Raw genomic sequence first — 53,384 nt, 5'->3', positions numbered from 1 at the left:
ACTTGCGCAATTGGTATCGGGTTGGGCCAAGGCCGGACGGATCGAATGGATCGGCGTCAGACCGGGGCGACGATTGGACATGATGGCGCTGGGTCAGGCGATGATCCGGGAAGACGGGGTTGAGGGCGATCGGAGTCGCCCGGGGAAACGTGCGGTGACCCTGATTCAGCACGAGCATCTTGCCGCGATCGGCAGCTATTTGGGACAAGGTCCAGTCACACCGGACGTGCTGCGGCGCAATCTGGTGGTTTCCCGCATCAATCTGGGCGCTCTCAAAGGGCGCGAGGTTCAGGTCGGCACCGCCATTTTGCGGATCACGGTTATCTGCGCGCCTTGCAGCAGGATGGAAGAGGCGTTGGGCAACGGGGGGTACTCCGCAGTGCGCGGGCATGGCGGCTGGTGTGCCGAAGTGGTGCGATCGGGGGCGGTCGGTTTGGGCGATGCTGTGCAACCTGTTGATTGACAAGGCCGGTGAGTTCTGGACTACAGCAGGGGATGTTGCGAAGCGCGATACCATATGCGCGGCCCGGTCAGGTCGTGGGACTGTTCGGGGGATCGTTCGATCCGCCGCATCAGGGGCATGTGCACGTTACACTGGAGGCGATGAAGGCTTTTGGTTTGGATCGGGTCTGGTGGTTGGTGTCGCCGGGGAACCCGCTGAAGTCTCGCGGCCCGGCTCCGATCGATCAGCGAGTTGAGGCCGCACGGTCCATCATGCAGCATCCCAAGGTTGAGGTGACTGACATTGAGGATCTGACCGGCACCCGCGCCACGGCTGACACACTTGCTGCACTGCGGCGGCTCTATCCGCAGGTTCGGTTCGTTTGGCTGATGGGGGCTGACAACCTGGCCCAGTTTCACAAATGGAAGGACTGGCGGTTGATCATGGACACCGTTCCTGTAGGCGTGGTGGCGCGCCCCGGAGATCGGATTTCGGCGCGCATGTCACCGGCGGCGCGTGTCTATGGCAAATACCGGATTGACGGAACGGCGCGGCATCTTTTGGGGCGGGCCGATGCGCCGGCCTGGTGTTTCGTGAACGTGCCGATGGTCGATGTCAGCTCGACTCAGATACGTTCCAAAGGCGGCTGGACCTGACAGGTGTTGCCTGAACAGCCCCGATGGGCACATAATTCAGGTGCATGGTTGTTTGCCTGTGATCTCTGGGATTTTATTTGACCCATGACTGATCGTATTTCGAGACGTTTCTTTCTGGCCGGCGCCGGTTCGCTTCTGATCCCCACCGCGGGTCTTGCCGGGGCGCCAACTGTCTCATTGCGGCCTGTTGCCCGTGGCGCCGAGTTGAGCGGTGCCGAACGCATCATTCAGGCGGCGCGATTGAACGGCGAAGTGGTCTTCGCTGTGGCCGACGTAAAAACCGGCGCGCAACTGGAGGAATTCGGCGGGGCCCGCGGCTTGCCGCCGGCCAGCGTCGCCAAAGCCCTGACCGCGCTTTACGCGCTGGACGTTCTGGGGCCGGACCATCGGTTCGAAACAAAGCTGATCGCAGATGGTCCGATTGAAAACGGGATCCTCAAGGGTGATCTGATACTGGTCGGAGGCGCCGATCCGGTATTGGATACCGATGCTCTGGCCATGATGGCCGCCAACCTGCGCAAGGCCGGACTGACCGAGGTTCGGGGGGCGTTCAAAGTGTACAGCGGCGCATTGCCCTATGTATTCAGCATAGACCCCGGTCAGCCTGATCATGTGGGCTATAGCCCTGCGATCAGTGGAATTTCCCTGAACTTCAACCGCGTGCATTTCGAGTGGAAACGCCAAGGGTCCAGCTATGACGTGACCATGGACGCACGCAGTGCCAGTTATACGCCGTCGGTGGACATGGCCGCGATGCGGATCGAAAATCGCAACCTTCCGGTCTACAGCTATCAACCCAGCGCGCGGCAGGACCGCTGGACAGTTGCCAAGGGCGCGCTGGGCAGCGGCGGCGCCAGGTGGTTGCCCGTGCGCAAACCGGGTTTGTATGCCGGGGATGTGTTCCGCACTCTGGCCCGGGTGAACGGCATCGTCCTGGGGCGGGTTCAAGTCACACGCGAGGCCCCCAGCGGCACCGTTCTGGTCACGCATCAGAGCGATGAACTGACCAGCATAGTGAAAGGGATGCTGAAATATTCGACCAACCTCACGGCCGAGATGGTGGGGCTGGCTGCGACCGTCGCGCGGGGTAGGCGGCCGCAAACACTGGCAGAGTCCGCGGATGAGATGAATCGCTGGTCGGCTCAGACCTATGGCGCGTCCGGTATTGCTATGGTGGATCATTCCGGATTGGGCGATGCTTCGCGAATGGTGCCGTCTGGCCTGGTCAAAGTTCTGGTGGCCGCTCAGCAACATGAAACGCTGCGACATCTGTTGAAGCCGTTTACCCTGACCGACGCCAAAGGCCAGCGGATCCAAGGGCACCCGATCAAGGTCGACGCCAAGACCGGAACCCTGAACTTTGTATCTGGCTTGGGCGGGTATCTGACCACCGCCGAAGGATCCGAGTTGGCCTTTGCGATATTCACTGCCGATCTTCCGCATCGGGCGACCATCGCGCGTGAAAGCCGCGAACGCCCTGAAGGCGCGCGCAGCTGGAATCGCAGGTCTCGCAAACTGCAGCAGGCCCTCATCGAGCGCTGGGGCGCGCTTTATGGCAGCTGAAACCGATCAGACGGTGTGACGCGCCCGTGCGCCGCGCTCGATCGCTGCGGCGTGCAGCCGATCGATCTCCAACTCATACCGGATCTCTTCCAGCAGCCGCAGTTCGGTTTCGGCCAGCGAGCCGTCGGCGGCGGCGACATCGCAGGCCAGAGCATAGGCCGTTTCGTTCAACCGCTCAGGCAGGTTGTCCCGGATCAGACCAAACAGTGCGTCCAGACCATCTTCCTGCTCGAACAGATCAAACACGATCTGCGAAACCCGGCGCATACGGTCGATATCGTAGTCGGCAAACACAGGCAGCATATTCACGGCTGTCTCGATCTTGACCAGTTCGACGGTGCGGATGTTCTCGTCCGAGGCTGAGACGGCCACCATGATCGCCACAAGGCAATCCTGCGGCGACATCGGGTGGGAAACGGGTTGGGTCATGGGAACGTCCTGCGATTGGTATCGTGCCGCACGTTATTGAGGTGTGGCAAAGGGTTCAATATCTTGTTTTCCAATACATACCGATGTCTGCTTGTGCCCTGATCAGATTTTGCCGTGTTCCTGGTCACGAGCAACCGTCTGAAATCGTAGCAGGGGCGGCGTTTCTCGCCTGCGGTCATTGACTCACGCTGCATCTGCACAATAGGAGATGCCGGTCGGTCGCATTGAGCGACCGTCGCTGATTTCCCGATGGAGAACGAACGAAATGTCTGAACTGCGTGAAACCGCCATGACGTCAAAGGCCTGGCCTTTCGAAGAGGCGCGCCGGTTGCTCAAACGCTATCAGAAGTCTCCACCGGAGAAGGGCTTCGTTCTGTTCGAAACGGGATATGGCCCGTCGGGCCTGCCGCATATCGGCACTTTCGGTGAGGTGGCACGGACCACGATGGTCAAGCGCGCCTTCGAGGCCCTGTCGGACATTCCCACCAAGCTGATCTGCTTTTCGGATGATCTGGACGGGATGCGCAAGGTTCCCAGCAACGTGCCGAACCCTGAGGCCCTTGAAGCCTATCTGCAGCAGCCGCTGACTTCGGTTCCTGACCCGTTCGGCGAGTATCCCAGCTTTGGTGAACACAACAACGCCATGCTGCGTCGTTTTCTGGATACGTTCGGGTTCGAATACGAGTTCTATTCGGCGCGCGACTTTTATCGTTCGGGTCAGTTCGACGAAATCCTGAAGCGTGCAGTCGAACGATATGACGACATCATGGCCATCATGCTGAAAAGCCTGCGCGAGGAGCGTCAGCAGACCTATTCGATCTTCCTGCCGATCCATCCGGAAACGGGTCGGGTCCTTTATGTGCCGATGAAAAAGGTGTGCGCCGAGACCTACACCGTCACCTTCGATGATGAAGATGGCAAGGAGTGGACGCTGCCCGTGATCGGCGGCAATGTGAAGTTGCAGTGGAAGCCGGATTTCGGGGCGCGCTGGGCGGCGTTGGGCGTCGACTTCGAGATGTATGGCAAGGAACATGCGACCAACGAAAAGATCTATGACGCGATCTGCCGGGCGCTGGGCGGCCGTGCCCCCGAGCATTTCTCGTATGAGCTGTTCCTCGATGAAAACGGGCAGAAAATCTCGAAGTCGTCCGGAAACGGAGTGTCGATCGACGAGTGGCTGACCTATGCGCCGACCGAGAGTCTGGCCTATTTCATGTATCAAAAGCCGAAGACGGCAAAGCGGATGCATTTTGACGTCATCCCTAAGGCGTATGATGAATACCATCAGCAGTTGCGTGCCTACCCCGGGCAGGATCTGAAGGCTCAATTGAACAACCCGGTCTGGCACATTCACGGCGGTGACGTGCCGGAATCGACGTTGATCGTTCCCTTTGCAATGCTGTTGAACTTGGCGTCGGTTTCAGGTGCCGAGGACAAGGAGACTCTGTGGGGCTTCATCCGCCGCTATGCGCCCGAAGCCACGGCCGAAAGCCACCCGGACCTCGACAAAGCCGCCGGTTTTGCAGTGCGCTACTTCAACGACTTCGTGAAACCGACCCGCAAGCATCGGGCGCCGACGGAGCAAGAACGCGAGGCGCTTGAGGCCCTGAAGTCGGCGCTTGAAGCCTATGACGGTCCGGTCGAGGACGAAGCTTTGCAATCGGTGGTCTATTCCATCGGCCGCGAGCGCTTTGACCCGATGCGCGGCTGGTTCACAGCCCTTTACGAGGTGTTGTTGGGCGCCAGCCAAGGCCCTCGGTTCGGCGGGTTCATCGCCCTTTATGGCGTCCCCGAAACGATTGCACTGATCGACAATGCCCTGGCCGGAGACTTGGCCTGATTTGACCACATACCGCATGGGGCTACCTTTCCGGCAGGAGGTGGCCCCATGCGTCGACTTTTGCTTGCAGTTTCCCTGAGCGCCGGTCTGGCAACAGCCGCAGTTGCCCAAAGTGGCGACATCGAAGCCAATATCGCGGCACAGATTGAAGCCTTCAAGGCCGATGACTTCGCCACGGCCTTCACCTTCGCCAGCCCCAATATCCAGACAATGTTCCGTACGCCCGAGAATTTTGGCGCAATGGTGCGCAACGGCTATCCAATGGTCTGGCGCCCGGCTGAGATCCGATTTCTGGAATTGCGGCAGATCTCAGGGTTCTGGTGGCAGAAAGTGATGGTGGTGGATGCGAACGGCCGGGTCCACATCCTGGACTATCAGATGGTCCAGCTGGAAAACGGCTGGAAGATCAACGGGGTGCAACTGCTTGGCAACTCCGACCCATCCGCCTGACGCAACACCCACCGTCACGATGATATCAGCGACGGTTAATCCCTTTTCGATACTCAGACCAGCGTGTCCGGGCGGCTTCCGGATCCGGAATTTGGCATGCGCCATAGCCTGAAGAGTGGGCGCGTTTGGGAAAGGGTATTCAATGAACAAGGCAATCACCGACGGCATCGTTTTCACGCCGCCGCAATTCGCGAATGGTCTGGATGTGTGGTCCAGCGGCGACGGCACTCCGGGCTCACCGACCTATGACGGATCGGGAACGGGAGTGTTCGTGCCTGCAGATGCGGAGTTTGGCGGTTGTCTTGAGATACTGAAGGTCAATGCCACGCAGCAACTGCGGTACATGGGGCAGACGCCGCTTCTGCCGGGCTGCTATTTGCAGATCAAGGCGCGGGTCAAAGCGATCAGCGGGCCATTGCCGCAGGTCCGGATCGCTGGATGGGCCGGAGGGGCCGGCGACGTGCACCTTTCCGGACTGACCGAACAGGGCCCGACCATCCAGCTGTCGGGCTATGGCGTGGTGCACGAGGTCACCGCCATCGTAGGGATTGGACAGCGGCCGGGCGTGGACATGCCTTGGGGCATTTCGGCGCTATACGGGCATTTCGGCCTCGATATCGAGGGGGCAAACGGCGCGCTGGTTCGGATCGATGATATCGAAATTACCGATGTCACCGGGGTCTTCTTGCGCGACATGATCAGCCTTGTGGACGTGCGGGACTATGGCGCGTTGGGAGATGGTGTGACCGACGACTCGGCCGCGTTCGAGGCGGCAGACCAAGCCGCCGGAGGTCGCCGCATCTATGTGCCGCAGGGAACCTACCACCTGGCACAGGATGTTGGGCTGGACGCGGAGGTCGACTTTGAGGGCACGGTCACGATGCCTGATGACAAGATGCTTCTTCTGACCAAGAATTTCGATCTGCCGACCTACATCTCCGCCTTCGGCGATGAAGCCCTGGCCTTCAAAAAGGCGTTTCAGGCGCTGCTGAACAACTCGGATCATGACTCGCTGGACCTGGGCGGCCGCAAGATCTCGGTGTCCGAGCCGATCGACATGCAGGCCGCCGTACCCAATCGCAGCAGCTACTCCACTCGCCGCGTGATCCGCAACGGGCAGTTCGACGTCAAGAGCAGCGCCGCATGGGACACCGAGACCTTTACCTCTGTCGCAACATACGATCCGGCGGATCCTTACAAGTTGTCTGGTGTGGCCAACGTGGCCAATATCCCGGTCGGGTCGTTGGTTCAGGGCAGCGGCGCTGGACGTGAGATCTATGTTCGGTCCAAGGATGAAGGTGCCGGTGAGATCACCTTGAACGCACCCATCTATGATGCGGCTGGCACGCAGAGCTTCACGTTCGTTGATTTCAAGTACCTGTTGGATTTCTCGGGCTTCAGTGCGCTCCAGAAATTCGCGATGGAAGATATCGAGTTTCAATGCAACGGGCGCTGCAGCGCGATCCGCCTGTCGCCGGGCGGGAACACGTTCGTTTTGAAGAACTGCTTTGTCAGCCGTCCGTTGGATCGCGGCATCACTTCAATCGGGGTGGGGTGCCAGGGCATGTTGATCGACGGTTGCCAGTTCCTGTCCAGTGAGGAGTCTCTGGACGTGCCCGACCGCAGTTCGATTGCCATCAATGCCAATGCCAACGACGTCAAGCTGCGCCACAACCGCGCCGTTCGTTTCCACCACTTCGCGGTTCTGGGCGGAGACAACAACCTGGTTCTGGGCAACCATTTCTTTCAGGGTGACAGTGTGTCGAACGGTGTACGCAATGCGGGTTTGGTGATGATCGGGGCCTACAACAGCTCTTCGATCGCCGACAATTATGTCGACAATTGTTTCATCGAGTGGAGCAATGAGCGCGATGCCGAACCCGACTACACCTCGGGCTATTCCTTCAGCGCCATGAGCATCACCGACAACATCTTCTATTCAAGTGACGTTGCCCCGTGGTTCGCCTATATCGTCGTGCGCCCGCATGGCGTCGGGCATTTCCTGAACGGAATGACGGTTACGGGCAACAAGTTCCGAACGGCGAACGGGTCAATCGACCGCGTGGACAAGGTTGATACAACTTTTGCCGATCTGAATCCTGATCGGCATGTGAATGTCACATTCGCAGACAACACTTATCACAACGTGACACTCAAGACCGCGAACCCGCTGCGGGTCCGACACGAACAGAATACGGCGGCCTCTGCCTGGACGGTGGACTCGGATGGTGCATTCCCCTTTGGTGGGCAGGCCCGCAGCTGTGACAGCGTCGTCGTGCTGGACGGGCTGAGAACCGCCTTTGGAACTCTGCGCTATTCGGCCCATTATGTTCAGTTGCAGCAGGGGACGAACCAGGACCAGATCAAGTTGCGTTGGTCCGAGGCCTTGAGCGGTGAAGTTTCGGTGATCATGCGGATCGAGGTCTGATCTGTGTCGGCCGGTCGCTTTTGGGGCGGCCGGCGCGCAGCATTCAGAACTCGCGCCACAGCGCGAATCTCAGGCCTGGCCTGTCCCGGGCGGCGTTGCGCTCGACCCCGATTATCCAGGTGTTGGGGCCGCTTTCGGATCGAAACATCGCCGAGGGTCGCGCGCTCCAATAGAGCGGGCGGCCAGGTACATAGGACGTTTCGATCTGGAGCAGGGGATTGACCCGACGGTGCGACGACAAACCCATTGTCAGGTCCAGTTTGCGGATCAAAGCGTCATGGCTTCGGTATTCCAGCGCGGCATCAGCCGCCATCCAGCCACTGCCATATCGGGCCTGAAATCCTTTACCCCAAGACAGGGTTGCTTTGTACATCGCCCATGCGCGGGTTTCACGGTGATGCGCGCCGACACCCAACTCGGCCGCCAGACGCCCACCGTTGGAAAATTCGGCAACCGGTAGGCGCGCAAAAACCACGGCGTGACCGTAGAGGTCCTGATGCTCTTCCGCGTCCAAACCCAGCGTCAGATTTGGGCGCATTCCCCATTCTCCATAGAGCGAGGACTTGAAGCGGATGCCCTTCCCGGGCTCGGAAAACGCCGTCAGGGCCAACGATGTGAACGAGGCGCCTTCTTCACGTAGCCATGCCCCGGCCAAGGCCGGAGTTGAAAACACAAGGCTTGCACACAGGAAGGCGATCAGGCGGGGCATTGGCGCAGGATCATCAACCTTGGTTAACGGAGGGTTAGCGCTCGGTTCATTTTTCGGAAACTTTTTCGCGCCAGCTCAACGAAAGGCAGGACGTTTGAAAAACCTGTGCTAGGCTTGGGTCAGACAAGGGAGATGACCGATGCCGAAGATATCAAAAGACGCCAGTGTTCAGACCGTTATCACCACTTTCGAAATGACCCCCGGAACCTGCCAGGACCTGCTGGAAGCGTTGACCGACGCCTATGCGAACTTCATTTCCAAGCAGCCCGGTTTTGTCGCGGCCGGACTGCATGTCAACGATGCCCAGACCCGCATCGCGAACTATTCGCAGTGGGAGCGGCGGGAAGACTTTCTGGCCATGCTGCGAACGCCTGAAATGCGCGAGCGGAACCGCAAGATCAACGAATTGTGCAAAAGCTTCGAGCCGGTGATGTACGACGTGGCCGAAACATTTGACTGATCCTGACCTGAATCAAGGTCAGAAGACTTTGGCTACTGCTAACTGAACGCGAAACTCAAGGAGGCGCCAGCCATGTATCACAATATTCTTGTCCCGATTTCCTTCGATGCCGAGCGTGACACGTCGGGGCCGCTGAAGCTGGCCAAGCTGTTGGCGACGCCAGATGCCAAAGTGACCCTGTTGCATGTTGTCGAGCATATTCCGGACTACGCAATCTCTTACATGCCGGCCGAATACCTGACCGAGGCGCGGCGCGCGATCCAGGATGAATTGAACATTCTGGCTGCCAAGCTGCCGAACGCCAAAGGCGTTGTGGTCGAGGGCCATTCGGGGCGCACAATCCTGGATTGGGCGGAAACCAACAAACCTGACCTGATCATCATGGCTTCGCACCGACCGGGGATGCAGGATCTGTTGCTCGGCTCGACCGCGACACATGTGGTGCGTCACGCCAGTTGCGCAGTTCACGTCGTTCGCTGATCTGATGGCGGGCAAAGGTCTTCGCGTGTCATCTTCCACGCTTTGCCGAACCCGCCATTGAGAAGCCCATCGACAATCTCAAAACGCACAAAACGGAAATCCGCGAAGTCGACATATAGTCCGGCCTTCGGACGCTGTGACAAGTAGCGTGCCCGAAGCGCGGTATGCTCCTCGGTCGCCCGTGGGATCGGGCGCGCCGTGCAGTGCAGGGTCAATCTGGGATGGGTCAGTGGATCACCTTTGTCAGCGGGTTCGCCGATCAACAACGCGCAGGCCGGATTTGCCTCCACCGCGCGTGAGTGCTCCGCCAGATCCGAGATCAGGGTCAGCGGCCATCCAGCACTGTCGGTGGCCAGTGCGATGCGGCTGATCGACGGCAGTCCGTTGTCTGGATGTACCACGGCCAGGGCGGCAAAGCGGGCCTGTGCGATAAGATCAAGGGCCAGTTCCCGCGCAGCCTCGTCGACCGGTTGAAATGGGTTTCGTGTGTTCACGTGGCGCCCTCGCTGGATTGCGTCATTCCGATGCCTCGGCTTTGCCACATAGTTGGTGTATCGCCAAGCTTATGAAGCTGAAGACAACCGTTTACAACGAACCCGCGCAAGATCCGCGCTTGGCACGTCGACAGAGCAAGGCTGATGCCCTGCGCCGACATGCGCTGTCCCCGCTGCGCATTCTGCTGATGGTGCTGGCCCTGCCGCTGACGACGGGGATGATCGCGCTGGGCGTATATCTCCGGACCTCGGATCTGGAGCGGACCGAAGCCGTGATGCACCTTGTGGCGCTGGCTGGTTGCGATGCGGCTCGCTCCGTTGGTCTTGGACCGATGCGCGAGGGACAGCTTGGGTACCACAAACGCAACGACCCTGACGGCGACGGGATCGCATGCGAGTCCAGTGTCCGGGCCGCGACGCGGTCGGCTGTGCCGGTCCAGGCACCTGCGTCCACGCAAAGCGCGGCGCCCAAACCCCGGGCTGTCGGAAACGCCAAATTTGTCCGCCCCTGACGGTCCTTGAAGACGCCTATCTTCATGGTTGAACCTTTTCTCGCAGATGACCGCGTTGCCTGTGTCCCTGCGTGATTTGGGCAGGACGTGGTAGGATCATACCGTCCGCTGGCAGTTTGCCGCGGTTCGGGGTCTGGACCCCATGCGAGGGAGGACAACCATGTTTGCACGCGTTACCCAGTTCAAGATGAAGCCCGGCACCCGTGAGGCCGCCACGGCCCGAATGAACGATCTTAAGGATCAGATCATGGGCATGCCCGGTATGCACTGCTTTACGAATGTGATGAACGAGGATGGCAGCGGCTATGTGATCTCGGTCGTCGAAAGCGAGGCGACATCAAACGCAAACGCCCCCAAGGTTGCCGAGTTGTGGGGCCAGTTTGCCGAGTATCTTGAAGGAGCTCCGACGCCGATGGGCTATGATGTCATCGCCCATTGGGACAAGGGGTGATATTGGCCGCCACTCGGGGATGGCCTGATGCCTTACAAGATCACGCCGCGTATTGCAGCCGAGCTTATCGCGCACGAAGCGATCGTGCGCGAGGCCTATCTGGATTCCGTTGATGTCTGGACCTGGAGCGTGGGGATCACGTCGGCCTCGGGCCACACGGTCTGGCCGCGCTATCTGGACAACCCCCAGACCTTGCGGCGCTGCTTTGAAGTGTATGAGTGGGCTATCCGCACCAACTATCTGCCTGCGGTGGAAACGGCCTTTTCCGGGCACGCCCTGACCGAGGCGCAGTTGGGCGCGGCCTTGTCCTTTCACTACAACACCGGGGCCATAGACCGGGCCGTTTGGGTGCGCAGATGGAAGGCCGGGGATGTGGCCGGCGCTCGACGCGCGATCATGTATTGGCGGCGGCCGCCTGAAATACGCCCCCGGCGGCGCAAGGAGCGCGCTCTGTTCTTCGATGGCGTATGGTCGGGCACCGGCACCGGAACCGAGTATCAGGTGCGAAAACCGTCCTATCGGCCAGACTGGTCCAGCGCGGCGACGGTTCAGATCGGCGACGTTCTGCAAGACCTGTTCGGTTAGGCCCGACAGGTCATGCTTGCTTGCGAAATCCTTGCCGGCCGGTCAGGATCGGCGTCATGACCCGAGACGAATTCAACGCCTTTTGCGCATCTCTCAAGGCCACAAGCCACGTCGTGCAGTGGGGCAATGCGGATGTATGGAAAGTGGGCGGCAAGGTGTTCGCGATCTGCGGCTGGAACGACGGCAAGGACGCCTTTACCTTCAAGGCCACCGACCTGGCCTATGAGGTGCTGCAGGATCAGCCCGGCATCCGGCCCGCGCCCTATCTGGCCTCGCGCGGCATGAAATGGCTGCAGGTTTATGACGAACGCGGGATGAGCGACGCGTCCCTGCGCGACCACATCGTGACGTCCTACGAGATGGTCGTGGCCAAGCTGACGAAAAAGATGCGGGCCGAGCTGGGGCTTTAGCCCTTCATCGCCTGCAGCAGTTCGATCAGCCGCTTGCGGTCATCGTCATCGGCATAGTCGCCCGCGGCCAACCGTTCGGCGATGCGCAGGCGTAGACGCTCGTGCTGGGTGCGCACCTCTTCGCCTGCGGTTTCGGCCAGCGTCTTCATGATCACCGCCACCGCCTGCTGGCGCTTGGTGGTGGGGTTGGCGATGTAATCGACCAGGCTCTGCTGCCCGGAATCGAGGATGTTTTCGGCCAGCGCCCGCAACTGCTCGCCATTGGGCAGCAGCGGGGCGGGAGTGCCTTCTGGCGGCAGGATCTCGGGCGCGCTGCGCGGGGTTTCAGCCAGGGCGTTGGCGCCGTCGACGAAGGCCTCGGTGATCATCCGGGTAATCTTGATCGCGCGCGGGTCCTTGAACAGGGTCGAGGCGATGGCCACGCCGTAATCGGTATAGACCCACGGGTTGACCCGCCGCCCGCCGCGGCCTTTGGGCTTTGAAATCACATTCCGTGATATCAAATCGGCCACTTCGTCGTCGGTCAGCTGAAAGCGGTAGCCCTCGAACAGGTCCTTGTTGCGCGAGACGGCCTGATTGAAGGCGCTGACGGATTTTCCGTAGAACCGGGCCAGATCCTCGGCCAGCACCACGCGGGTGCCACGCACCCGGTGAATGGCGCTTCGGACCTCATGCGTGGAGGGCAGGTTCTTGGCGTTCGTCATGGCACCCGTTTGGAATCACAATTTGTGATTTCAAACGTGGAGGAGGGGGAGGCGGGGTGCAAGGCTGGAATGAGGGGTGGTGGCAGGCTTAGTTCGATTGCCAACTTATCCGTTGATACATACTTGGCGACTTACGAATGGCTCATTAGGTTCACTATTGAATAGCCAAACATTCTTTTTTCAGAGTTATCTCATTGAGTTGCTTTATTTACATCGATGAAAGCGGTGAGTCCGGAATAGCCAAAATCCGTGATGGGAAGCAGGGCGGATCTTCCCCATACTTTGTGCTTGCTGCTGCTGTCATGCCCAGAGCGGTTGCAATTGACGCAAGACGTGTACTGGCCTCGGTAAATTCTGATCTGGGAAAGAAATGGCGACACGCAACTGATCTCTCGCATAGCCAAACGGTTTATTGGTCGCGCAAAAGCGTCGAAGTCAACTTACGGTATTTTGCGGTAGTTTCTAACAAAGCAACGCTGGGTGGGTATTCTAACCGAATTCAAAAAGACCCGCAAAAGTTCTACAATAAGTGTGCCGTCTACTTATTGGAGCGAGTCGGGAAATACCTTCTCAATCGCGGTTTTGGAAACGAGCCGCCAACAGTGGTTTTCGAGACTCGAAACCACGACTACGACGCAATGAGACGCTACATTGGCAAGATAAAAGACAATCCAATGCACTCGGATGCCAAGTATCTTCGAGTGTTTAATCCCTTTGCGATAACAACGAGATCAAAAGAGGAAGAACCTCTCCTGAAGTATGCTGACTTGGCCGCCTACGCGGTTTACCAATGTGCAAACAAGACACCTAAGAACTTTAGCATCCCAGAACCAAGATACTTTGTTGAACTCAGCAAGAGGTTTGGTGCTGATGAAGCGGGGACGATTCTGGGGAACGGCTTAAAGACAATACATACGCTTGAGCAATTAAACCTCGACTCAGACATAGAGGGTCTTTTTCGTTCGATCAAAGCAGCGCCAATGCGCAAGTAGAACTCACCGCCGCTTACGCTTCACATTCCCACCTCGCTGCCCCGGCCGTCCGGCCGTTGACCGCCCCTGCGACCGGACCGCGTCTTCCGAGGCTTTCTCGACCGCCCATTGGCGTGCCATGGGGTCGTCGGCGACGGCCAGGTCGACCGCTTCCAGGCGCTTGATCTCATCCCGGATGCGGGCAGCCTCTTCGAATTCCAGGTTCTCGGCCGCCTTGCGCATCTGGTCGCGCAACCCGTCCAAATGGGCCTCGAGGTTGGCGCCGTGCATCGGTTTGTCGATGGTGGCGGTGACGCGGTTCATGTCCACGTCGCCGGCATAGAGACCGGCCAGAACGTCCTCGACGTTCTTCTTCACCGTCTCGGGCGTGATGCCGTGTTCCTCGTTATAGGCGACCTGCTTGGCGCGGCGGCGGTTGGTTTCCTCCAGCGCGCGCTCCATGCTGCCGGTGATGCGGTCGGCATACATGATCACGCGGCCTTCGGCGTTGCGGGCGGCGCGGCCGATGGTCTGGATCAGCGAGGTTTCCGAGCGCAGGAAGCCCTCTTTGTCCGCGTCCAGAATGGCGACCAGCCCGCATTCGGGAATGTCGAGCCCCTCGCGCAGCAGGTTGATGCCCACCAGTACGTCGAAGGCCCCCAGCCGCAGGTCGCGCAGGATCTCGATCCGCTCGATCGTGTCGATGTCGGAATGCATGTAACGGACCTTGATGCCCTGTTCGTGCATGTATTCTGTCAGGTCCTCGGCCATGCGTTTGGTCAGCGTGGTGACCAGCGTGCGGAACCCCTTGGCCGAGACTTTGCGCACCTCGTCCAACAGGTCGTCCACCTGCATCTCGACGGGGCGGATTTCGACCTCGGGGTCCAGCAGACCCGTGGGGCGGATCACCTGTTCGGTGAAGACTCCGCCGGTCTGCTCCAGTTCCCACTTGGCCGGCGTGGCGCTGACGAAGACCGACTGCGGGCGCATGGCGTCCCATTCCTCGAATTTGAGGGGGCGGTTGTCCATGCAGGAGGGCAGGCGGAACCCGTGTTCGGCCAGTGTGAACTTGCGCCGGTAGTCGCCGCGGTACATGCCGCCGATTTGCGGCACGGACACGTGGCTTTCATCGGCAAAGACGATAGCGTTGTCGGGGATGAATTCGAACAGGGTCGGGGGCGGCTCACCCGGTGCGCGGCCGGTCAGATAGCGCGAGTAGTTCTCGATCCCGTTGCAGACGCCGGTGGCCTCGAGCATCTCCAGATCGAAATTGGTGCGCTGTTCCAGCCGCTGCGCTTCCAGCAGTTTGCCCTCGCCCACCAGCTGGTCGAGGCGCTGGCGCAGCTCCTTTTTGATGCCGAGAATCGCCTGCTGCATCGTCGGTTTCGGCGTGACGTAGTGCGAGTTCGCGTAGACGCGGATCTGCTCCATCGTGTCGGTGCGCTCGCCGGTCAGGGGGTCGAATTCGGTGATGGCCTCAAGTTCTTCGCCGAAGAACGAGAGTTTCCACGCGCGGTCTTCCAGGTGGGCAGGCCAGATTTCCAGGGAATCGCCCCGCACCCGGAAGCTGCCGCGCTGGAAGGCCTGATCGTTGCGGCGGTATTGCTGAGCCACCAGATCGGCCATCACCTGTCGCTGGTCGTATTCTTCCCCGACCTTCAGATCCTGCGTCATGGCGCCATAGGTTTCCACCGAGCCGATGCCGTAGATGCACGACACCGAGGCCACGATGATCACGTCGTCACGTTCCAGCAGCGCGCGGGTGGCTGAGTGGCGCATCCGGTCGATCTGTTCGTTGATCTGCGATTCCTTCTCGATATAGGTGTCGCTGCGCGGCACATAGGCTTCGGGCTGGTAGTAGTCGTAGTACGAGACGAAATACTCGACCGCGTTGTCCGGGAAGAAGCCTTTGAACTCGCCGTAAAGCTGGGCCGCCAGCGTCTTGTTGGGGGCCAGGATGATGGCGGGGCGCTGGGTTTCCTCGATCACCTTGGCCATGGTGAAGGTCTTGCCGGTGCCCGTGGCACCCAGCAGCACCTGATCGCGCTCGCCGTCCAGGACACCGGCGGCGAGTTCCTTGATGGCCGTTGGCTGATCCCCGGCCGGCGCAAACTCCGTATGCATGACGAACCGCTTGCCGCCCTCAAGCTTCAGGCGGGCTCGGACATCGTCGACGGTCAGCTGGGTTTTGTCAGAATGTGCATAGGGCATCGGCAGGCTCCGCTTGGGCTTCTTACATTTGTTCTTATTTTGTCCGCATGCAACCCCTGCAGCGCCGGTCATTTGCATGGCCCTGCGGCATTTGCAATCTTGTCCCCGCCCGCACTCTGACGCATAAACGGTCGCGACCAACCGAGTATGGAGAGGCGACATGCGCGCACGGATTTACCAGCCTGCAAGAAATGCGATGACGTCGGGTATGGCCAAGACCCGCAAATGGGTTTTGGAATTCGCGCCTGCGTCGGCGCGCGAGGTTGATCCGCTGATGGGCTGGACATCGTCTTCTGACACGCAATCCCAGGTTCGCCTGAAGTTCGACACCAAGGAAGAAGCGTTGGACTATGCCAAGGATCATGGCATCGAAGTTCTGGTCAGCGAACCGCACAAGCGCAAACCCAACCTGCGCCAGCGCGGGTATGGCGAGAATTTTGCAACAGACCGCCGCGGTCCCTGGACCCACTGAATGATTGACATCCGCGAAGCGGATCCGACTTCGGCTGCCCTGCGGCCGGTGGTCGAGGCGCATTTCGCGCACAGCGAAACCGCGGGACCCGCCGAAAGCAATCACACGATGGATGCCGAGGCGCTCTCTGGGCCGGGTATTCGGTTCTGGGCCCTGTTTGACGACGACGAGCCTGTGGGGTGCGGCGCATTGAAGGCTTTGCCGGACGGGACGGCCGAGGTGAAGTCGGTCCATATCCTGGCCAAAGCACGTGGGTGCGGGTTGGCCCGGACGATGATGAACCACCTGGCCGAATGCGCACGCGCCGACGGACTCTCTGCTCTGGTTCTGGAAACCGGCGCTGCCCATCTGGCCGAGTACGCCGCCGCACGCAAACTCTATGAAGCTTTGGGATACAGCTATTGCGGTCCGATCCTTGGGTATCACGACGATCCCAACAGCGCGTTCATGCGCTTGGCTCTTGAACCCCGGCTCTAAACCGATCAAGAAGGGCCCAGCGGTCCCGTAGCTCAACTGGATAGAGCAGCTGACTTCTAATCAGCAGGTTGAGGGTTCGAGTCCTTCCGGGATCGCCAGTTCCTGATCCAAGTGACGTTCGAGATCCAAAGTCGGTTTTTGCGACAAAAAAGCGGTTTTTGGAATTGCGCTCGAACCTGCTTTGCCTTTAGCGCTGATCTTTCAACGGCTTATTCGCGATGCGGCGGTTCATTCAATCTGACCGGGTCCGATAGCACAGCCGCAAGCCGTTGCCTGATCATCTGGACCGGTATGCCGAAGTTTTGTCCCCAGGCGGGGACTGCACCCGCTGCGGCGGCAAAGCAAGCCGAAACCCTGATCGTGCAATGGCGTCTCCACTACACTACCGTCAGGCCATCCAGCGCATTGGCTAACGTCCGCCAGCATCAGAAAGCATCGCCCGATGGACCGAAGGCCCGCGGCGAACTGAAAATCGAAGCGGGCCACCCTGTAGGGGCGCCTCAATTAGACCAACCACAACACCAGACAACATGCGACCGATCCCAAGGACAGGCTCCCAACAACCAATTGCAAGTGGAAGCGAGATGCCGGTTGGGCGCTGTGCGCTTCCAATCGGGAATACACGCGGCGGGCGTTCATCCAGGCTCCCCAATAGATCAGCAGCGAGATCAACACAAAAAGAGTGGCTGCTGCTTTCGCCAGCCACTCGGGCTCGACGGCGGAAAATACGGCCTTGAGGCCGAGGGCGATGGCCACGCATGCCATCCCGGTTCTCATCCAACCCGCAAACGTGCGCTCATTTGCCAAAATGGTGCGGTCTTCGGCCCAGTCGGTCCGCTCCTCGGCCAAGTTTTGGCTTTTCGTGTTTTTGTCAGACATTGCCGCCCTTTGGACTGGTCACCAGATCAGAATGTGCAGGCTTGCCGGTTTTTCGGCAAGCCTGCACAAGACCTTAAACGCGCAAAGTTGGGTCGCAAAACGACACACGCGCCCGGTCACCCCGTCAGCTTGATTTCGAGATCGCCCGCAGCATCCAAGCTGCCTGCTCATGAAATGCCGAACGTTCGGTCGCCAGATCTTCGGTCACGACGTCTTTGCGGCTTCCTGCAAGCTCGGTCAGGGCGTGCAGGCGGTGCGCCACCCGCTCGTGATCGGCGGCCAGATCTTCGATCATTTCGGCGGCGGACAGGTCGCCTTCGCGATCCTTGATCGCCGAGAAATCGAGGATGTCGGACATGCGCGAGGGTGCCAGATGACCCAGCGCGCGGATGCGTTCCGCGATCTCATCAGCGGCGGCGAACATGTTTTCGTACTGTTCTTCGGTCAGCTTGTGAATCGAATAGAACAGCGGGCCTTCCACGTTCCAGTGATACGCATGTGTCTTGAAGGTCAGCCGGTAGGTATCGGCCAGAACATCAGCCAGACCCTTGGCCAAGGGCGCGGTGTCGCGCACGCCAGTGGAAACGGGGTTTTCGTTCGAGACAACGTTCAATGCGTCGGTCATGACAACTCCTTTTTTCTACTGGGGAAGAAACGCCCAAAAACGGATTTGGTTCCACTTTCGGCGAAAAAATCAGGTGACGGTGGGCATCCCGCCATCAGCCGAATAGTCGACCGATACCCGCAGCAAGGTTGGAACGGCGACGTCAGCCGCCGCCTGCAGCGCAGGAGCAAGTTTGCTGTGACTTTCGATATCGTGGTAGACCCAGCCAAAAGATCGGGCCAGTGACTCCAAATCGGGGTTGCCGAAGGAAAACTCGCGCGCATCAGGTTGTTTTTCGTCGATCAGACCATAGCCGTTGTCTTCCCAGACCAGAACGGTTACGGGCACGCACAACCGGGCCGCCGTCTCCATCTCCTGGACGTTCATCAGGAAATCCCCATCACCGCAAACGGCGATCACCCGACCCTCGTCCAACAGACGGGCCGCCTCGATCGCTCCGGGCAGCGCAAGGCCCATACCGGCCAGGCCGTTCGGAATGATGATTTGCCCCGCCCGGCGCGCTTGAACCTTGCTGGCGACCCAAAGTTTGTGCAGGCCAACCCCAGACAACAGAACGTCGCTTTCGCAAAGCGTTTCGGAAATCGCCTGACAAATGTCCGACGGCGCGACACAAGCGGCATCGGGAGGTGTTGGTCCACCTTCCAGCGAGGCGTCAATCCTCCGCTGGAGATCTTTGAACCAGCTTTGCGTGGGACGTTCGGCCGTGGCCTTCGCCAGAACGTCGATGCAGTGCGGAAGGTCGCCTGTCAGAGCGGCCTTTACCGGCCAGTCCACATCAACAGTCGAGGCCACGTCCGAGATCTCGAGAACCGGCTTCTTACCGCCCATCGAGATGTTCGAGGGTGGATATTCAACCGGGTCAAACCCGATGGCAATGATCAGGTCGCACAGGTCGAAGGCTTCTGATGCCAATTCCTTGCCCGGTTGACCGATCGAATGCAGCGAGAGCGGGTGCCCCGGTGGCAAAACGCCTTTGGCCATGAATGTCGTGACGAGCGGTGCGGAAAGGCTTTCCGCAAGTGCCCGAACGTCGCTTGCGGTGCCGGATCGGATCACCCCATGTCCTGCAAGGATCAAGGGCTTTTTCGCCTCGGCCAGCAGGCGCGCGGAACGTATGACCGCATCGGCCGCCGGTCGCACCTCGGCTGGCGGCGGGGCCACGAAAGGTTCGGCCAGTGTCGGGACCTCGGCCAGATCTTCGGGCAGGGAAAGATGGACGGCTCCGGGTTTGTCGATCTTGCTCAATCGCACGGCCTCGGCCACGACTTGGGGAATTTCATCCGCGACCATCAGCGTTCGGCTCGACTTGGTGACTGGCGCGAAGAGCGCTTCGAGATCGATGATCTGATGGCTTTCGCGGCCCAGCCTGGACCGGGCGCCTTGCCCTGTGAGGGCGATCAGCGGCACATGGTCAAGCGTGGCGTCAGCCACACCGGTGACAAGGTTGGTCGCCCCAGGCCCAAGTGTCGAGAGGCATACCGCCGGGTTCCCCGTCAATCGACCGTGAACCGATGCCATGAACGCCGCCGACTGCTCGTGCCGGCACAGGACGAAGTCGATGCTCGATTTGTCGAATGCGGCGATCAGATCGGTTGTTTCCTCACCCGGAACACCGAATGCACAGGTCACGCCGTTGGCTTCCAGGCAGGCAATCAGCAATTCGGCGGCTGTTTGGGTATGGACGGCATCTTTCATCGGGCTTTGAACCTCGGGGTACTGTTTCAGGGAGTGCGGATGCGCGGGGGCTTACCCACGGATCAGCCGCAAGATCAGCGAACCGATGAACAGGACCAGAAAGATCACGAAAAGGATCTGCGCGATACCGGCCGAGGCCGACGCGATGCCGCCAAACCCGAAGATGCCAGCAACGATAGCAAGTGCGAAAAAGATCAGCGCCCAAGACAACATGGGATTTCCTTTCATTTTTGTAACTACTGACGGGTCAACGCTTGGAACCCCAGATTGGTTCCGGATCATTTTAGTGGAACCTTTGGCGACCGCCCGCGTTCGGTCGATGAAAGGAGATCTGACATGACACAGAAAACGGCGAAGAAGGCCCCTCAGGACACTCCCCATGTCGAGATGGCGGCGCGGATTGACGAAGTGGCCAAGGAGGCCAAATCAGCGTTGGAAGATGGCGTAACCGCAACGCGTGACACGTTGAAGACGGCGCGCGATGAGGCGCAAAAGCAGCTGACACTGACATCCGAGAAAAGTGCCGCATTCGTGCGTGAGAACCCAGGCTTGGCAATGGTCGGAGCGTTGGGCGTGGGTGTCCTACTGGGCCTCGCGTTGCGCAAGGCCAACCGCGGCTAGGACACGCGGTACACTGCGACCGATATGGGCATCGAATACGTATTTCCGGCCATGCTCGGCTTGGGTTTGGCCGGTCTACTGATCTGGTTTTTCATCAGGAATCGCTGACAGCGCTATTCGTCACTGCCACGCCAACCAGCCCGCCATCCCAAAGACCCAAAGCGCCTCAGCCGCGCTTTGGGTCTTCTTCTATTTCGGGTTTGATCTGGGCGTAGGCCAGCATCGTGAAGACAGCGGTTCCTCCGATGATGTTGCCGGCGAGAACGGGCAGGAAAAAGCTGAAAACGGCTGCGCCTACTGGCAACTGCCCCTGAAGCATCAGAACCGCCATTTCCACCGAACCGGCAACGACGTGGGTAAAGTCACCGGCCGCAATCATCCAAGTGAAGATTACGATGACCAGCACCTCGTTGTTCTGTGCCGAAGGCAGCATCCAAACGATTGCCGCAATCAGGATCCCCGCCGGTATTCCGCGCAGAAAGCCAACCCAAGCGCCCATGCCGGTGGCGTGGTGGCTCAGGTCGTTGATGACCGAGACGAGTTCGGGTGACAACACCGGCGTATGGATCAGGAAGGCAGATATCGCAAACGCCCCAAGCACATTGGCACCCAGTACGATTGCCCACAGCCTGGCGGTTTTGGTGAAGCAGGCAACGGACGGGTTTATCATGGCTGGAACCACAGTCGTAATCGTGTTTTCGGTGAACAGCTGCATCCGCCCCAAAATGACTAGGACAAAGCCGAGGGAATAGCCCAGGTTCTCGATCAGAAAGCGCCCGCTGGTTTCGGGCAGATGTGCTCGCAAGATCGCTTCGCCGAGCACCGAAAAGCTGATCAGCACGCCTGCGGCAATCCCGGACCAGAACAACGCTTTGGTCGGGCGGTCCAGTTCCTCCTCGCCGTTTTGGCGGATGGTCTCGAATATCAGGCGCGGAGACAGGCCGGACGCTTCTTCGACCGCTTCGCGCTCACTTTCTTTCTCGACAAGATCTTTTCGCGGCGCTTTGATTTTATCGGACATTTTGACCCCATGTATCGACCTTCAAACCCAACGTTCTGCCGGTCGTTTTGGTTCCGTCAGGTACAAAGTTCCTCAAACCTTCTGAAAGAACTGGGATCACGCCCAGATCTTTGTCGGGAACTTTCGGCTACCTATCGCGTTGTTTCCTTGTAGGAACAACGACACGTAATTCGAAAGGAACTTCGGTATGGTGGAAGTATATGGCATTGGCGGACTGATCGTCCTGGTTTTGTCGATCTGGGCCATAATCTCGATCATCGGTTCGTCTGCGACGACCGGTGCGAAAATCCTGTGGGTCCTTTTCGTTCTGTTGCTTCCGGTCATCGGATTCATCTGCTGGCTGATCTTTGGCCCGAAGGCCGCGCGCAGCGCGATCTGATCAGTTCGAAAATTGTTAGTACAAAATCAAAGCGCGGCATCGGCCGCGCTTTTTTCGTTCAAGGATATTGGGGGCACAATGCGCCCTGCGCCGGCTCACCCAGGATCTGAACCGACCTTCAAGCCGTTCCCACTGAAATCGATGGATGCGATCTTGCGTGCAAGATCTGCGGCCGTGAAAGGCCGTATCAGAGCCGCGCATTCAAATTGCGCTTGCACCTCGGGGGACGGGTCCAGCAGCAACAGTGCACTGCCGCGTTCAACCAACAGCCGCGCGACGGCGTCAAATGACGTCTCACTTCTGCGATAACTCAGAACGCTCAGGGCCGGGGCGAATTCGGGGTCCTGCCAGAAATGCCCGCCCGCGTGCAGCTCGCGGATATGGACAATGCGATCGGGCGAAACTCCGGGGATGGCGTCACTGATGTCCGCTGCTTCGATAAAGTTTTCCGTAACAATTAAAACATCTGCTACGCTGCGGGAAGAGGCTTCCATAAATACCATCCTGAAATCTGTTCGATGCCACCGTAGGGCAATCCCGCAGCGCCGCAATAAACTATGACACAGCAACGAAAAATTTCTCTGATCGCATGTGCGGACTGTCCGCTGAGGCAGATGGATGTCTTCCTGCCGTTCTCGGGAGACGACCTGCGGTTCATGCAGGGGTTCAAAACCGGCGAGATGCAGGCCGAACCCGGAACACAGCTGTTCATCGAGGGTGCGAAATCCGCACATCTGTTCACGGTTCTGAGCGGGATGGGCGTTCGTTACAAAACGCTGGAAAACGGTCGTAGGCAGGTCATCGGCTTTGTGCTTCCCGGCGATTTGGTCGGGTTGCAGGCTGGGGTCATGGGCGAGATGCGGCACTCCGTCGAGGCGACAACCGCGATGAGGCTATGCGTGTTCAATCGCTCGCGGCTGTTCGAATTATATCAGAACCAGCCTGATCGGGCCTTTGACCTGACATTCCTGGCAGCCGTCGAAGAGCATTTCCTGGGCGACGCCCTGACAACCGTTGGCCAGCGCGGCGCGATCGAGAAGATCGCGTGGAGCCTGCACCGCTTCTACACACGGTCCCAGGCCGTCGGATTGGCCAAAGGCTTGCGGTGTCCGCTGCCATACCGGCAGCAGGATCTTGCGGATGCGTTGGGCTTGTCGCTGGTTCACACGAACAAGACCCTGCGCCGGCTGAAGGTTCTCGGCCTGGCCGAGTGGTCCAACAATGTGCTGCAGATTAACGATCTTGAGGGTCTGGCCGAGCTTGGCTTGGTCGAAATCACCGAAGCCGTTCCGCGCCCGCTGATCTAAACGTGGCGGATGGACAGGAATTGAAAGACCGCCGACCGAAAAATCGGCCGGCGGCTTGATCACATGCTTTGCGACTGAATAGAGGGTTTACGACCCTTCGTAGGCCGGCATGTCCTTCAGAATCTCCTTGTCCGCGTGAACAAATGCATAGGTGTTGTCACCATCGACTTCACGCATCAGCGACACGCGCGAGAAATCGATCAGAACATCCTTTTCCCCCAAGCCGAGGAACCCGCCGACGCCGATCACGGCCCCATCGACCGATCCATCCATGTCGACGACAACCTCTTCGATTTCACCGATCCACTCTTGCGAGACGTCATAGACGCGCATGCCGGTCAGATCTTCGGCCGGGATGGTGCCTTGGGCAACGGGGACATAACCCTCGATGTCGATGGTGGTGGGATCAACTGCATCGGCCATCTGTCCAGCTTTTTCGCTGATGTACTCACCGGTAGCTTCGGCTGCCTGGTCGACGTCTTCCGCCGTGTTCTGCGCAGCGTTCTTGATGTCCTGCGCGGTATTCGACAGCGCATCACCGGCTGCCTCGGCTGCCTCTTCCAGGTTCTTGCCGACTTCTTCGACATTCGAGCTTTCTGCATAGGCCGATGCCGACATCACCAGAACGATCGAAGTTGTGGTCAGAAAACGTTTCATAGCTCACTCCTTTGGTCTGTTCTGACCGCATTTCCCGCGGTCTTGTTGAACAAACGAATGACGCCGCTACTTGTTCCCAGAAAAATGCAAAAATTTGTTTTAAAAAGAAAAAACCGCGCAACTGCGCGGTTTGACAAGCTGTGTCCAGATACTCAGACCGGGTGCAGCGGGTCGGAAGACCTGGATAGAACCATGTAGTGTTCGTCGTCGGGAATATTGCGTAACTCGGCGAATGGAAAACTCAGGATATCTGGTCGCCCGTCGATCAGAAGAAACCGCAGTGCCTTGGTGTCAGGGTCGAACTCAATATCCTTGAATCTGCCCAACTCACCAGTCGAGTCAAACACGGGGTTGCTCTGCAACTTCGTAAACCATCGGAAGTTGCTACCGGGTGGCGTGGGTTGGGGGCGTTGGCGGAGGGCGTCATTCAGGACCGCCCCCATCACAACCGGTGCAATCGCGTTGCCGAACGGCCCTATGACCAGGGGCGGCAAGCCTTCGATGTCCACTGCAAGGGGATCTTCGTCTTCTTTGCGCTGACGAAGGTGATCCAATTGTTGTTGGGAGAACGCGCACTCTATCTCGCTTGCGCCAAGATCGAGCGTATCGGCCGTGAACGCCACCGGGTCACTCCCTCCGGTCACGCTCAGATTGACCAAGACGTACTCCAACTCGCTCTGCCCAGCGCGGATGGCGATATCGGAAACGCGACCAATTGCGTGGCCGGTTCCAGCTGGGACTACGGGCGTGTTGATGAGGTCAGACAGTTTCATAGTCTCGATGATTGCCTTTGGTGTCTATCTTGGGAGTGTGTGGCGCCATTGCCATGATGCCGCCCCACGCGATGTGCGTATCCACCTTTGGGCTACATGTCCTTCATCAGGCGATCCACGATTTCCCGAACGTCCTCTTTCGAGTCTCCGTATTTCTTCTGGATGATGCCTTCCAGTTGCTCGCGATCGCCGCGGGCTTGTTCGATCTCATCATCAGTCAAATCGCCGAAACGCTCGATCAGCTTGCCTTTGAATTCGGTCCAGCGTCCAAGAATTTGGTCCCAGTTCATCGTAATTTCCTTTCGATTGCTTCGTCGCTGTCAGTGAAACGCATCAAACTCGAACTGGTTCCGGGCGCCAGCGATTTTTCTGCACCTGCCAAGATGCAAGGGCGATCGGACGGCTACCGAACTGTGTCCTCAGTGGCGTCCGAAGTGGTCTTGGGAACAATCTCGCTAGCCATGCGTTGGGTGACCGAGACCTCAACACAGGAGATCGAACCATGCCACGTCGAACCGAGACCACGGAGAAGGCAAAAGCCCATGCCCAAGATCTGGCCGACAAGGTCAAGGACACCGTGACCGCCGAGGCCTCGGCCCGGGCCGAAGCCTTGAAAGACAGCGCAGCGCAGGAGGCGGAGAGCGCCGCCCATGCCGCCGACGCAGCTGCCGATGCATTTCCCGACCAATCTGTGCAACATCAGGTCCTGTCGAGGATTGCCGACAACATGGAGGCAGTGGCTGGGCAAGTGCGCTCTGCCGATTTGGCCAGTATGAGCCGAAAGGTATCTGCTTTCGCCCGGGAAAACCCGCTGTTGTTCGTCGGATCGGCTGCCCTGGCCGGGTTTGCCGCAGCCCGTTTTCTGAGCGCGCGCAATACGGGCGCGGCTCAATCCGCATCTTTTGGGGCAGATCCTTGGGATATTGATCCCTCGCCGCTGCATGGGACCTCGGTCGATACGTCGGGCCACACCAGCGCGCTGGCGCGGATGAATGGTGGCCGCGATGCATAACCCCAACGATCTGCGATCGGCACCGGGGCTTTTGGCAAACGCGCTCAAACATCTGTCGGGTTTGCTTCAGGCTGAGGCGAAGCTTGCCAGGGAGGAGTTGTCCCGAAACCTGACACGAGCGGGCGTAGGGCTGGCCTGCCTTGGCATTGCTCTGATCCTGTTGATGATCGCGCTGAACCTCATGGCCACAGCCCTGGTTGCGTATTTCGCCGTTAATGGATTGTCTGTGGGTATGGCCTCGTTGCTCGTTGGCGCGGGCTTGGCGTTGGCTGCTGCGTGCCTGGCGCTTTTGGGTCGGTCCCGTATGTCCGCCACCGCGTTGGTCCCCGAGCAAGCCATGAAAAACCTGCAGCGCGACATCGAAGCGATGAAGGAGTCGACCCATGTCTGACCTGACACCCCTCGAGGCGCAGATCGCATATGAACGAAGCGCCCTAGTGCGCTCGCTGAATGCTCTGTCGGATACGCTGGCGCCACAGCGCCTGGCAGACGAGGCGAAATCGACACTCGAAGCCTATGGCGGGCAGATCGGTGCGCAGCTCTGGTCCGCGGCTCGAAAAAACCCGGCCGCCTTTGCTCTGTTCGGTGCAGGAACAGCCCTTTTGGTTGCGGGTCCCGGGTCCGGCGCAAAAAGCACCCAATCCCCGCCCCAGGCCGTACCCCCGCAGCAGGCCTTCGACGGGTTTGACCAGCGTGTCGCCCACGCTGACAGCCGCATGAAAAAGGAGATGACCGGAATGACTGAGCACAGCCAATCTGCCAGCGTGCTGTCCGCTGCCTTGGATCGTGGTCTGGACAAGCTCTCGCCCCAAGCCCGTGCCCGTGTGATCGAGGCGCGCAAGGCCGCAATCGGTGCGCAGCAAGCGGTCGAGAAACGTGCGCGGAAGGCGGCGAAGGCCTCGCAAACCTTCGTTCATGATCAGCCGCTGGCGGCCGGAGCATTGGCGCTGGGCGTAGGTATTCTGGCTGGCGCCCTGCTGCCCAACACCCGCAAAGAGGACGAGTTGCTGGGCCACCGGCGCGATCAGCTGATGCGACAGGCCCAACGGGTTTTGAACGAAGAACTGGACAAACTGCATGCCGCGGCCAACGCACGGCTGGATGAGGCGGCTGATCGGGCCTCTCACGCTTTGCGCAGTCAGTGAAGCGCGCCCATGCCCACTGCTTTCAGCTCTCCATCGGCCTTGCGTGCGATGCTGGCGATCCTGACCGGGATCGCCATCATCACCGCTTTGTACCTGGCGCGGTCGATCGTCGCGCCGATCACCTTCGCGTTGGTTCTGGGGGTCGTGGTCGCCCCACTTGCCGACAAGCTTGAGGGGGTTGGTTGCCCGCGTGTGATATCCGCCTCGGCACTGTTGTTCGTGACCAGCACCGTCATCGTCGCGGCGTTCCTTCTGCTTGAACCATTGCTGTCCACGTTGGTCGAACAGTTGCCCGCCATCAAACGCGAATTGCGCTCTTGGGTCGCGGCGATGTCCGAATTCATTCGGGGTATCGAAACGCTTGGCCGCGAGATCGAGGAAACCGTCGGCGCCGATGGGGCAACGGAAACGGAGTCCGCCCTTCCGTCAGTGATGGATGCCTTGTGGCTGGCGCCCAATTTCGGATCAAAGATCCTGATTTTCATCGGCACGCTGTTCTTTTTCGTTTTGACCCGACCCGAACTCTATGCCGCGGCCGGCCCGTTGACAGAGCGGCTGTATCTGGCCGACCGCGCGGTCTATCGCTATTTTGCTGCCGTGACGTTGGTCAATATCGGCCTAGGGACGGTAACGGCCGTGGCCTTGGGACTGATCGGCATCAATGACGCCGTGATCTGGGGGGTGGCCGCCGGCCTTCTGAATTTTGTGCTGTATCTCGGCCCGCTGATGATCCTGACCGGCCTTCTGATCGCCGGCTTAACCCAGTTCGGCGGAGCCGCGGCCCTGTTGCCCCCCCTGATTTTCCTGGCCATCAATCTGTCCGAGGCACAATTCGTAACACCCGCCTTCGTCGGCCAACGTCTGCAGGTGAACCCGCTGGTCGTATTCATCGCCATCATCTTTGGGCTTTGGCTGTGGGGACCGGTCGGCGCCATCGTCGCACTTCCGATCCTGCTTTGGTTCGGCGTATTGATGAACCCCAAGGTCATGAGCCCGGTCTCGACCACCTAGACGATGTTTTCAGTTACCCCCGGAAGAGGTTGCCGCATGTCGCGCGCAACGTCGACGTCATGCGGGACCAGAAAGCCGCTGCGCGCTTCGGGACGCCGCACGCCGTTGGCGCGAACCTCTCGCTTCCACCACGCGAACATGGCATCGGGCTCGATCTGTTTGCGCAGATCGTCCGAGAACCACCAATGGTCCACCAAGGCCTGCCGCAGAATCGCGACCCGCTGCCGATCGGTGATCCGAAGGGCGACCTCTGTGTCCCACCGCAAAGACCGTCCGTTCAGGTTGGCGGACCCGACCAAGGCATGGCTGTCATCCACCACCAGAACTTTGTTGTGAACGTGAATGATCGGAGACCCGCTCAGAACTTCAGCGCTGGCATCAGCCCCACTGGCCGAAATCGGTTGGACCGGGGTCGACACCGAAACCCGGTCTTGGAACCCCTGCTGGATGATCTCCAGACATTTGGCCTGCAGGTCCAACCCGTACTGCGCGTCCAATCCGTCATGGCCGCTAAAGGCCACTTCCTCGGGCAAGGCTGGCAGAACAAGCACCAGTTTCAGATCCTGCTTGGAATGGCCCGCCTCAGCCAAGGCCTCGGCCAGTCGGGTTGATCTGAAATACTGGGTCTCGATGTGCAGAAGTTGCCGCGCGGCTTGAAAGGCGGCGATGTGCTCATCCTCGATCTCATGCGCAATGGTCTTTGGCGACAGCCGCCAGAACGCAAACCGGCGCGGGCTGGACAGGGTGCGGCGCAAGTGTGTCGCCTGCGGGTCCGGTTTTCCGGTTGCGATTTCATGTTCGAACCGGTCGATATGGCGCGCGGCCTCGGCGGCCTCGGGTCCGCGGACCAGCAATTGAACGTCTGACCATGTGTTTTTGGCCAGACGGTCGTGATCCGGTGTGTCAAAGCGCCTTTCGTTCAAGTCCAATCCGCCGAGGTAGCAGACCTCATTGTCGATCACGGCGACTTTCTGATGGTGCGACACGGTGTGAAGCCGGGGCAGCGTGTCCGACCCCAGCCGTACCGCCTGCCGTTCGCGTCGTTCGCGGGACACCTCCTGCATCCGCTGCGCCTTTTTTCGCAAAACCGCGGGTAACAGCGTGGCCCAAGGCAATGCGCCGGCCTGCGCGGGGTGCATGGACACGCGAACGCTCAAGCGCGCGGCCAGTTCAGGTCCAAGGATTTCCGCTAGCGCAACCGCCTGCCGTTTGGTGCGCCAGCTCAGTTCGTGCAACTCGGTCGCAAAGATCGGATCGAAATCGCTGATGACCAAATGAAACGAGACACCCTTGCGGATGACATGCTCGATCAGATCAAACCAGGTATCGCCGATCCGGCGCGCCTCATCGCTGCGAAGCCGTGTCATGAAATCGAATATCCGAAAACTTGCCTTGATCTGGTGCCGGGCCTTCAGAACCGCTTTTTCCAAGGCGGGCCAGGCTTGCTCGGCCGTGATCAGGACTTCCAAGTCATTCTGCTGCGGCACGGGCATCACCGCCTCTCTCATCCGCAATGGTCTGTGGTTCGCTATCGCCTTCTACTTCGGCGATATCGAACGTCACCTCATACACATAATGCGATGACGTCTCGGTTATGGTTTCGGAACCGTCCAATTGGCGGAGGAAGGCCTGCATCAGCCGTTGACCGATCCCGCCGCTGTGGAACAGATCCGCACCGTCGTCCGTCTGCCCGCGCGTGTTGGAGATTTTCAGATGCAGGGTGCTCTCCTCGGGGCGGGTCAATTCCACCGAAATTTTAGGCGGTCCGTCCTGCGGCACGCCTACGTATTTGACCGCGTTCGTCAGCGCCTCGGCCACCAGCATCGACAGCGTGACGGCCTGATCCTGCCCCAGTTCGACCGGCGCGATCCGGCAGTCGACCTCGACCACCTGACCCAGAATTGGCGGTCGATGCGCCAGTTCGGCCACCAAATGCGTGATCAGAGCCTCGGTGTTGATCGTCGTCATCTGCGAGTTCTGGTTCAGGGTCTGGTGCACCATGGCCAAGCCGCGAACCCGACGCTGCAACTGTTCCAGCAAGCGCCGGGCCTCGGGGGTTTCGGCCTTGCGCAAGTGCATGTTCATGATCGAAGCGATCAGTTGCAGGTTGTTTTTGACGCGATGGTGAACCTCGCGCAACAACAGCGTTTTTTCGACAAGATCCCGTTCGTGCTGCGCCTCAGCCTCGCGGATCAAAAAGACCATGCGGTTGAATGCAGTCTGGATTTGCTGGAACTCCTGCGGCGCGCCTGCAAGGCTTTCAATCGGGTCGCGCTCGCCCAACGCAAAGCGACGCACGGCGGAACGCAAGCTGTCGAGATGCCGGATCACCAATCGATGCAGGCCCCACAGGGCAACTCCCAGTCCGGTCACCCACATCAGGATGGGAAAAGCAATGGTCAGGGCCGTACTGCCTGCACCAACAGAGGCCAGCGCCGCCTCGCGCGGCCAACTGCCGATCACGGCAACTTCGCCCGGAATGATGGTGGCAACTGCAAAAACCCGATCCTCGCCGCCAACCGTCTTGGCGGAAAAGGTCTTGCCGGAACTGGATAGAACCAACAGATTTTCCTGCGCGGGCGGCAGGAATTTCTGGACCTCATCCAAGCCCACATTTGACGACAGCACTTCTCCGGTCGCGTCGAACAGGGCGATGACAACGTCGCTCCCGATGTTGCCAACATGCAAGGGCGTCCGTGCCAGCGCATGAGGTATCGAGATGGAAACGAACCCCACAAGCTCGGTCCTGTTCAGGACCGGCTGGGTCACGATGATCACTGATTGCCCGGTCGCCTCGCCGGCACGATTGACAGAAAACGTAAGTTGCGGATTTTCAGAGATCTGCCCGAAACCGGGCGCGTCCGACAAATCGATGGCTCGCTCGACGGTCGAGCAGGCCATGACCCCGTTTGGCTGAATAAACCCGGCAAATACGAACTCGGGCTGGCGTTCGACGAACCGGCGCATGAGGTCCGAACAAGCAGCATTGTCCAAGCCTCCCTCGGCAAGCGCGGCTGTGAGTCCCGAACTTGCACCAACAGCTTTTTGCAAAAGCTCCCGTTCCCGGCTGGCCGCCTCAATCGTGCGCGCCAGAACCGAGGCCCGCGATCTTTCGTCGGCCTCGGTAATAACAGCGCGTGTCTGCAATACCGCAATCAGCCCTAGCGGCAGAAGCGCCAGGGTGACCAGCGCGGCAAGATAAACGGTCAGGCTGCGCGGCTTCGCATCCATCGATCGTCAGGCCGCCGGTTGCGTCTGAACGATTGCCGCTGTTACCGCATCGGTCAATTCGATGGGTTCGTCATCTTCCAAATCCATCAGTTCGGCCAGTTGCGCGCGGGCCCGGTTCACCCGGCTTTTGATCGTTCCAAGGGCGACGCCGCACATCTCGGCCGCTTCCTCATAGGAAAACCCTTGTGCACCGACCAGCACCAACGCTTCGCGCTGCTCATCCGTCAACTGATCAAAAGCAACCGCAAAATCCTTCAAGGCCAAACGTCCGTCATGGTCGGGCTTTTGCGACAGGCTCTCGGCCATGACGCCATTGACATCCTCGACCTCGCGCTTGCGTTTGCGGTGCAGGGAAAAATAGGTGTTCCGGACGATGGTGAACAGCCAGGCCCGCATGTTGGTGCCTTCTTGGAACGAGTCGATATTGCTCCATGCCTTGATCAATGCGTCCTGCACGATGTCATCGGCCGTGGCGCCGTTTCGGCACAAACTGATCGCAAAGGCACGCATCGCGCCGATATGTTCGACAAGCTCTTCTCGCGGATCAACCATCCGAGCCTCCCGTGTCACCGCTTTTGGGAACACTGGTCTGATTGCGCAGTTTTTCAAGAAGATCGACGAACCGGTCTGGAACCGGTTCGCTTGCAACCTCATCGAAAGCCCGCTTGAGGTTTTCGTCGATCCGCTTTTCTATTTCTGGCCGATGTTCTCGGCTGGGCTGTGGTTTTGTCATGGCATCATCAAAAATTTTTACTTTTGCTGGAACCATAACGCCACAGTAAGCGTTTGGTTCCCGAGTTTAGAGAAAAAAATGAGGAAAACATAGATGACCGAGCTGACCGGAGTTTCCGTCGCAGATCAAATTGGCCCGCTCTTGCCGTTTCTGCGCCGTTATGCCCGTGCCCTCACCGGCTCACAGGACAGTGGCGACGCCTACGCCGCTGCATCGCTTGAGGCGATCCTTGCAGATCCCGCCCAGTTCGATGCCGATCTCGCGCCGCGGGTCGCGCTGTTTCGTGTGTTTCACAGCATCTGGTCAACATCGGGAATGCCTGTTGACGCAGATGTCCACAGCTCTGACATCCAAACGCGCGCTCACGCCCAGTTGGCACGCCTGACGCCGAACACGCGCGAGGCCTTGCTGCTGCGCACGGTCGAAGAGTTCTCGGTCAGCGATATCGCCGCAATCATGCAGATAGAACCCGCCGAGGCTCAGAAGCTGATCGCAATCGCCTACGAGGAAATGGCCCGCCACACTTCTGGCCGCATTTTGATCATCGAAGACGAAGCAATCATCGCGATGGATCTTGAAACGATGGTGACCGATTTGGGCCACCGGGTCACCGGTGTCGCACGCACCGAGACGGCCGCCATTGACCTGGCGGAGCGCGAGCCGTTCGACCTGATCCTGTCGGACATCCAACTGGCGGACAAATCCAGCGGAATCGATGCGGTGAACCGCATCATTGCCCAGCACGGCGATTGCCCCGTCATTTTCATTACCGCATTCCCCGAGCGCCTTCTGACGGGCAAAGGGCCCGAACCAGCATTTTTGATTTCCAAACCCTACACTGAAGAACAGGTCAAATCGGCCGTCAGCCAGGCCATGTTCTTTGCCTCTAGCGCCGTGATCGAGGTCTGACGCGGCAGGGCCGCGCTGCAAGACACGAAAACTCAGGCGATGAAACACGAGGAACACCATGGAAAACGAGATTGCACAGACCGCAGAGACCGTGACGAACACCGTTTGGGCCGAACTGTCGCAAGTTCTGAATACCGAGCTGTATGACGGGAAATCGCTGAGCGACCTGTTGACGCTCGAGGCCCTTCTTGGCCTCGTCGCGAACACGATCGCCGCGCTGATCCTGTTGGTGCTTGGGCTTGTGATTTCAAGATATGTCAGCCGGAAGATCCGGGGCGTCGGTGAAAAATCGGAACGTCTTGACGACACGCTTTTCAACTTTCTTGGCAATCTGGCGCGCTATACGATCCTGGCGTTTACGGGGCTGTTCATTCTGAACACGTTCGGGGTGCAGACGACGTCGATCATCGCGCTGATCGGTGCCGCGGGTTTGGCCATTGGTCTTGCCCTGCAAGGCACATTGTCCAACGTCGCAGCCGGCGTGATGATCATCCTGTTCCGGCCGCTCAAGATCGGCGATTTCGTTGACGTGAACGGCGTGCTCGGAACCGTAAAAGATATCACCCTGAACTACACTGAAATTGCGGATATGGGGAACGTCAAGGTTATCGTTCCCAACGCCGAGGTGTGGGGAAACACCATCAAGAATTATTCCGTCTATGAGACCCGTCGTGCCGAATGGACGTTTGGCGTTGGATACGGCGTCAACCTGGCGGAGGCCGAGCGTGTCATTCGCGATACGATCATGTCGGACGCCCGTTCGCAGGCAGATCCCGAACCGTTCATCCAGGTGAACAACCTTGGCAGCAGCAGCGTCGATTTTCTTGTCCGCGTTTGGTGCAAGTCTTCGGACTACTTCCAGTACCAGGCAGACATGAAGCGCAAAGTCAAAGAAGCGCTGGACGAAGCCGATATCAATATCCCGTTTCCGACCCGCACGCTGCTGATCGAAGACGTCGAGAGACGGCAAGAGAAGGCGATCGCGGCAGAGTAACCTTGACTGTTGATCTTAGGGGGTCTGAAGCCGGAACTCCAAAAAAGCGAACGTCATCGGGGTGCCGAAAGACAGTATTTATGCGTCGCAGGACGGGCTTTGCATGTCGAGCGTCACCTAGTGGGTGGCAAATGCCCTAGAATCGGTAGGTTGCGCCAATGACCGGACCCGATTGGTGGAAGCTGAAGTCATTGCCATTGATGTCGTGATCAAAGGAAATGTATCGGTACCCGCCGCGTAGCAGCCAGCGGTCGTTGATCGCATAGTCCGCAGTCAGCAGGACCTGCCAGGTTTCGCTGTCGCTGCGGAACCCGCCATAGTCCAGGAACCCGGTTCCCGACCATTTGTCCGAAAACGCGACCCGGGCACGGACGCCGATCACCGGATCGGTCCAGCTGCTGTCGACCGACGTCTGATTGCCGGGCGCTGTTCCGGGCAACAGGTTGAACTTTGTTTCAGTGCTGAACCATCTGAACCCGCCAGCCAGATCGACGCTGGCTGTTGGCGTTTCGAGGACGCGGTAGCCGACATAGCCGCTCAGGAACTGGGTTTTGAACGATGTGTCCAGACCTGAACTTGCCGGGCCGGGAGTCTCGTTCGAGAAGGACAGGTTCGTATAGTTGTAGTCCGCAAGGAACGACCAACGGCCGTTCGACGCGGTAAACGTGCCCATGAAAGCAAGGTCTAGGTTTTCCAGCGCGTCAGAGAAGCTGAGCGTGCCATCCAAGGTTCCTGCCGGTGTGTCCAGGTACACTTCGGTTTCAGGGGTGAACAGGTAGATCGTGGCCGAATAGGACCAGTCGGACTGCTGAGACAGCGCCGAGGTCGCTGCTGAAATCGCCAGCGACAGGCCAAGCATCAGGGGTTTCGCGATCCGTACCGTCTTCATGATGTCCCTCCGGTGAGCCCATTTTGGCTTTGACCCACAGTAAAGGAGGCTGCTGACAAACCAAAATAGTATTTTGATTTGTGCATGGGTCGGGGCGACGCACCAGGAGTTGGCAGGTCACGTCCGCGCAAATACTGAAGACGGAGAAGAGGTTGGGATGGTGGGTGATGAGAGACTCGAACTCTCATGACTTCACCGAAAAGTCCTTTTTTTAAAGCGCTTTCCAGGCGCCGCCTTGATGATGATGTACTACTCAAATGTACCGACGGTCAACATTCGTCGGCTGGCCAGCATCAACAATCGAAAGCGCGTAACCTAACCAGATAAGACGCTTAGGGGCTTTGTGAGGAACGTAGTTCAGTCCCGAACCCACTGAAAAATGGCTTAACTGAGGGTGTTCCCCAGTATCTTTGCAACTCGAGATTTGCTGCTAAGTATCCATTGCGACAAGTTGCTGCTTGGCTCTGCTTATCAACAATTGTTAGTCTCACTTCGAAACCGTTTGAGAGTTATTGCGATATTGCTTACTTTCAGGTTTCAAAAAGCAAAAAGCAAAACTTGGGATAGTGGAAAATGTTCAAGCGACTAGTTTTCGCCGGGGTACTTCTAGTGCTTTCGGGCTGCGCTGAGTCAATAATGCAATCATATGTCGGGCGAGACATTACAGACGTAATACTCGACTACGGTCGGCCAGATAACGTGGTAAAGCTCCCAGATGGACGTTTTGCGTTTCAGTGGAGCAACACGACGTCTTACACGGCACCAACGACAACAAATGTATACGGCTACGGAAACAGCGCCACTGCCTACACGTACGGCGGCGGAACGACTTATTCGGAGTGTCTTTACACTTTGTTCGCGAAACCAAATCCACAAGATAGCTTTACAGTGATCGGCTATCAAAAACCGACGTTGATGTGCGCTTAGTGCGGGCTGTATCGCTAGAGCGGAACTGCTAAAGTACAGGTGGTCCCATTTAGCTTTTTGGCACTCGCAAAAAAGTGTCAAACATGGTGGGTCGCCTGTGTGGCTGACGCGGGAGGCGCGTTGGAGGAAGGCAAGCCTGTGCTGCGCCAATCACGTATCCGAAGTATCGGCGTGGAGGGCAGTTTCTAGTGTAAGCCTCGGCTACACTGTGAAACCACAGTGTGAAAATTGGTGTCGTCAATACGTCTTAGCAGGCTCAAAGAAATCATCGGTTAAACTCACATAGCAGAGTAACTTGTGGCTTGGAGATCGACGAAGGAGTACTAGCACGTTGGAATACCCTAAGTTAGCGATACTATTGTTTTTTTGGACACTTTTGGCTTCTGCTGCCGGAGCGCAAACTGGCAAGGTGCCGAAATCTAATAATCACATCGCGGGTGGTCTCTCGATAGTTGAGTGGAACGGCGTCAAGGCGCTGAAACTATCTGGCCGAATAGAACATGGAACAACTAAGAAATTCAATGAGCTGTCCGAATTTGCGGAACCCGCGGCGCATGGTCTACCCATACTCTTATTAGACAGTCCCGGTGGAAGTGTGATGGAAGCGCTAATTTTGTCGGCCGCTCTGAGAAATCGCCCATTTCATACTATTATTCCAAATGGTGCGAGTTGCGCATCGGCTTGTGCGTCAGTTGTATTCATTGCCGGCCAATATCGAACGATGGAACCTTTTGGTATGTTTGGTCAGCACTCATGCGCGGTGGACGATTTGCCAGATCAAGAGTGCAACGAATTACTTGCTCAACATGCATTTCAACACGGCGTTTCACATGGTGCGGTGGCTGCATTTGTGACTGCAACTCGACCAGAAGACATGCTTTGGTTTTCAAGGGAAGATATCGATGGATGGGGTATTTCGAGATACCCTGGAACAGAAAATACTGACTTCGAAAAAAGCGAACCAAGAGCGATACAAGCGTTTCTCGGGAAGAAACCTGAACCACAAAAATTCTGGCGACTGGACAATTGGTTCCGAGGGTGGAGAGCTTTCTATCGTCCCGTTGCCGATGACGAGCGAGAAATGCAGATCAATCAGTTCTGCATTGAGGAAGTTCCTGGGACGCTGTTTCTCTCTATGGAGATTCACGGTCCTTTAGAAGCAGTAAAGCAGGCTGTGAATACTGTAGAGTTGAAGTCCAGTGCTTTCGCCCTTCAGTACGATAGGCCCTATGTCTTTGAGATGGACAAGCGTGTAAGCGCAGTCAGTATTGCGATCCCAACTGAGTACGTTAAGAAATGGCTGTTGGAGGTTTCAGATTTTGAGTTTCGTATTAACACTAACGAGCCTTATGATCCGATCGTAGCCTGGGGAAATCTTGAAGGTAGCAGGGAAAATCTCATTTTTGCCGCCAACCATTGTGATTACAAAGAGTAATCAGGACTAGGTGCGCTTGGTATTAGATTTGTTCAAGCTGGCGAAAGACTTTGAATAGTTCCGTAAGAGTAGCTTTGGAGCGTTCCCTTGGGCGGTTATTCTACGGTGATGCGTTACGAGTTCAGGCACGGCGGTCATCGACAGCCATCTTGATTTTCATGGCATAGGCTACCTCAGGCAAGGATCGCTCCTCCTTGCTGGCGCTAACCGTCGCAACTAGCGTTCTGAGCGCCTCCTTTCCCGCCGTCAACGAAGCAGCCCCTAATCCGCCTGACAGATAAGCTGCTCCAATGGTGGGTACTCCTTCCTTCCAGAACGAGTAACCAGCCTTTCGGAGCTGCCGAGTGGTGTGTGAAGATACTGCCTCCTCAATGAGCCGGGCCTTGGGAGCCAATTTAAAAGCAACCTCGCTTTCCGCCCACCTCAGTGCGTCTTCATAATCACCCTCTTTCAACCTATCGTATGCCTGTTGCGCTAGAGCTGACGCTACCTCAAGATACTGTAGTCGTTCGTCACGAAATTCTTCTTTCATCCTTTTGATTTCCTCATCTGCGAGTAAGTCAAAGGACACATTCGGCAGCATGACATCTAACCCGACCGAGGCTAGACAAAGAATAGCAGTTTGCGCGTTAAGCCCGTTGTCCGCTAAGTGCGCTTTATGGATTAACGGTGATGGGGAGAGGACAAACTCTCGATTAGGCACAACCAAGCCTGACATTGCACCCGTCTCAGGGTCTACGGGTTTTTCCCATGCCCCTTCCTCCAAGTAGACTAAAGCGGGTTGCTGGGGGGCATTTGATTTCTCTGGGTAGAGGTTACGCTTTTTCAACAATTCGATCTGCGCCGGCAAAAGATCATCGACGCTAATCCCTGCGTCTTCCAAATTCCGGTGCTTTAACCATTCTTCGTTGAGGTAGAAAACAGCAGGAGTGCAACTGTCGGCGACAAACCGTACACAACTGTAAAATCTGGGGTCTGGCTTTTTGTGTCTATCGCTTATGTCCAACGCCGCTCTGTGGAACATGTAGACTTCCTCATTTCATCTTTCGTTCCAGTTGTCGCAGCTCCCGCACAGACGCTCAACTCCTGACAGTGTAAATAGACGGGACACAAAAAGGCCCCGCTGTCCTCAGTGGAGCTTATCTGCCCACTTTGCCAGCCCAGCCTCGGCTGCCGCAGGGTCTTTCCTTATTCGAAGGACAGTTTGGCGTGTCAATCCGGTGACCTTACTGATCTCTGATGCACCGGCCCCTTGGCCCAGCATTTCCATGACAACTTCAAACATCACCCTGTCATAGCTCGGCTTCTTGCCCCGGTATTTGGTGCCGTCCTGCGTTGCAGCGGCTATGCCAGCCTTCTGGGCCTCCTTGGTTGCTTCCGCTTGCGCCTGTGCGGTCGCGGCCATGAAGGCAATAAGCGCGTCTCTCACAGCTGCTTGCATGGGGTCCTGCGTGGTGCCATCGAAGGTCAGGCCGTTGATCACGGTCTGCACTACGACACCCTGCCTGATGAAATGGCGGATCGTGTCTGTGACGTCTTGGTAGTTGCGACCTAGACGGTCAACCCAGCGCACCACTAGCGTATCCCCATGGCGCAGCTTGTCGTACAATCGCTTGCCCTCTGGTCTTTCCTGCAGCGTCGTACTGACACCTGACACCCCATGGTCGGACACCACCTCGTCAATCTTAAACCCAGCAGCCTCAGCTTGTGCCCGCTGATGGTCAAGTGTCTGGTCAGTAGTCGAAACTCGTGCATAAAGGATGGTCTTGCTCATGTCGCCTTGGTGTCCGTTTAGGTGCTGTACGTTGATAATTGTGTACGTTGAAGTAAGTCAACCCTTACGGACAGTCTTTTTTCAAGACGCGCTGGTGTACGTGGAGGTATACCCGTAAGGACACATGCTGACCGTCGTACTGCTATTAGGAGGATAAGAAGATAGCCTGGTTGTGGTAGCTTATGCTTGCGTCAGATATGCAATGACCGACTGCGTTTTTCAGAAGTGACTTCGAAAGAGTGATACACCCAAAGTCGAGCATGGCATGATGGTTTGGGCAGACCACAACTATGTTGTCGGGAGTGTCCGGCCCATTGTGTGGAGCGCCTAAGGGAATGATGTGATGAGCCTCGACGTACTTCTGGCCATTCGGAAGCTCGATGAAGCCCCCGCACATCTGGCACTCGTTGTTGTGAAGCGCCTTCACCTTCTTCGTCATGTCCGTATCACGGATGATGCGGTTCGTCGTGACTTCGAGCCGTACGGCTTCTCCGGTCGTTTCCGGTAGCTCAATGTCGTGAGCAAGCGGAGTTTCCGATATGAGCGCTCTAAGACCCCAAACGCCCATACCTATCCCGTGAACGCTGTAGAATAGGTCTCTATCGCCTTGCCAATTCGAAGAGTCCGAAGAGTTGTATTCAAGTTCTTTGCGGACGACTGCTTCAAGGGATTTGGGGGTGGTGTCATTGTTGCTCACGCGAATTGCGCGGACTTCTTCATACAAACGATCAAGGCTGGTGCTGCCGCCTAAGTTCTGTAACGCAAGTTCGACTGAATCCCGCCATTTCATTTCAATGTCCTTGTGAAAAAAACAAGTTACCGCAATGTCCTACGCAGATCACAGTGAACGCTGCAGTGTCAACGATGAGTAGGAAGTAGCTGCGCCAGAGCGCCTCAGAGCCTCGGTAACGTGCAGATGTGCATTTGCCGGTTCCTTCAACGTCGCTGTGTGGGGCGATCACCCTCTGTCAAAGGCATAGTTGGTAAACGTGTCGCAACCCATTTCGCTCTACCATACGACCGAAGACCCGGTATGGGGGAACTATCGACGACCACGTTATATGGGTAAGGCTCTCAGATTTTTGCAGCGGTTTTGCTTGGCTGACCGATGCCAGCTCTATCGCTTCTGACACTAGCGTCAATGTCGTCGTGGTGGTCAAACTTCAAGTTGTCTGCAGCAGGCATAGCTTGAGCTTTGAGGATGTGGTTAATGGGTCTTTCCTCCACGACGAGGACGACCCAAGCTTCAGCAATAGCTTAAGCTATCAAAGCTACCTAGCTTCAGATGCATCCCCAGATGCCCCCCTTACCCCCCAAAGCTATCGGCTAAGTGATCGGCAAGGGAGGTCTGGCGACTAGCATCGAAGCTTCAGCTTCAGATTGCAGTTGCCCCAGAGAGGCCCCCGCAGCACGTATTTGTCTGCAATGGTGGCACCCAACTCCAAACCGACTGTAGAGGCTCTGAGCGACTCTGTGAGGCTCGATTGCGGCTCTCAGCACCCTACCCAGCTGAAGCACCTGAAAGGCCACTCAGTGACTCTCTCAGCGGCTCTATTGGGGCAGGAATGAAGGCAGCTTACGCATCTCTGCCGCCAATCCGGGTAGCATAGCGTCGCTCTTGCCATACCCTTCAGCTGACCGCCCAGTCGATCGTCCTGTGATGTATGTCTTCGCGCTATCCGAGATACCCGCCCTCAATGCCAAGTCTTCGAACAGATGCCTCCACCCATGGTTGGGTGCTAGGTCTTTTCTTTTAAGCTCAAGCTTGCCTCGTACCCACCCAGCTACGTTCCCTTTTGATCGCCGGGGGAACAATCTTTGAGTGGGGTTGCCGCTGTGCGTCTGCACGAACTGGATCAATCCCTCAGTTATGAGGTCAGGGTGTACGGGAACAGTCCTCTTGCTGTGTTGGTTCTTCAGTGTTTTCCCGCCCTTCGTCGTGATCCGGTAGAACCAGTCGTCAGCGGACTGGAAGAAGTCATCAGGCGTTAGCTGCGCAACCTCTTCAATCCTAGCGCCCGAGTAGGCGCACATCCACGGCAACCATCTAAGCTCCGGCTTCGTCTCACACCTCGCCGCTTCCAGGACCAACTTCGCCTCACTCAACCGATATGTCCGATCAGCGCTGTTGACCCCTTGTCGCTGCGGTAGCTCAACCAGTTCCAAGGGGTTGCCGTCGGGGAAAAGACTACCGAGGGCATGACGACGCGCCCACTCCACAACCGTCCTTACGTTCTGCAAACGCTGGGCTATCGTCGAGTTAGATAGCTTTCCCTCGTCCAGCATGGTCCACTTCCAATCATCAGCCTGTCGTGCTGTCAAAGTGTCTATTCGTTTGCTCTTTCGGTGTTTCGCAAACTCGTCAACGGCTCTTCGAAACTTACGTTCTGCACTGGAGGACATGGGTTTGGCATCTCTGCCTGTGGATCGGCGACGTACTTCCTGGTCGATCACGTCGTCGAACGTAACTCCTCCGTGCTCATCGCGAACGCCCGGGTGTTGTTTGGGTTTCGGCACGTATTTTGGGTACTTCTTGAGAGTATCTATTTCCGAGTAGTCGCCCAATGCCCTTGCTAAATTGACCCGGCTGACATCTTCCATGGACACAGCTATGCGTTGAATGAGGCGGTCGCGAGACTTTTCATCCACTATCAGACCTCGCCTTGCCAATTGAGCATCCGCTAACCCGCCAAATCGATACTCAATGTCTTTAGCCTTGGTCTGAGGTGTCGGGATTGCCAAGGGATTGCTCATGCCTTTTTTGGCGTGGGCATCTAGGTTTGCCACCCGTTCCCAAATCTCAGGTGATCCGGGTTCTTCTTCCAGTACTTGTAGGAACGTAGCTACGACTTCACCTGCCAACGCAACGGTTTCCTTATGGCTCAAGCTAACTGGCCCGTTTCTCAGGGAATCCCAGTATGTCTCTAAGGCGGCAAGAGCTGCGGCGAAGCGTTTCTTGGCCTCTGGCCAGTCTTTCGTCCGCAGCGAGACTTTGGCGTGAGTCGTTAGCTTTATCTGACAGGCACTATCGCCAATAGGCAAAACAACTGCGGAGCCTGAAGCAAGTTTCACAACGTCCCGTGGGACATGAACTCGTAGATAATATGTCGATCCGATCAGTACAGGCTTAGGCATCGCGTGTCTCATCGTGTACCACCTCTATGTACCAGTTGAGGCGGCGCAAGACCCTGCACAGAAATAACTATTGCAAGATCAATGAGTTGGGATGGTGGGTGATGAGAGACTCGAACTCCCGACATCTTCGGTGTAAACGAAGCGCTCTACCAACTGAGCTAATCACCCGTGAGGAGGGATTTAGCCAAGCTGGTGGGCCGGCGCAAGAGGGTCTTTCAGAATTTCTGCGCCGGTGGCCGTGTGTCTCAGGGATTCATGTCCTTCAATGCCGTCAACAAATGCGCAACCTCGTGCTCGGTGTTGTAGTGGCACAGCGAAATCCGGATGCAATCGGACAAGCCCAACGGGTTCAGCACGTTCCCGCTGTAATGGTCGGCCTTGCGGGTGTGGGTTCGGATGCCTTGCGCGTTCAGGCGCGAGACCACGTCGGTCGAGGGCATGTCGCGGACCACGATCGACACCAGTCCTTCGCGGGCGGGGTTGTCTTCTCCGGCCAGAATCGCGACGTGATCCATATCGCGCAGGCCGGGCAGGTTGCCCACGCCGTTGATCATCGCGTTGGTCAGATGGGTCTCATAGGCATGAATCGCCTGGCCGGCGGCCTCGATTCTGGTGCGTTGGTCAGGGGCATCCGACACCTGGCCGCCCAGCCAGTCGAAATAGGCAACCACGTCGGACATCGTGGCGTAGGCGCCGGTATCGCGCGTGCCGAATTCCCAACCATCAGCTGGCGCGTCAATCAGTTGGTCATGGGGCAGGGCGGTCAGCCGGTCGGAGATCCAGGCAATGCCGTAGCCATGCCGGGAAAACACTTTGTAGGGTGAAATCGCATATCCATCGACTTCATAGCTGTCGATATCCAACTGTCCGTGTGCTGCGTGCTGGATGCCATCGACAATGATGAAACAATCCGGCGACACCGCCCGGATCGCGCGCGAGATTTCAGCCACGTCCATTCCCATTCCCGTCACCGGCGAAGCGTGCAGGATCGTGGCGACCGCGACGTCCGGTGTCATGTGGGCCGAATAATCTGCGGCAGTAACCAAACCTGTCGCGTCGTTATGCGGCACGTTCACATAGTCCAATCCGGCAAGGCCCGCCCAGCGGCGCGCGGCGCTGCGGCTGGCGGGATGTTCGATCGAGCTGCCGATCACCTTTGCCCCTTTTGGCGCATTCACGCAGGCCGTGCGGATCATGCGGAACAGCAGCTCTGTTCCGCTTTCACCCACGAAGAACTGCCCCGAAGGCGCATTCATAAACACGGCAAGATCTGCCTTGGCACGGCTGATGATGTCGACCAACGCGTGACTGGCGGGGTTGTCCCGCCCCTGATTGTCCGGGATGGCCGCAAAACGGGCCGAGGTTTCGACCACCGAGTTCAAGGTCAGTGCGCCGCCGGCATTTTCGAAAAAGATGCGGGGACCCTGAAAGGGGCAGCTGTCCACATGGGCAAACCGCGCGCGAACGGTGTCGATCAATCTCGGGGTTTGGTGCAGCATGGTGTACGTCCTGTTTAGTTCATGCCCAGACTCGTCTTGCGAGTTCGCGACATCAATTTCGTTTGCGACAGATTGCGGGTTTGGGATGCCGCCTTTTTCTCCGGGCTTACTCTTTCGACGCCGGAAAGACCAATTGATTCCGGACTCTGCATGGCACGCCGGCGGGAATACACCTTGCCTGCGGCCCGCTGCCTCCGATATGCCAAAAGCAGTGCGACCGTCCGAACAGGAGAGCCGGGGATGCAGTTCGACACATGCCGCCGTCTTGTTGCGGTTGCCGCCGTTTGCGGCGCGTTGGTTGCCCCGGTTCGGGTTGCGGCGGCTGAGGTCCTGGTGTTCGCGGCGGCCAGCCTCAAGACCGCGCTGGACCAGATCGCTCCGGAATTCGAGGCCGCGACAGGTCAACAGGTTACGGTTTCCTTCGCAGCATCTTCCGTTTTGGCCCGGCAGATTCAGCTGGGCGCGCCGGCCGATCTGTATATCTCGGCCAATACCGCCTGGATGGATGTTCTTGAGCGGAACGGAGACATCGACCCGGCGTCGCGCGTCGATCTTGTGGGCAACGGGCTGGTGCTGATTGCGCGCGCAGGGCAGCCCAGCGAACAGACGCTTACGCCGGACTTCGATCTGAGCGGTCAATTGAAAGGCGGCTATCTGGCGATGGCCCTCGTTGATGCGGTTCCCGCCGGAATCTACGGCAAGGCCGCGCTGACTGCCCTGGACCTGTGGAACGATGTTCAGGATCAGGTGGCTCAGGCCGACAACGTGCGCGCGGCGTTGGCGCTTGTCGCAAGTGGCGCGGCACCAATGGGTGTTGTCTACCGATCCGATGCGCAGGCCGAGGCTCGGGTGGATGTGGTCGGAGTTTTCCCTGAAGGCACGCACCCGGTGATCGTCTATCCCGCAGCCCTGACCGCGACCGCACGGCCTGAGGCGCAGGTTTTCCTCGACTACCTGCAGAGCGAACCGGCGACCGGCATATTCAAGGCGCAGGGTTTCACCCTGCCGCACGGATAGCGCCATGGGTTGGCTGGGTCCCGCCGAGATCGAAGCGTTGCGATTGTCGCTGCGCGTCTCTTTCTGGGCGACGATCGTTTCGCTGCCACTCGGGATATTCGTGGCCTACGCACTGGCCCGCTGGAGGTTTCCCGGCCGACAAGTGCTGAACGGTCTGGTGCATCTGCCGCTTATCCTGCCACCGGTCGTGACCGGTTATCTGTTGTTGCTGACCTTCAACGTACAAGCCCCGGTTGGTCGGGTGTTGGCTGATCTGGGCGTCGTTGTGGCTTTCCGCTGGACCGGAGCCGCGCTGGCCGCCGGGATCATGGCATTTCCGCTGATGGTTCGGGCAATCCGCCTGTCGATCGAGGCGGTTGATCCAAAACTGGAGCAGGCCGGAGCGACGCTTGGGGCATCGCAACCTTTTGTCTTTGTCACCGTGACTTTGCCTATGATCTTGCCGGGGATCATCGCTGGGGCAATCCTTGCCTTCGCAAAGGCGATGGGCGAGTTCGGAGCCACGATCACCTTCGTGTCGAACATTCCCGGCCAGACGCAGACCCTGCCGTCGGCCGTTTATGCCTTCCTTCAGGTGCCGGGCGGTGAGAGTGCCGCGATGCGACTGGTCATCATCTCGATCGTCATCGCCATGGGGGCGCTGCTTCTGTCGGAATATGTGGGGCGTCGCGCAGCGGCCCGGGTGGCCGGAACATGAGCCTGTCCGTGCAGATAAGACACCGCCTGCCGGGCATTGACCTGGACATCCTGTTCCAGGCGCCGCGGGGTGTGACGGTGCTGTTCGGACGATCGGGGTCGGGCAAGACCACCATTGTGGATGCCGTGGCCGGGTTGCTGCGCCCTCAAGCCGGGCGGGTCGCGGTGGATGATTGGGTGCTGTTCGATACCGAGCAAGGCCAATGGCTGCCCCCGCATCGCCGCCGGCTGGGGTATATCTTTCAGGAAGGCCGCTTGTTCCCGCACCTGACCGTGCGCCAGAACCTGTCGTACGGCCGGTGGTTCGCTCCCCGGGACGCGCGTCGTGAAAACCCCGATCACGTGATAGAGATGCTGGGCATCGGCCACCTGCTGGACCGTCGCCCCGCCCACCTGTCGGGCGGTGAAAAACAGCGTGTCGCCATTGGCCGTGCTCTGCTGGCAAGCCCGCGGTTGATCCTGGCCGATGAACCTCTCGCTGCGCTGGACGAAGCCCGAAAGGCCGAGATCCTGCCCTATTTCGAGCGATTGAGAGACGAGGTCTCGGTGCCGATCCTCTATGTCACGCATTCTGCGGCCGAAGTGGCCCGCCTTGCCACCTCGGTCGTGGCGTTGCAGGACGGCAAGGTGCTGCGGCAGGGACCGGCCTCCGAAGTGCTGGCGGATCCCTCGGTTGCGCCGACAGGTGTGCGGGCTGTGGGTGCGGTGCTTGAGGTCAGTGTGGCCGCGCATCACGAAGATGGCCTGACGGAACTGACGGCAAACGGTGTCCGACTGTTCCTGCCGCGCATCCCGCATTCGGTTGGCGACGCGCTTCGGATCCGCATCCCCGCCCAGGAAGTCATACTGTCGGACCGAAAGCCCGAGGGTCTGTCGGCGCTGAACGTCCTGCAGGGCACCGTCGAGACCGTGCGCGCGGGCGAAGGTCCGGGGGCGATCGTTTCGGTCCGAACACCGGCGGGCACCTTGCTGGCCCGTGTGACGCGCCGGTCGGTCGATGCCCTGGCGTTGCAGCCCGGCAAACCGTGCCACGCGGTCGTCAAGACCGTAGCGCTGGCACCGCAGGATGTCGGCGGGCGGGTCGCCAAGTCTTAGGTGGCAGGGTCAATCACCCTGTTCTTTCAGAAGCTGCGAGAACTCTTTTTTCCGGTACAGCTTCATGTGGACCTTGCCGGCCTCATCCCGGGTCCATTCGACGATGCGGTTTCGGGTCATGTCGCTGTCCATGCGGTTCGTGCGCACCCTCGGGTGCGGAATCTCGCGTTTCAGAATCTCGACCATCTGGTTGGTCTGCCCGAAAGGCGCGACCAAGTCGACGATCCAGAAAGATGAACCGCTGGTGAAATCAGTATCCATCAACGGCTTTTCCTGCACCGCATATCGGTATTCCGCTTCAGGGATGAGCCCGGCAAAGGTCACGAACCCGCGCGGGAATCCGTTTTGGCGAAAGATGTGATACTGCCCCAGCCGCAAAGGCGTTTCGAACGCGTACAGAACCTGGGCGAGGCTGCGCTGCTGGTGGGTTTTGGTCAGTCCGGCAAGGTAGAAGAGCGCGCCGAAGTCGGCGTATTTCTCGGGAGAGAAATCAAACCAGTCCTTTGGAAATTTTCTGCTCAAACCTGACCTCAACCCCTTGGGACATCGGCAGTATATCGGGCAAAAGTCTTGAAATGGTATTCGTTTTCTGTCGCCTCCGCAGCGGAGCGGGCTTGTGAGCGCGGCCTGTTTCCAAAGGTAACCCGGTTTGGCTTTACTCAATGGGCAGGCGGCCTATGATTGGAGCAACCCGGTTTTTTGGCGGATAGTTTTGATGAAGCATTCGATTTCAGCCCTGGTTCTGTCTGCAACACTGTTGGCTCCAATTGCCGCACAAGCTGTCGGGTTCGGCATCGGCGTCCGCCCGACCTACCGCACCGAGATAAGATCCGTCGGAGACGGTGTGTACGAGGTCAAGGCAATCGGGTCGTCAGCCCCTGTCAACTACTGGTGCGGGATCGGCGATTTCGCCATTCGGCAGTTGGGTGTCCCCGGTTCGCAACGGATCTACATCTGGAGGGCTTACGAGCCGGGTGTCCGAACCGTGCAATTCTCGTTGAAGCCGCCGCCGGGCGTGGATACCACCCCCGGCTATTCAATCACCGTCAAGCGGGTGGGCGAGAACATGTCGGCGTCCTCAGCGCAGAACTACTGCTACGACAACTTCATGGATTTCGGGTTCTGACGTCTCAGACCCACTTGGCCAGCGGCGGCAGGCTCATCAGCACGGCGTCGGGGTCATGCCCGGTTTCCAGGCCGAATTTCGTGCCCCGGTCATAGACCAGATTGTATTCGGCATAGAGCCCGCGGTGCACCAGCTGGGTGTCTTTGTCGGCTTCGGTAAAGGGCTGCACGCGCCGCTTTTCGACCAGCGGCAGAAAGGCCGGCAGGAAAGCGCGGCCAATGTCCTGGGTCAGCGCGAAATCGGCCTGCCAGTCGCCGGTGCAGTAATCATCCATGAAGATCCCGCCGACGCCCCGCGCGCGCTTGCGGTGCGGGATGTAGAAATACTCGTCGGCCCACTCCTTGAGGCGCGGATAGTGCCCTGGTCCGTGCGGGTCCAGATGCGCCTTCTGCGTGGCGTGGAAATGCGCCGTGTCCTCGGGGTACTCGATGCAGGGGTTCAGGTCGGATCCGCCGCCGAACCACCAGGCATGGGGCGTCCAGAACATGCGGGTGTTCATGTGAACGGCCGGGACATGCGGGTTTTGCATATGCGCCACAAGGCTGATGCCCGAGGCCCAAAACCGCGGGTCGTCGGTCATCCCGGGGATGCCCTTGCGCGCGGCCATCGCCTGTTGTGCCCGCTCGCCCAGCGTGCCGTATACCGTCGAGACATTGACGCCGACCTTCTCGAACACGCGGCCGCCGCGCATGACAGACATCAGCCCGCCGCCCGCGTCGGATCCATCTTCGGACTGGCGTCGGGTTTCCTTGACCTCGAACCGCCCGGCGGCGGCATCGGAAAACGGCACCACGTGGTGGCTGTCTTCCAAAGCCTCGAAGGCCGCGACGATTTCGTCGCGCAACTGGCGAAACCAGGCCGAGGCGGTGGATTTTTCCGTTTCAAACATCGTCAGGCTCAATGCGCGGGAGCGGCAACCGGGTCCAGAAGGGTCCGTCCACCGTCAATTGTCAGGACTTGCCCGGTAATGAACGCAGCCGCGTCCGAGGCAAGGTATTGCGCCGTTTCGGCCAGCTCGGCCGGGGCGGCAATGCGGGCCAGTGGGGTATGATCCTCAATGTCCCGCCGATAGTCCCGATTGTCTTTCAGGGTGGCCTGCAGTGATGCGCTCATGACCGACCCCAACGCAATCGAGTTCACGCGGATCCGATGAGGCGCAAGCGCCACTGCTAGGGACCGGGTCAACTGGTCCTGCGCGGCGCTGGAAACCGAATAGGCCAAAAGGCCTGGATGCGCGCGCTGACCGGCGATCGAAGACAGGTTGATGATCGAACCATTCGGCCCGTCTTCCTGATCCTCGGATTGTTTGATCATCCGCTTGGCCACAAGCTGGCTCAGCCGCAGAGCGGGCATCAGGTTCTGGTTCAGAAGAGTGCGAACCGAGTCGTCTTCCAGGTCCAGCGGATCCGTCGGGATGACCTGTCTGGCCCCGTTGACCAGAATATCGACCTGATCGAATGCATCCAGAGTGGCCGAAAGGAGGTTGGCGATCGTCAGCTTTTCGCGCAGATCACCGGCGAAGTAGCGGACGTTGCTGTCGTCGGCCTGTTCGCCCAGTTCTTCTGCCAGACGTTTCTCGTCCATGTCGGCGAACATCACGTTGGCGCCCGCATCGGCAAAGTGACGGCCGATGGCAAGGCCGATGCCGTTGGCGCCTCCGGTAACGATGGCGGTCTTGCCGGCTATGGAAAAGGACATGTGTTTCCTCCTGAGTCGCGGCGCAGGTTAATCGGCTTCACCGCCGAGGGCGAGAGGCGTGGAATACCTTGAACCGGTTGTCGCCTGCAATTTCCTCGACCCGCGCAAACGCGTCAGTCAAAGTCGTTTCATAGGGGAGATGGCGGTTGGCGACCATCCACAAGTGGCCCGAGCGGGACAGGTTGCGCGCGGCGGCGGTGATGAACCCACGCCCCAGGTCGGGATCGGCGCTGCGCGACGTGTGAAACGGCGGGTTCATGACAACGGTGTCCACGGGTTCTGGCGCAGACCACGTCACCGCATCTGCCCAGTGGAACTGTGCCCTTGGGTCGGGCACGTTGGTCCGGGCGCATGTCAGGGCAGTATGGTCGGCTTCGACGAGATGCAGCGTGCGCACAGTGTCATCCTGCAGCAGCCCGGAGGACAAATAGCCCCACCCGGCACCCAGATCGGCGACCCGAGGTCCAAGCTTTGGTGGAAGGGTCTGGCGCAACAGTGCCGAAGCAGGATCGACCCCGTCGGCCGAAAACACCCCGGGCGCGGTTTGGAAGCCATCCGCCATCTGTCCTGTGGACGCGGCCCAGTCTGCAAATGCGTCGGGGTTGGCCTTGAACCAGAAGATCTTGCCATGCGCCTTGGCGATGGGGCCCTCGATCTCGACCCGCTTGCGAACGTCCTTCAGCAAGCTGTCCACGCCATCTGTCTTGGCACCATCAACGGCAACCGTTCCCGAGGCCCGGCTGCACGCATGATGGATCATGGCGCGTGCCTGCGCTTTGGCGCGGGGCAGAAACAGAACCACGTCTTCGCAGGTGCTGTCGGTTTCGGGCACAGCTGCAAAGCCGTGGCCCCGGAAATGGTCGTGGAATGGTTTGAAAGGTTGAACAACCTCGACACCGTTCGGTAGCGCCGACAGGTCATGATCCGGCGTCGGTCCAACGACCGATATCGGTTCCGACAGGGTCAGGCCCGAGTCGAGGGCGAGAGACAATCGTGAGGACATCAGAGCGGGTTGAAGGGGGCAGAGGCGCGCGTCGCGACCCTACTCCTCTCTCTCCATGGTGCATTGAAGCGGGTGTTGGTGCCGACGAGCGAAATCCATCACCTGCCCAACCTTGGTCTCGGCAATCTCGTGGCTGAATACGCCGACCACGGCTACACCTTTCTTGTGCACGGTCAACATGATCTCGAAGGCCTGCGCATGGGACATCCCGAAGAACCGCTCGAGCACATGCACCACGAATTCCATGGGCGTGTAGTCGTCGTTCAACAGCAGCACCTTGTACAAGGGCGGTCGTTTGGTCTTGGGCTTGGTCTGAACAAGGATTGACGTGTCGCCATCGTCTTCCGATTTGCCAGCCATCATCCAACGGGCTTCAATCATGTCGCGAGATTTTCCGATTCACACTTCGGGTCGTTTCAGGGCTTATATAACGTCGACCCACCCAGAGGAAAGAGCAACCGGGCGGATTCGAAATGGATGAAAACCTGACCATTGTCGCTTTCGACGCTGACGACACCTTGTGGCACAACGAGCGTTTCTTTCAGCTGACCCAAGCGCATTTTGCTGCGCTGCTGGCGGATCATGCGGACCGTGACCATCTGATGGAGCGGTTGTTGGCGGCCGAGAAGCGCAACATCCGCCACTATGGGTACGGCATCAAGGGTTTTGTCCTGTCGATGATCGAAACAGCAATCGAGGTAACGGAAGACAGGGTACCGGCCAGGGTCATCCGCGAATTGATCGAAGCCGGGCAGGAGATGCTGTCCCACCCGATCGAGCTGTTGCCTCACGCGCGGGAAACGGTCGAGACAATCGCAGGCACCCATCGTATTGTTCTGATCACCAAGGGTGATCTCATTGATCAAGAGCGCAAACTGGCCCAATCGGGATTGGGTGAACTGTTCGACGCGGTCGAAATCGTGTCGGAAAAGACCCCCGACACCTATCGCGAAGTCTTTCGGCGGATGGGGCAGTCACCTGCCGGTGCCATGATGGTCGGCAATTCGATGCGGTCGGATGTGGTCGCGCCGATCCAGGCGGGGTGCTGGGGCGTACACGTACCGCACGGTCTGGTGTGGGAGATCGAGCAGGCCGAGATCCCGACAAGCCATCCCCGTTTCCGGGAGATACGCGATTTGGGAGATCTTCCTGATCTGGTCCGGCAGATTTCCTGACCTGTGACAGATTGGCCCCAGTTTCAAATTTTCACGACGAAGCCGCGCCAACTTTCTGACATCTTCGCCGTTTTGGTGGCGGCCATCCGTTGGGCCGCAACATCTAGACGCCACCGAGCAGAGCCGCTGCCGCGGATTTTTCAGCTTTCGGTTTATTTCAGCAGTGCTGTGTGTTAGCCTTGACCAAATAATCAAAAAGGCTGACCGGGAAAACTCGGCGGCGCGAGGCAGACAGAGGCAAAGATCGTGCAGATTCGGCGGATAGTTCCGGCGCGGGCGGGCTTGCTCGTAGTCACTGTGATATGGATGGCGCTTGTCCTGGCGACTCAGGCGCTTGCGGCTCCTTATGCGGCAATGGTCATCGACGCCAGAACCGGAGAGGTTCTGCATTCCCGCAACGCCGATACCAGGCTGCACCCTGCTTCTCTCACCAAGATGATGACCCTCTATATCGCCTTCGAAGCGGTGCGGAACGGTGAGATCACGCTGGACACCCAGGTGCGGATAACCAAGGCCGCGGCCGCCGAGCCGCCCTCCAAGCTGGGCCTGCGTGCGGGCCAGACCATTGCATTCCGCTATCTCATCCGCGCGGCAGCTGTGAAATCGGCCAATGACGCCGCGACCGCGATCGGCATCGCTCTAAGCGGATCCGAGGCCGCCTTTGCGCGCCGTATGACCCGGACCGCCAAGGCCATGGGCATGAGCCGCACAACCTTCAAGAACGCACACGGGCTGACCGAAGCGGGCCATCTTTCGACTGCGCGTGACATGACCACGCTGGGTCGGCACTTGCTTTATGACTATCCTGAGTATTACAACCTGTTTTCACGCCAATCGACACATGCGGGCATCAAGACTGTTCCGAACACCAACCGGCGGCTGCTGGCAGCCTACCGGGGCGCCGACGGCATCAAAACCGGGTACACGCGCGCTGCGGGCTTCAACCTTGTTGCTTCGGCCAAGCGTGGTGACAAACGGATCATCGCAACCGTGTTCGGCGGCAAATCCAGCACTTCGCGCAACGCCAAGGTGGCCGAGTTGCTGGACATGGGATTCCGGCGCGCCCCGTCTCGGGCTCCGATCCGCAAACCTGCCCGTCCGGCATATGCCGGGAATACTGGGCTGGGTGGCGCCACCCAATTGGCCAGTGCGGTCCGCGCACCACAGCGCAGCCTTCGACCTGTGATGCGACCTGGGGCAGGGGTTGCCATTCAGGTTGCCGGCGCCGTGGCTGAAACCGCCGCCAAGAACGGTGCACGTATTCAAGACGGCATTGCCGCAGCGATCGCCGCAGCGGATATCGCGCCGACGGCGCCTCCGGTCGAGAACGCCGACACGCGCCCGGCCCTGCGCCCCGAGAACCTTGTGCTTGCATCGACCGAGCCCGCAGAAGTCGTGGCCGAGCCCGAGCAGGAGGTCGTTACCCGTTTGTCCACGTCGGGCGGGCATCTTTGGGGCGTCAATGTCGGACGTTACACCACCCGCTACGAAGCCGAGAAGGTTTTGCTGAAGACGGCTCTGTCGGAAATGACGACACTGGAAGGCACTTTGCGCAAAGTGAACCAGAGTTCACGCGGGTTCGACGCGACCTTCCAAGGCATGACCCGCGAGCAGGCGGATCTGGCCTGTCGCCGCCTGAAGGCGCGCAATGTCACCTGTTTCATGATCGGGCCATCATAAGGTCCGACACTCTCTCCTGGATCGTTGCTGGCCGCGAATGGATTTCGCGGCCTTTTTTTACGCCTTGAATGCGGCGGTCCAGCGGTCCGGTCGGAAGCCAATTGCCCAGTGGATGCCAAAAGCAGCAGAGTGGCGCAAAACGCTGTGTTCGGCGCTTCAGCGCTTGTGCGTTCCGAGCCGCAATTCGGGTGCAGAGTGAGTCGACTCACGGGGCGCGAGTCGAGTGTTCTTGTGGTGGTGTCAGGGCGCTTTCGCTATATATAGTGGTCTCGTGGCGTGGGGCTTTGAAATCAGCGGGTCGGGCTTGATCTCCGGGGGTGAAATTCCCAAGGACGGAGCTAGGCGGCTGTTATCTAAGTAACTGACAAATATTGATAAAAATAAAATCAGCAAAAAAGTTCGGCAGTTTGTCATTTTCTGCTTGCGGTGATTTGTAGTTATCCTTAGAACGCCCTTCACCGGCGCTGCTGAGGCGGTGTTGGTTGGTCGGAAGGACGGC

General features: G+C 58.6%; 60 protein-coding genes and 2 tRNA genes (1 of these 62 running past the window's edge). 32 read left to right on the top strand and 30 right to left on the bottom strand.

Translation table 11 applies throughout. The features are described from left to right. From ACR0NB_RS13540 to dacB, 3 genes are all read left to right on the top strand, one after another. Nucleotides 1-463, top strand: the 3' portion of a protein-coding gene (locus ACR0NB_RS13540; protein WP_480775950.1) for an MOSC domain-containing protein. Its footprint begins 8 nt before the window's first position; only the last 463 of its 471 coding nucleotides appear in the window; the start codon falls outside the window, past its left edge; the stop codon is at nucleotides 461-463. Between the two features lie 32 nt (nucleotides 464-495). Then, on the top strand, nucleotides 496-1,098 hold the full coding sequence (locus ACR0NB_RS13535; RefSeq protein WP_480776161.1) for a nicotinate-nucleotide adenylyltransferase: 603 nt from the start codon (nucleotides 496-498) through the stop codon (nucleotides 1,096-1,098). An 84-nt stretch (nucleotides 1,099-1,182) separates the two neighbouring features. Further along, nucleotides 1,183-2,661: a D-alanyl-D-alanine carboxypeptidase/D-alanyl-D-alanine endopeptidase gene (dacB, locus tag ACR0NB_RS13530; RefSeq protein ID WP_480775949.1), complete on the top strand. Its 1,479-nt coding sequence runs from the start codon at nucleotides 1,183-1,185 to the stop codon at nucleotides 2,659-2,661. Nucleotides 2,662-2,667: 6 nt separating this feature from the next. Here dacB and ACR0NB_RS13525 read toward each other — a convergent pair whose 3' ends face one another. Next, on the bottom strand, nucleotides 2,668-3,090 hold the full coding sequence (locus ACR0NB_RS13525) for a tellurite resistance TerB family protein (protein ID WP_093963405.1): 423 nt from the start codon (nucleotides 3,088-3,090) through the stop codon (nucleotides 2,668-2,670). Between the two features lie 265 nt (nucleotides 3,091-3,355). Here ACR0NB_RS13525 and ACR0NB_RS13520 point away from each other — a divergent pair, with 265 nt between their 5' ends. The 3 genes from ACR0NB_RS13520 to ACR0NB_RS13510 all read left to right on the top strand — a co-directional run bounded on the left by ACR0NB_RS13520 (nucleotide 3,356) and on the right by ACR0NB_RS13510 (nucleotide 7,808). After that, on the top strand, nucleotides 3,356-4,930 hold the full coding sequence (locus ACR0NB_RS13520; RefSeq protein ID WP_480775948.1) for a lysine--tRNA ligase: 1,575 nt from the start codon (nucleotides 3,356-3,358) through the stop codon (nucleotides 4,928-4,930). Nucleotides 4,931-4,978: 48 nt separating this feature from the next. Further along, nucleotides 4,979-5,380: a DUF4864 domain-containing protein gene (locus ACR0NB_RS13515; RefSeq protein WP_170343260.1), complete on the top strand. Its 402-nt coding sequence runs from the start codon at nucleotides 4,979-4,981 to the stop codon at nucleotides 5,378-5,380. A gap of 142 nt (nucleotides 5,381-5,522) precedes the next feature. Then, nucleotides 5,523-7,808 carry a glycosyl hydrolase family 28-related protein gene (locus ACR0NB_RS13510; RefSeq protein ID WP_480775947.1) on the top strand — a complete coding sequence of 762 codons (2,286 nt, stop codon included), beginning with the start codon at nucleotides 5,523-5,525 and terminating at the stop codon, nucleotides 7,806-7,808. A 43-nt stretch (nucleotides 7,809-7,851) separates the two neighbouring features. On the opposite strand, the gene ACR0NB_RS13505 is transcribed toward ACR0NB_RS13510, so the two are convergent. Further along, a complete protein-coding gene (locus ACR0NB_RS13505; protein ID WP_480775946.1) occupies nucleotides 7,852-8,517 on the bottom strand; it encodes a hypothetical protein in 666 nt (221 codons plus the stop codon). Between the two features lie 139 nt (nucleotides 8,518-8,656). Between ACR0NB_RS13505 and ACR0NB_RS13500 the strand changes: the two genes are divergently transcribed. Next, nucleotides 8,657-8,977: an antibiotic biosynthesis monooxygenase family protein gene (locus ACR0NB_RS13500; RefSeq protein WP_093963400.1), complete on the top strand. Its 321-nt coding sequence runs from the start codon at nucleotides 8,657-8,659 to the stop codon at nucleotides 8,975-8,977. A 72-nt stretch (nucleotides 8,978-9,049) separates the two neighbouring features. After that, nucleotides 9,050-9,457: a universal stress protein gene (locus ACR0NB_RS13495; protein ID WP_093963399.1), complete on the top strand. Its 408-nt coding sequence runs from the start codon at nucleotides 9,050-9,052 to the stop codon at nucleotides 9,455-9,457. On the opposite strand, the gene ACR0NB_RS13490 is transcribed toward ACR0NB_RS13495, so the two are convergent. Next, nucleotides 9,442-9,951, bottom strand: a complete 510-nt coding sequence (locus ACR0NB_RS13490; protein ID WP_480775945.1) for a HugZ family pyridoxamine 5'-phosphate oxidase — start codon at nucleotides 9,949-9,951, stop codon at nucleotides 9,442-9,444. The two genes, ACR0NB_RS13495 and ACR0NB_RS13490, sit on opposite strands and share 16 nt — an antisense overlap. Nucleotides 9,952-10,070: 119 nt before the next feature. On the opposite strand from ACR0NB_RS13490, the gene ACR0NB_RS13485 reads away from it, so the two are divergent. The 4 genes from ACR0NB_RS13485 to ACR0NB_RS13470 all read left to right on the top strand — a co-directional run bounded on the left by ACR0NB_RS13485 (nucleotide 10,071) and on the right by ACR0NB_RS13470 (nucleotide 11,909). Beyond that, nucleotides 10,071-10,463, top strand: a complete 393-nt coding sequence (locus tag ACR0NB_RS13485; RefSeq protein ID WP_480775944.1) for an excalibur calcium-binding domain-containing protein — start codon at nucleotides 10,071-10,073, stop codon at nucleotides 10,461-10,463. 160 nt (nucleotides 10,464-10,623) lie between these two features. Then, on the top strand, nucleotides 10,624-10,914 hold the full coding sequence (locus tag ACR0NB_RS13480) for a hypothetical protein (RefSeq protein ID WP_093963396.1): 291 nt from the start codon (nucleotides 10,624-10,626) through the stop codon (nucleotides 10,912-10,914). Nucleotides 10,915-10,941: 27 nt separating this feature from the next. Beyond that, nucleotides 10,942-11,499 (top strand): lysozyme, encoded by a 558-nt coding sequence (locus ACR0NB_RS13475; protein WP_170440330.1) that lies wholly within the window; start codon nucleotides 10,942-10,944, stop codon nucleotides 11,497-11,499. Nucleotides 11,500-11,555: 56 nt separating this feature from the next. Further along, nucleotides 11,556-11,909: an MmcQ/YjbR family DNA-binding protein gene (locus ACR0NB_RS13470; protein WP_170342062.1), complete on the top strand. Its 354-nt coding sequence runs from the start codon at nucleotides 11,556-11,558 to the stop codon at nucleotides 11,907-11,909. On the opposite strand, the gene ACR0NB_RS13465 is transcribed toward ACR0NB_RS13470, so the two are convergent. After that, on the bottom strand, nucleotides 11,906-12,613 hold the full coding sequence (locus tag ACR0NB_RS13465; protein WP_480775943.1) for an ORF6N domain-containing protein: 708 nt from the start codon (nucleotides 12,611-12,613) through the stop codon (nucleotides 11,906-11,908). The two genes, ACR0NB_RS13470 and ACR0NB_RS13465, sit on opposite strands and share 4 nt — an antisense overlap. A gap of 194 nt (nucleotides 12,614-12,807) precedes the next feature. Here ACR0NB_RS13465 and ACR0NB_RS13460 point away from each other — a divergent pair, with 194 nt between their 5' ends. Then, nucleotides 12,808-13,605, top strand: a complete 798-nt coding sequence (locus tag ACR0NB_RS13460; protein ID WP_480775942.1) for a DUF3800 domain-containing protein — start codon at nucleotides 12,808-12,810, stop codon at nucleotides 13,603-13,605. 3 nt (nucleotides 13,606-13,608) lie between these two features. Here ACR0NB_RS13460 and uvrB read toward each other — a convergent pair whose 3' ends face one another. Further along, nucleotides 13,609-15,795 carry an excinuclease ABC subunit UvrB gene (uvrB, locus tag ACR0NB_RS13455; RefSeq protein ID WP_480775941.1) on the bottom strand — a complete coding sequence of 729 codons (2,187 nt, stop codon included), beginning with the start codon at nucleotides 15,793-15,795 and terminating at the stop codon, nucleotides 13,609-13,611. 160 nt (nucleotides 15,796-15,955) lie between these two features. On the opposite strand from uvrB, the gene ACR0NB_RS13450 reads away from it, so the two are divergent. From ACR0NB_RS13450 to ACR0NB_RS13440, 3 genes are all read left to right on the top strand, one after another. Beyond that, a complete protein-coding gene (locus ACR0NB_RS13450) occupies nucleotides 15,956-16,267 on the top strand; it encodes an ETC complex I subunit (RefSeq protein ID WP_093963390.1) in 312 nt (103 codons plus the stop codon). Continuing rightward, a complete protein-coding gene (locus ACR0NB_RS13445) occupies nucleotides 16,268-16,744 on the top strand; it encodes a GNAT family N-acetyltransferase (RefSeq protein WP_480775940.1) in 477 nt (158 codons plus the stop codon). It begins immediately after the preceding gene. 21 nt (nucleotides 16,745-16,765) lie between these two features. Then, nucleotides 16,766-16,842: transfer RNA gene (locus tag ACR0NB_RS13440), tRNA-Arg, on the top strand. A 406-nt stretch (nucleotides 16,843-17,248) separates the two neighbouring features. Here the strand turns inward: ACR0NB_RS13440 and ACR0NB_RS13435 are convergent. The 4 genes from ACR0NB_RS13435 to ACR0NB_RS13420 form a co-directional block, all read right to left on the bottom strand. Next, nucleotides 17,249-17,623 carry a YidH family protein gene (locus tag ACR0NB_RS13435; RefSeq protein WP_475142658.1) on the bottom strand — a complete coding sequence of 125 codons (375 nt, stop codon included), beginning with the start codon at nucleotides 17,621-17,623 and terminating at the stop codon, nucleotides 17,249-17,251. 124 nt (nucleotides 17,624-17,747) lie between these two features. Next, nucleotides 17,748-18,248 (bottom strand): Dps family protein, encoded by a 501-nt coding sequence (locus tag ACR0NB_RS13430; protein ID WP_480775939.1) that lies wholly within the window; start codon nucleotides 18,246-18,248, stop codon nucleotides 17,748-17,750. 69 nt (nucleotides 18,249-18,317) lie between these two features. Next, nucleotides 18,318-19,943, bottom strand: a complete 1,626-nt coding sequence (locus ACR0NB_RS13425; protein WP_480775938.1) for an acetolactate synthase large subunit — start codon at nucleotides 19,941-19,943, stop codon at nucleotides 18,318-18,320. A 51-nt stretch (nucleotides 19,944-19,994) separates the two neighbouring features. After that, the gene (locus ACR0NB_RS13420) at nucleotides 19,995-20,156 is read right to left on the bottom strand and encodes a DUF1328 domain-containing protein (RefSeq protein ID WP_093961673.1); all 162 of its coding nucleotides are present in this window, start codon (nucleotides 20,154-20,156) and stop codon (nucleotides 19,995-19,997) included. A 123-nt stretch (nucleotides 20,157-20,279) separates the two neighbouring features. Between ACR0NB_RS13420 and ACR0NB_RS13415 the strand changes: the two genes are divergently transcribed. Next, on the top strand, nucleotides 20,280-20,564 hold the full coding sequence (locus ACR0NB_RS13415) for a hypothetical protein (protein ID WP_170343247.1): 285 nt from the start codon (nucleotides 20,280-20,282) through the stop codon (nucleotides 20,562-20,564). A gap of 166 nt (nucleotides 20,565-20,730) precedes the next feature. Here ACR0NB_RS13415 and ACR0NB_RS13410 read toward each other — a convergent pair whose 3' ends face one another. Continuing rightward, entirely contained in the window at nucleotides 20,731-21,585 is an 855-nt protein-coding gene (locus tag ACR0NB_RS13410) for a formate/nitrite transporter family protein (RefSeq protein WP_170460786.1), read from the bottom strand. A gap of 187 nt (nucleotides 21,586-21,772) precedes the next feature. Between ACR0NB_RS13410 and ACR0NB_RS13405 the strand changes: the two genes are divergently transcribed. Further along, the gene (locus ACR0NB_RS13405; protein ID WP_093961670.1) at nucleotides 21,773-21,964 is read left to right on the top strand and encodes a PLD nuclease N-terminal domain-containing protein; all 192 of its coding nucleotides are present in this window, start codon (nucleotides 21,773-21,775) and stop codon (nucleotides 21,962-21,964) included. Between the two features lie 95 nt (nucleotides 21,965-22,059). Here the strand turns inward: ACR0NB_RS13405 and ACR0NB_RS13400 are convergent, their stop codons facing one another. Beyond that, entirely contained in the window at nucleotides 22,060-22,467 is a 408-nt protein-coding gene (locus tag ACR0NB_RS13400) for a hypothetical protein (protein ID WP_170360294.1), read from the bottom strand. 54 nt (nucleotides 22,468-22,521) lie between these two features. On the opposite strand from ACR0NB_RS13400, the gene ACR0NB_RS13395 reads away from it, so the two are divergent. After that, complete coding sequence (locus ACR0NB_RS13395) at nucleotides 22,522-23,271, top strand: Crp/Fnr family transcriptional regulator (RefSeq protein ID WP_480775937.1); 750 nt, start codon at nucleotides 22,522-22,524, stop codon at nucleotides 23,269-23,271. Nucleotides 23,272-23,358: 87 nt separating this feature from the next. Here the strand turns inward: ACR0NB_RS13395 and ACR0NB_RS13390 are convergent, their stop codons facing one another. The 3 genes from ACR0NB_RS13390 to ACR0NB_RS13380 form a co-directional block, all read right to left on the bottom strand. Further along, nucleotides 23,359-23,928 (bottom strand): PRC-barrel domain-containing protein, encoded by a 570-nt coding sequence (locus ACR0NB_RS13390; protein ID WP_480775936.1) that lies wholly within the window; start codon nucleotides 23,926-23,928, stop codon nucleotides 23,359-23,361. Between the two features lie 152 nt (nucleotides 23,929-24,080). After that, complete coding sequence (locus tag ACR0NB_RS13385; RefSeq protein WP_480775935.1) at nucleotides 24,081-24,701, bottom strand: PRC-barrel domain-containing protein; 621 nt, start codon at nucleotides 24,699-24,701, stop codon at nucleotides 24,081-24,083. 92 nt (nucleotides 24,702-24,793) lie between these two features. After that, nucleotides 24,794-24,991: a CsbD family protein gene (locus ACR0NB_RS13380; protein ID WP_093961665.1), complete on the bottom strand. Its 198-nt coding sequence runs from the start codon at nucleotides 24,989-24,991 to the stop codon at nucleotides 24,794-24,796. A 212-nt stretch (nucleotides 24,992-25,203) separates the two neighbouring features. Here ACR0NB_RS13380 and ACR0NB_RS13375 point away from each other — a divergent pair, with 212 nt between their 5' ends. The 4 genes from ACR0NB_RS13375 to ACR0NB_RS13360 are packed head-to-tail and all read left to right on the top strand — an operon-like array spanning nucleotide 25,204 to nucleotide 27,869. Beyond that, the gene (locus ACR0NB_RS13375) at nucleotides 25,204-25,713 is read left to right on the top strand and encodes a hypothetical protein (protein WP_480775934.1); all 510 of its coding nucleotides are present in this window, start codon (nucleotides 25,204-25,206) and stop codon (nucleotides 25,711-25,713) included. After that, entirely contained in the window at nucleotides 25,706-26,104 is a 399-nt protein-coding gene (locus tag ACR0NB_RS13370; RefSeq protein WP_480775933.1) for a phage holin family protein, read from the top strand. Before ACR0NB_RS13375 ends, ACR0NB_RS13370 begins: the two co-directional genes overlap by 8 nt. Then, nucleotides 26,097-26,858, top strand: coding sequence for a hypothetical protein (locus tag ACR0NB_RS13365; RefSeq protein WP_480775932.1), 762 nt, complete (start codon nucleotides 26,097-26,099; stop codon nucleotides 26,856-26,858). Before ACR0NB_RS13370 ends, ACR0NB_RS13365 begins: the two co-directional genes overlap by 8 nt. A 9-nt stretch (nucleotides 26,859-26,867) precedes the next feature. Continuing rightward, nucleotides 26,868-27,869 (top strand): AI-2E family transporter, encoded by a 1,002-nt coding sequence (locus ACR0NB_RS13360; RefSeq protein ID WP_480775931.1) that lies wholly within the window; start codon nucleotides 26,868-26,870, stop codon nucleotides 27,867-27,869. On the opposite strand, the gene ACR0NB_RS13355 is transcribed toward ACR0NB_RS13360, so the two are convergent. Genes ACR0NB_RS13355 through ACR0NB_RS13340 form a run of 4 tightly spaced genes read right to left on the bottom strand, consistent with a single transcriptional unit; the run spans nucleotide 27,866 to nucleotide 31,869 of the window. Continuing rightward, nucleotides 27,866-29,362, bottom strand: coding sequence for a phospholipase D family protein (locus ACR0NB_RS13355; RefSeq protein WP_480775930.1), 1,497 nt, complete (start codon nucleotides 29,360-29,362; stop codon nucleotides 27,866-27,868). The genes ACR0NB_RS13360 and ACR0NB_RS13355 overlap by 4 nt on opposite strands. Then, nucleotides 29,340-31,100, bottom strand: a complete 1,761-nt coding sequence (locus tag ACR0NB_RS13350) for a sensor histidine kinase (protein WP_480775929.1) — start codon at nucleotides 31,098-31,100, stop codon at nucleotides 29,340-29,342. The genes ACR0NB_RS13355 and ACR0NB_RS13350 overlap by 23 nt, the downstream gene beginning before the upstream one ends. Before the next feature lie 6 nt (nucleotides 31,101-31,106). Continuing rightward, nucleotides 31,107-31,652: an RNA polymerase sigma factor gene (locus ACR0NB_RS13345; RefSeq protein ID WP_480775928.1), complete on the bottom strand. Its 546-nt coding sequence runs from the start codon at nucleotides 31,650-31,652 to the stop codon at nucleotides 31,107-31,109. Beyond that, nucleotides 31,645-31,869, bottom strand: coding sequence for a NepR family anti-sigma factor (locus ACR0NB_RS13340; protein WP_367647439.1), 225 nt, complete (start codon nucleotides 31,867-31,869; stop codon nucleotides 31,645-31,647). The genes ACR0NB_RS13345 and ACR0NB_RS13340 overlap by 8 nt, the downstream gene beginning before the upstream one ends. 57 nt (nucleotides 31,870-31,926) lie before the next feature. On the opposite strand from ACR0NB_RS13340, the gene ACR0NB_RS13335 reads away from it, so the two are divergent. Both ACR0NB_RS13335 and ACR0NB_RS13330 read left to right on the top strand, forming a co-directional pair. After that, nucleotides 31,927-32,742, top strand: a complete 816-nt coding sequence (locus ACR0NB_RS13335; protein WP_480775927.1) for a response regulator — start codon at nucleotides 31,927-31,929, stop codon at nucleotides 32,740-32,742. 58 nt (nucleotides 32,743-32,800) lie between these two features. Then, a complete protein-coding gene (locus tag ACR0NB_RS13330) occupies nucleotides 32,801-33,736 on the top strand; it encodes a mechanosensitive ion channel family protein (protein WP_170360317.1) in 936 nt (311 codons plus the stop codon). 136 nt (nucleotides 33,737-33,872) lie between these two features. Here the strand turns inward: ACR0NB_RS13330 and ACR0NB_RS13325 are convergent, their stop codons facing one another. Then, nucleotides 33,873-34,625 carry an outer membrane protein gene (locus tag ACR0NB_RS13325; RefSeq protein ID WP_480775926.1) on the bottom strand — a complete coding sequence of 251 codons (753 nt, stop codon included), beginning with the start codon at nucleotides 34,623-34,625 and terminating at the stop codon, nucleotides 33,873-33,875. Between the two features lie 1,258 nt (nucleotides 34,626-35,883). On the opposite strand from ACR0NB_RS13325, the gene ACR0NB_RS13320 reads away from it, so the two are divergent. Further along, nucleotides 35,884-36,987 (top strand): hypothetical protein, encoded by a 1,104-nt coding sequence (locus ACR0NB_RS13320; RefSeq protein WP_174825054.1) that lies wholly within the window; start codon nucleotides 35,884-35,886, stop codon nucleotides 36,985-36,987. A gap of 121 nt (nucleotides 36,988-37,108) precedes the next feature. Here ACR0NB_RS13320 and ACR0NB_RS13315 read toward each other — a convergent pair whose 3' ends face one another. The 6 genes from ACR0NB_RS13315 to ACR0NB_RS13290 all read right to left on the bottom strand — a co-directional run bounded on the left by ACR0NB_RS13315 (nucleotide 37,109) and on the right by ACR0NB_RS13290 (nucleotide 43,395). Further along, nucleotides 37,109-38,011, bottom strand: a complete 903-nt coding sequence (locus tag ACR0NB_RS13315) for a hypothetical protein (protein ID WP_170369635.1) — start codon at nucleotides 38,009-38,011, stop codon at nucleotides 37,109-37,111. Between the two features lie 105 nt (nucleotides 38,012-38,116). Next, complete coding sequence (locus ACR0NB_RS13310; protein ID WP_170369633.1) at nucleotides 38,117-38,761, bottom strand: recombinase family protein; 645 nt, start codon at nucleotides 38,759-38,761, stop codon at nucleotides 38,117-38,119. Nucleotides 38,762-38,906: 145 nt separating this feature from the next. Next, nucleotides 38,907-39,551, bottom strand: coding sequence for an HNH endonuclease (locus tag ACR0NB_RS13305; protein ID WP_170369631.1), 645 nt, complete (start codon nucleotides 39,549-39,551; stop codon nucleotides 38,907-38,909). Between the two features lie 761 nt (nucleotides 39,552-40,312). Beyond that, nucleotides 40,313-41,908 (bottom strand): hypothetical protein, encoded by a 1,596-nt coding sequence (locus tag ACR0NB_RS13300; protein WP_480775925.1) that lies wholly within the window; start codon nucleotides 41,906-41,908, stop codon nucleotides 40,313-40,315. A gap of 80 nt (nucleotides 41,909-41,988) precedes the next feature. Then, nucleotides 41,989-42,064, bottom strand: a tRNA-Val gene (locus tag ACR0NB_RS13295). 77 nt (nucleotides 42,065-42,141) lie between these two features. Beyond that, nucleotides 42,142-43,395 carry an aminotransferase class V-fold PLP-dependent enzyme gene (locus ACR0NB_RS13290; RefSeq protein ID WP_480775924.1) on the bottom strand — a complete coding sequence of 418 codons (1,254 nt, stop codon included), beginning with the start codon at nucleotides 43,393-43,395 and terminating at the stop codon, nucleotides 42,142-42,144. Nucleotides 43,396-43,635: 240 nt separating this feature from the next. Between ACR0NB_RS13290 and modA the strand changes: the two genes are divergently transcribed. Genes modA through modC form a run of 3 tightly spaced genes read left to right on the top strand, consistent with a single transcriptional unit; the run spans nucleotide 43,636 to nucleotide 46,203 of the window. Continuing rightward, nucleotides 43,636-44,412 (top strand): molybdate ABC transporter substrate-binding protein, encoded by a 777-nt coding sequence (modA, locus tag ACR0NB_RS13285; RefSeq protein ID WP_170436885.1) that lies wholly within the window; start codon nucleotides 43,636-43,638, stop codon nucleotides 44,410-44,412. 4 nt (nucleotides 44,413-44,416) lie between these two features. Further along, nucleotides 44,417-45,109 (top strand): molybdate ABC transporter permease subunit, encoded by a 693-nt coding sequence (gene modB, locus ACR0NB_RS13280; RefSeq protein ID WP_170342025.1) that lies wholly within the window; start codon nucleotides 44,417-44,419, stop codon nucleotides 45,107-45,109. Beyond that, complete coding sequence (gene modC / locus ACR0NB_RS13275; RefSeq protein ID WP_170460748.1) at nucleotides 45,106-46,203, top strand: molybdenum ABC transporter ATP-binding protein; 1,098 nt, start codon at nucleotides 45,106-45,108, stop codon at nucleotides 46,201-46,203. The genes modB and modC overlap by 4 nt, the downstream gene beginning before the upstream one ends. Before the next feature lie 9 nt (nucleotides 46,204-46,212). Here modC and ACR0NB_RS13270 read toward each other — a convergent pair whose 3' ends face one another. Beyond that, nucleotides 46,213-46,725: a toxin-activating lysine-acyltransferase gene (locus ACR0NB_RS13270; RefSeq protein ID WP_480775923.1), complete on the bottom strand. Its 513-nt coding sequence runs from the start codon at nucleotides 46,723-46,725 to the stop codon at nucleotides 46,213-46,215. 193 nt (nucleotides 46,726-46,918) lie between these two features. Between ACR0NB_RS13270 and ACR0NB_RS13265 the strand changes: the two genes are divergently transcribed. Further along, nucleotides 46,919-47,329 carry a hypothetical protein gene (locus ACR0NB_RS13265; RefSeq protein WP_093963058.1) on the top strand — a complete coding sequence of 137 codons (411 nt, stop codon included), beginning with the start codon at nucleotides 46,919-46,921 and terminating at the stop codon, nucleotides 47,327-47,329. A 4-nt stretch (nucleotides 47,330-47,333) separates the two neighbouring features. On the opposite strand, the gene hemF is transcribed toward ACR0NB_RS13265, so the two are convergent. From hemF to clpS, 4 genes are read right to left on the bottom strand one after another with little or no spacing between them, the layout of a single operon-like run. Further along, nucleotides 47,334-48,218, bottom strand: a complete 885-nt coding sequence (hemF, locus tag ACR0NB_RS13260; protein WP_480775922.1) for an oxygen-dependent coproporphyrinogen oxidase — start codon at nucleotides 48,216-48,218, stop codon at nucleotides 47,334-47,336. 8 nt (nucleotides 48,219-48,226) lie between these two features. Continuing rightward, the gene (locus ACR0NB_RS13255; protein WP_170365224.1) at nucleotides 48,227-49,027 is read right to left on the bottom strand and encodes an SDR family NAD(P)-dependent oxidoreductase; all 801 of its coding nucleotides are present in this window, start codon (nucleotides 49,025-49,027) and stop codon (nucleotides 48,227-48,229) included. Between the two features lie 37 nt (nucleotides 49,028-49,064). Then, nucleotides 49,065-50,030, bottom strand: coding sequence for a class I SAM-dependent methyltransferase (locus ACR0NB_RS13250; RefSeq protein ID WP_480775921.1), 966 nt, complete (start codon nucleotides 50,028-50,030; stop codon nucleotides 49,065-49,067). A gap of 39 nt (nucleotides 50,031-50,069) precedes the next feature. Continuing rightward, a complete protein-coding gene (clpS, locus tag ACR0NB_RS13245; protein WP_093963054.1) occupies nucleotides 50,070-50,411 on the bottom strand; it encodes an ATP-dependent Clp protease adapter ClpS in 342 nt (113 codons plus the stop codon). Between the two features lie 92 nt (nucleotides 50,412-50,503). Between clpS and ACR0NB_RS13240 the strand changes: the two genes are divergently transcribed. Together ACR0NB_RS13240 and ACR0NB_RS13235 are read left to right on the top strand one after the other, a co-directional pair. Next, nucleotides 50,504-51,205 (top strand): HAD family hydrolase, encoded by a 702-nt coding sequence (locus ACR0NB_RS13240; RefSeq protein ID WP_170367766.1) that lies wholly within the window; start codon nucleotides 50,504-50,506, stop codon nucleotides 51,203-51,205. Between the two features lie 306 nt (nucleotides 51,206-51,511). Beyond that, a complete protein-coding gene (locus ACR0NB_RS13235; RefSeq protein ID WP_093963052.1) occupies nucleotides 51,512-52,885 on the top strand; it encodes a D-alanyl-D-alanine carboxypeptidase family protein in 1,374 nt (457 codons plus the stop codon). The last annotated feature ends 499 nt before the right edge of the window (nucleotides 52,886-53,384 follow it).

Source organism: Ruegeria sp. CG3, assembly GCF_056537205.1.
The sequence above is the reverse complement of the archived record's forward strand: the minus strand, read 5'-3'. Positions and strand labels throughout refer to the sequence as shown.

Bases quoted from the DNA above. Each gene is read 5' to 3' on its own strand.
- ACR0NB_RS13535 (WP_480776161.1), top strand. From the start codon at position 496: ATGTTGCGAAGCGCGATACCATATGCGCGGCCCGGTCAGGTCGTGGGA.
- dacB (WP_480775949.1), top strand. From the start codon at position 1,183: ATGACTGATCGTATTTCGAGACGTTTCTTTCTGGCCGGCGCCGGTTCG.
- ACR0NB_RS13525 (WP_093963405.1), bottom strand. From the start codon at position 3,090: ATGACCCAACCCGTTTCCCACCCGATGTCGCCGCAGGATTGCCTTGTG.
- ACR0NB_RS13520 (WP_480775948.1), top strand. From the start codon at position 3,356: ATGTCTGAACTGCGTGAAACCGCCATGACGTCAAAGGCCTGGCCTTTC.
- ACR0NB_RS13515 (WP_170343260.1), top strand. From the start codon at position 4,979: ATGCGTCGACTTTTGCTTGCAGTTTCCCTGAGCGCCGGTCTGGCAACA.
- ACR0NB_RS13510 (WP_480775947.1), top strand. From the start codon at position 5,523: ATGAACAAGGCAATCACCGACGGCATCGTTTTCACGCCGCCGCAATTC.
- ACR0NB_RS13505 (WP_480775946.1), bottom strand. From the start codon at position 8,517: ATGCCCCGCCTGATCGCCTTCCTGTGTGCAAGCCTTGTGTTTTCAACT.
- ACR0NB_RS13500 (WP_093963400.1), top strand. From the start codon at position 8,657: ATGCCGAAGATATCAAAAGACGCCAGTGTTCAGACCGTTATCACCACT.
- ACR0NB_RS13495 (WP_093963399.1), top strand. From the start codon at position 9,050: ATGTATCACAATATTCTTGTCCCGATTTCCTTCGATGCCGAGCGTGAC.
- ACR0NB_RS13480 (WP_093963396.1), top strand. From the start codon at position 10,624: ATGTTTGCACGCGTTACCCAGTTCAAGATGAAGCCCGGCACCCGTGAG.
- ACR0NB_RS13475 (WP_170440330.1), top strand. From the start codon at position 10,942: ATGCCTTACAAGATCACGCCGCGTATTGCAGCCGAGCTTATCGCGCAC.
- ACR0NB_RS13470 (WP_170342062.1), top strand. From the start codon at position 11,556: ATGACCCGAGACGAATTCAACGCCTTTTGCGCATCTCTCAAGGCCACA.
- ACR0NB_RS13465 (WP_480775943.1), bottom strand. From the start codon at position 12,613: ATGACGAACGCCAAGAACCTGCCCTCCACGCATGAGGTCCGAAGCGCC.
- uvrB (WP_480775941.1), bottom strand. From the start codon at position 15,795: ATGCCCTATGCACATTCTGACAAAACCCAGCTGACCGTCGACGATGTC.
- ACR0NB_RS13450 (WP_093963390.1), top strand. From the start codon at position 15,956: ATGCGCGCACGGATTTACCAGCCTGCAAGAAATGCGATGACGTCGGGT.
- ACR0NB_RS13445 (WP_480775940.1), top strand. From the start codon at position 16,268: ATGATTGACATCCGCGAAGCGGATCCGACTTCGGCTGCCCTGCGGCCG.
- ACR0NB_RS13435 (WP_475142658.1), bottom strand. From the start codon at position 17,623: ATGTCTGACAAAAACACGAAAAGCCAAAACTTGGCCGAGGAGCGGACC.
- ACR0NB_RS13430 (WP_480775939.1), bottom strand. From the start codon at position 18,248: ATGACCGACGCATTGAACGTTGTCTCGAACGAAAACCCCGTTTCCACT.
- ACR0NB_RS13425 (WP_480775938.1), bottom strand. From the start codon at position 19,943: ATGAAAGATGCCGTCCATACCCAAACAGCCGCCGAATTGCTGATTGCC.
- ACR0NB_RS13420 (WP_093961673.1), bottom strand. From the start codon at position 20,156: ATGTTGTCTTGGGCGCTGATCTTTTTCGCACTTGCTATCGTTGCTGGC.
- ACR0NB_RS13415 (WP_170343247.1), top strand. From the start codon at position 20,280: ATGACACAGAAAACGGCGAAGAAGGCCCCTCAGGACACTCCCCATGTC.
- ACR0NB_RS13410 (WP_170460786.1), bottom strand. From the start codon at position 21,585: ATGTCCGATAAAATCAAAGCGCCGCGAAAAGATCTTGTCGAGAAAGAA.
- ACR0NB_RS13405 (WP_093961670.1), top strand. From the start codon at position 21,773: ATGGTGGAAGTATATGGCATTGGCGGACTGATCGTCCTGGTTTTGTCG.
- ACR0NB_RS13400 (WP_170360294.1), bottom strand. From the start codon at position 22,467: ATGGTATTTATGGAAGCCTCTTCCCGCAGCGTAGCAGATGTTTTAATT.
- ACR0NB_RS13395 (WP_480775937.1), top strand. From the start codon at position 22,522: ATGACACAGCAACGAAAAATTTCTCTGATCGCATGTGCGGACTGTCCG.
- ACR0NB_RS13390 (WP_480775936.1), bottom strand. From the start codon at position 23,928: ATGAAACGTTTTCTGACCACAACTTCGATCGTTCTGGTGATGTCGGCA.
- ACR0NB_RS13385 (WP_480775935.1), bottom strand. From the start codon at position 24,701: ATGAAACTGTCTGACCTCATCAACACGCCCGTAGTCCCAGCTGGAACC.
- ACR0NB_RS13380 (WP_093961665.1), bottom strand. From the start codon at position 24,991: ATGAACTGGGACCAAATTCTTGGACGCTGGACCGAATTCAAAGGCAAG.
- ACR0NB_RS13375 (WP_480775934.1), top strand. From the start codon at position 25,204: ATGCCACGTCGAACCGAGACCACGGAGAAGGCAAAAGCCCATGCCCAA.
- ACR0NB_RS13370 (WP_480775933.1), top strand. From the start codon at position 25,706: ATGCATAACCCCAACGATCTGCGATCGGCACCGGGGCTTTTGGCAAAC.
- ACR0NB_RS13365 (WP_480775932.1), top strand. From the start codon at position 26,097: ATGTCTGACCTGACACCCCTCGAGGCGCAGATCGCATATGAACGAAGC.
- ACR0NB_RS13360 (WP_480775931.1), top strand. From the start codon at position 26,868: ATGCCCACTGCTTTCAGCTCTCCATCGGCCTTGCGTGCGATGCTGGCG.
- ACR0NB_RS13355 (WP_480775930.1), bottom strand. From the start codon at position 29,362: ATGCCCGTGCCGCAGCAGAATGACTTGGAAGTCCTGATCACGGCCGAG.
- ACR0NB_RS13350 (WP_480775929.1), bottom strand. From the start codon at position 31,100: ATGGATGCGAAGCCGCGCAGCCTGACCGTTTATCTTGCCGCGCTGGTC.
- ACR0NB_RS13345 (WP_480775928.1), bottom strand. From the start codon at position 31,652: ATGGTTGATCCGCGAGAAGAGCTTGTCGAACATATCGGCGCGATGCGT.
- ACR0NB_RS13340 (WP_367647439.1), bottom strand. From the start codon at position 31,869: ATGGTTCCAGCAAAAGTAAAAATTTTTGATGATGCCATGACAAAACCA.
- ACR0NB_RS13335 (WP_480775927.1), top strand. From the start codon at position 31,927: ATGACCGAGCTGACCGGAGTTTCCGTCGCAGATCAAATTGGCCCGCTC.
- ACR0NB_RS13330 (WP_170360317.1), top strand. From the start codon at position 32,801: ATGGAAAACGAGATTGCACAGACCGCAGAGACCGTGACGAACACCGTT.
- ACR0NB_RS13325 (WP_480775926.1), bottom strand. From the start codon at position 34,625: ATGAAGACGGTACGGATCGCGAAACCCCTGATGCTTGGCCTGTCGCTG.
- ACR0NB_RS13315 (WP_170369635.1), bottom strand. From the start codon at position 38,011: ATGTTCCACAGAGCGGCGTTGGACATAAGCGATAGACACAAAAAGCCA.
- ACR0NB_RS13310 (WP_170369633.1), bottom strand. From the start codon at position 38,761: ATGAGCAAGACCATCCTTTATGCACGAGTTTCGACTACTGACCAGACA.
- ACR0NB_RS13305 (WP_170369631.1), bottom strand. From the start codon at position 39,551: ATGAAATGGCGGGATTCAGTCGAACTTGCGTTACAGAACTTAGGCGGC.
- ACR0NB_RS13300 (WP_480775925.1), bottom strand. From the start codon at position 41,908: ATGAGACACGCGATGCCTAAGCCTGTACTGATCGGATCGACATATTAT.
- ACR0NB_RS13290 (WP_480775924.1), bottom strand. From the start codon at position 43,395: ATGCTGCACCAAACCCCGAGATTGATCGACACCGTTCGCGCGCGGTTT.
- modA (WP_170436885.1), top strand. From the start codon at position 43,636: ATGCAGTTCGACACATGCCGCCGTCTTGTTGCGGTTGCCGCCGTTTGC.
- modB (WP_170342025.1), top strand. From the start codon at position 44,417: ATGGGTTGGCTGGGTCCCGCCGAGATCGAAGCGTTGCGATTGTCGCTG.
- modC (WP_170460748.1), top strand. From the start codon at position 45,106: ATGAGCCTGTCCGTGCAGATAAGACACCGCCTGCCGGGCATTGACCTG.
- ACR0NB_RS13265 (WP_093963058.1), top strand. From the start codon at position 46,919: ATGAAGCATTCGATTTCAGCCCTGGTTCTGTCTGCAACACTGTTGGCT.
- hemF (WP_480775922.1), bottom strand. From the start codon at position 48,218: ATGTTTGAAACGGAAAAATCCACCGCCTCGGCCTGGTTTCGCCAGTTG.
- ACR0NB_RS13255 (WP_170365224.1), bottom strand. From the start codon at position 49,027: ATGTCCTTTTCCATAGCCGGCAAGACCGCCATCGTTACCGGAGGCGCC.
- ACR0NB_RS13250 (WP_480775921.1), bottom strand. From the start codon at position 50,030: ATGTCCTCACGATTGTCTCTCGCCCTCGACTCGGGCCTGACCCTGTCG.
- clpS (WP_093963054.1), bottom strand. From the start codon at position 50,411: ATGATTGAAGCCCGTTGGATGATGGCTGGCAAATCGGAAGACGATGGC.
- ACR0NB_RS13240 (WP_170367766.1), top strand. From the start codon at position 50,504: ATGGATGAAAACCTGACCATTGTCGCTTTCGACGCTGACGACACCTTG.
- ACR0NB_RS13235 (WP_093963052.1), top strand. From the start codon at position 51,512: ATGGCGCTTGTCCTGGCGACTCAGGCGCTTGCGGCTCCTTATGCGGCA.